General features: G+C 43.1%; 60 protein-coding genes, 1 rRNA gene and 1 pseudogene (1 of these 62 only partly in view). 39 read left to right on the forward strand and 23 right to left on the reverse strand.

Features of this window, described 5'->3' with window-relative positions:
* The 8 genes from AC0C66_RS08245 to dnaA all read right to left on the reverse strand — a co-directional run.
* Positions 1-126, reverse strand: a 16S ribosomal RNA gene (locus AC0C66_RS08245); the annotation flags it as partial.
* A gap of 345 nt (positions 127-471) precedes the next feature.
* Positions 472-2,937 carry a DNA topoisomerase (ATP-hydrolyzing) subunit A gene (gene gyrA, locus AC0C66_RS08250; protein WP_072183314.1) on the reverse strand — a complete coding sequence of 822 codons (2,466 nt, stop codon included), beginning with the start codon at positions 2,935-2,937 and terminating at the stop codon, positions 472-474.
* Positions 2,938-3,147: 210 nt separating this feature from the next.
* Entirely contained in the window at positions 3,148-5,064 is a 1,917-nt protein-coding gene (gyrB, locus tag AC0C66_RS08255; RefSeq protein ID WP_014112269.1) for a DNA topoisomerase (ATP-hydrolyzing) subunit B, read from the reverse strand.
* 54 nt (positions 5,065-5,118) lie between these two features.
* On the reverse strand, positions 5,119-5,364 hold the full coding sequence (remB, locus tag AC0C66_RS08260) for an extracellular matrix regulator RemB (protein WP_003219266.1): 246 nt from the start codon (positions 5,362-5,364) through the stop codon (positions 5,119-5,121).
* Positions 5,365-5,381: 17 nt separating this feature from the next.
* Entirely contained in the window at positions 5,382-6,494 is a 1,113-nt protein-coding gene (gene recF, locus AC0C66_RS08265) for a DNA replication/repair protein RecF (protein WP_014112268.1), read from the reverse strand.
* A 15-nt stretch (positions 6,495-6,509) separates the two neighbouring features.
* Positions 6,510-6,725 (reverse strand): ribosome maturation protein RlbA, encoded by a 216-nt coding sequence (gene rlbA, locus AC0C66_RS08270; RefSeq protein ID WP_003219264.1) that lies wholly within the window; start codon positions 6,723-6,725, stop codon positions 6,510-6,512.
* Positions 6,726-6,856: 131 nt separating this feature from the next.
* Positions 6,857-7,993: a DNA polymerase III subunit beta gene (gene dnaN / locus AC0C66_RS08275; protein ID WP_088680205.1), complete on the reverse strand. Its 1,137-nt coding sequence runs from the start codon at positions 7,991-7,993 to the stop codon at positions 6,857-6,859.
* A gap of 188 nt (positions 7,994-8,181) precedes the next feature.
* Complete coding sequence (gene dnaA, locus AC0C66_RS08280; RefSeq protein WP_003242674.1) at positions 8,182-9,522, reverse strand: chromosomal replication initiator protein DnaA; 1,341 nt, start codon at positions 9,520-9,522, stop codon at positions 8,182-8,184.
* A gap of 619 nt (positions 9,523-10,141) precedes the next feature.
* Between dnaA and rpmH the strand changes: the two genes are divergently transcribed.
* From rpmH to noc, 8 genes are all read left to right on the forward strand, one after another.
* Positions 10,142-10,276, forward strand: coding sequence for a 50S ribosomal protein L34 (rpmH, locus tag AC0C66_RS08285; protein ID WP_003178075.1), 135 nt, complete (start codon positions 10,142-10,144; stop codon positions 10,274-10,276).
* 151 nt (positions 10,277-10,427) lie between these two features.
* On the forward strand, positions 10,428-10,778 hold the full coding sequence (gene rnpA, locus AC0C66_RS08290; RefSeq protein WP_041521115.1) for a ribonuclease P protein component: 351 nt from the start codon (positions 10,428-10,430) through the stop codon (positions 10,776-10,778).
* Positions 10,779-10,922: 144 nt separating this feature from the next.
* Positions 10,923-11,708 (forward strand): YidC family membrane integrase SpoIIIJ, encoded by a 786-nt coding sequence (gene spoIIIJ / locus AC0C66_RS08295; protein ID WP_044059167.1) that lies wholly within the window; start codon positions 10,923-10,925, stop codon positions 11,706-11,708.
* A complete protein-coding gene (jag, locus tag AC0C66_RS08300) occupies positions 11,705-12,331 on the forward strand; it encodes an RNA-binding cell elongation regulator Jag/EloR (RefSeq protein WP_061187098.1) in 627 nt (208 codons plus the stop codon). Before spoIIIJ ends, jag begins: the two co-directional genes overlap by 4 nt.
* 311 nt (positions 12,332-12,642) lie before the next feature.
* Positions 12,643-14,022, forward strand: coding sequence for a tRNA uridine-5-carboxymethylaminomethyl(34) synthesis GTPase MnmE (gene mnmE, locus AC0C66_RS08305; RefSeq protein ID WP_472973527.1), 1,380 nt, complete (start codon positions 12,643-12,645; stop codon positions 14,020-14,022).
* A gap of 20 nt (positions 14,023-14,042) precedes the next feature.
* Positions 14,043-15,929, forward strand: coding sequence for a tRNA uridine-5-carboxymethylaminomethyl(34) synthesis enzyme MnmG (gene mnmG, locus AC0C66_RS08310; protein WP_014115896.1), 1,887 nt, complete (start codon positions 14,043-14,045; stop codon positions 15,927-15,929).
* Between the two features lie 13 nt (positions 15,930-15,942).
* Positions 15,943-16,662, forward strand: coding sequence for a 16S rRNA (guanine(527)-N(7))-methyltransferase RsmG (gene rsmG, locus AC0C66_RS08315; RefSeq protein ID WP_061187099.1), 720 nt, complete (start codon positions 15,943-15,945; stop codon positions 16,660-16,662).
* Between the two features lie 121 nt (positions 16,663-16,783).
* Positions 16,784-17,635 (forward strand): nucleoid occlusion protein, encoded by an 852-nt coding sequence (gene noc / locus AC0C66_RS08320; RefSeq protein WP_472973528.1) that lies wholly within the window; start codon positions 16,784-16,786, stop codon positions 17,633-17,635.
* 49 nt (positions 17,636-17,684) lie between these two features.
* Here noc and AC0C66_RS08325 read toward each other — a convergent pair whose 3' ends face one another.
* Complete coding sequence (locus AC0C66_RS08325) at positions 17,685-18,125, reverse strand: PH domain-containing protein (RefSeq protein ID WP_041521218.1); 441 nt, start codon at positions 18,123-18,125, stop codon at positions 17,685-17,687.
* A 243-nt stretch (positions 18,126-18,368) separates the two neighbouring features.
* On the opposite strand from AC0C66_RS08325, the gene soj reads away from it, so the two are divergent.
* Together soj and spo0J are read left to right on the forward strand one after the other, a co-directional pair.
* A complete protein-coding gene (gene soj, locus AC0C66_RS08330) occupies positions 18,369-19,130 on the forward strand; it encodes a sporulation initiation inhibitor protein Soj (protein WP_003219244.1) in 762 nt (253 codons plus the stop codon).
* Positions 19,123-19,971, forward strand: a complete 849-nt coding sequence (spo0J, locus tag AC0C66_RS08335; protein ID WP_014115894.1) for a stage 0 sporulation protein Spo0J — start codon at positions 19,123-19,125, stop codon at positions 19,969-19,971. Before soj ends, spo0J begins: the two co-directional genes overlap by 8 nt.
* Before the next feature lie 38 nt (positions 19,972-20,009).
* Here the strand turns inward: spo0J and yyaC are convergent, their stop codons facing one another.
* Positions 20,010-20,627 carry a spore protease YyaC gene (yyaC, locus tag AC0C66_RS08340; protein WP_014115893.1) on the reverse strand — a complete coding sequence of 206 codons (618 nt, stop codon included), beginning with the start codon at positions 20,625-20,627 and terminating at the stop codon, positions 20,010-20,012.
* A gap of 569 nt (positions 20,628-21,196) precedes the next feature.
* Here yyaC and AC0C66_RS08345 point away from each other — a divergent pair.
* The 11 genes from AC0C66_RS08345 (at position 21,197) to AC0C66_RS08395 (ending at position 29,858) form a co-directional block, all read left to right on the forward strand.
* A complete protein-coding gene (locus AC0C66_RS08345; protein ID WP_072183172.1) occupies positions 21,197-22,213 on the forward strand; it encodes a YkvI family membrane protein in 1,017 nt (338 codons plus the stop codon).
* A gap of 93 nt (positions 22,214-22,306) precedes the next feature.
* Positions 22,307-22,513: a DUF951 domain-containing protein gene (locus AC0C66_RS08350; protein ID WP_003219236.1), complete on the forward strand. Its 207-nt coding sequence runs from the start codon at positions 22,307-22,309 to the stop codon at positions 22,511-22,513.
* 50 nt (positions 22,514-22,563) lie between these two features.
* A complete protein-coding gene (locus AC0C66_RS08355) occupies positions 22,564-24,567 on the forward strand; it encodes a molybdopterin-dependent oxidoreductase (RefSeq protein WP_472973529.1) in 2,004 nt (667 codons plus the stop codon).
* Positions 24,568-24,693: 126 nt separating this feature from the next.
* Positions 24,694-25,794: a redox-regulated ATPase YchF gene (gene ychF, locus AC0C66_RS08360; protein WP_472973530.1), complete on the forward strand. Its 1,101-nt coding sequence runs from the start codon at positions 24,694-24,696 to the stop codon at positions 25,792-25,794.
* A 110-nt stretch (positions 25,795-25,904) separates the two neighbouring features.
* Positions 25,905-26,192 (forward strand): 30S ribosomal protein S6, encoded by a 288-nt coding sequence (rpsF, locus tag AC0C66_RS08365; RefSeq protein WP_014115888.1) that lies wholly within the window; start codon positions 25,905-25,907, stop codon positions 26,190-26,192.
* A gap of 40 nt (positions 26,193-26,232) precedes the next feature.
* Positions 26,233-26,751, forward strand: coding sequence for a single-stranded DNA-binding protein SsbA (gene ssbA / locus AC0C66_RS08370; RefSeq protein ID WP_014115887.1), 519 nt, complete (start codon positions 26,233-26,235; stop codon positions 26,749-26,751).
* A 43-nt stretch (positions 26,752-26,794) separates the two neighbouring features.
* A complete protein-coding gene (rpsR, locus tag AC0C66_RS08375; RefSeq protein WP_003219224.1) occupies positions 26,795-27,034 on the forward strand; it encodes a 30S ribosomal protein S18 in 240 nt (79 codons plus the stop codon).
* A 60-nt stretch (positions 27,035-27,094) separates the two neighbouring features.
* Complete coding sequence (xth, locus tag AC0C66_RS08380) at positions 27,095-27,853, forward strand: exodeoxyribonuclease III (RefSeq protein WP_472973531.1); 759 nt, start codon at positions 27,095-27,097, stop codon at positions 27,851-27,853.
* A 58-nt stretch (positions 27,854-27,911) separates the two neighbouring features.
* Entirely contained in the window at positions 27,912-28,847 is a 936-nt protein-coding gene (locus AC0C66_RS08385) for a LacI family DNA-binding transcriptional regulator (RefSeq protein WP_472973532.1), read from the forward strand.
* A gap of 55 nt (positions 28,848-28,902) precedes the next feature.
* Complete coding sequence (locus tag AC0C66_RS08390) at positions 28,903-29,283, forward strand: VOC family protein (RefSeq protein WP_014115884.1); 381 nt, start codon at positions 28,903-28,905, stop codon at positions 29,281-29,283.
* 17 nt (positions 29,284-29,300) lie between these two features.
* Complete coding sequence (locus tag AC0C66_RS08395) at positions 29,301-29,858, forward strand: sugar O-acetyltransferase (protein WP_072183175.1); 558 nt, start codon at positions 29,301-29,303, stop codon at positions 29,856-29,858.
* 30 nt (positions 29,859-29,888) lie between these two features.
* On the opposite strand, the gene AC0C66_RS08400 is transcribed toward AC0C66_RS08395, so the two are convergent.
* Positions 29,889-31,244 (reverse strand): MFS transporter, encoded by a 1,356-nt coding sequence (locus tag AC0C66_RS08400; RefSeq protein ID WP_472973533.1) that lies wholly within the window; start codon positions 31,242-31,244, stop codon positions 29,889-29,891.
* 226 nt (positions 31,245-31,470) lie between these two features.
* On the opposite strand from AC0C66_RS08400, the gene AC0C66_RS08405 reads away from it, so the two are divergent.
* The gene (locus AC0C66_RS08405; RefSeq protein WP_072183177.1) at positions 31,471-32,370 is read left to right on the forward strand and encodes a CPBP family intramembrane glutamic endopeptidase; all 900 of its coding nucleotides are present in this window, start codon (positions 31,471-31,473) and stop codon (positions 32,368-32,370) included.
* Here the strand turns inward: AC0C66_RS08405 and AC0C66_RS08410 are convergent.
* Entirely contained in the window at positions 32,367-34,436 is a 2,070-nt protein-coding gene (locus AC0C66_RS08410; protein WP_472973534.1) for a thioredoxin domain-containing protein, read from the reverse strand. The two genes, AC0C66_RS08405 and AC0C66_RS08410, sit on opposite strands and share 4 nt — an antisense overlap.
* Positions 34,437-34,712: 276 nt before the next feature.
* Here AC0C66_RS08410 and AC0C66_RS08415 point away from each other — a divergent pair, with 276 nt between their 5' ends.
* The 3 genes from AC0C66_RS08415 (at position 34,713) to AC0C66_RS08425 (ending at position 36,024) form a co-directional block, all read left to right on the forward strand.
* The gene (locus AC0C66_RS08415) at positions 34,713-35,027 is read left to right on the forward strand and encodes an ArsR/SmtB family transcription factor (RefSeq protein ID WP_014115879.1); all 315 of its coding nucleotides are present in this window, start codon (positions 34,713-34,715) and stop codon (positions 35,025-35,027) included.
* 81 nt (positions 35,028-35,108) lie between these two features.
* Positions 35,109-35,537, forward strand: a complete 429-nt coding sequence (locus AC0C66_RS08420) for a DMT family transporter (RefSeq protein WP_087987431.1) — start codon at positions 35,109-35,111, stop codon at positions 35,535-35,537.
* Between the two features lie 13 nt (positions 35,538-35,550).
* Positions 35,551-36,024, forward strand: coding sequence for a DMT family transporter (locus tag AC0C66_RS08425; protein ID WP_014115877.1), 474 nt, complete (start codon positions 35,551-35,553; stop codon positions 36,022-36,024).
* Between the two features lie 165 nt (positions 36,025-36,189).
* Here the strand turns inward: AC0C66_RS08425 and AC0C66_RS08430 are convergent, their stop codons facing one another.
* Together AC0C66_RS08430 and AC0C66_RS08435 are read right to left on the reverse strand one after the other, a co-directional pair.
* Complete coding sequence (locus AC0C66_RS08430; protein WP_041521217.1) at positions 36,190-36,786, reverse strand: YczE/YyaS/YitT family protein; 597 nt, start codon at positions 36,784-36,786, stop codon at positions 36,190-36,192.
* Positions 36,787-36,797: 11 nt separating this feature from the next.
* Positions 36,798-37,226, reverse strand: coding sequence for a GNAT family N-acetyltransferase (locus AC0C66_RS08435; protein WP_472973535.1), 429 nt, complete (start codon positions 37,224-37,226; stop codon positions 36,798-36,800).
* A 119-nt stretch (positions 37,227-37,345) separates the two neighbouring features.
* Here AC0C66_RS08435 and AC0C66_RS08440 point away from each other — a divergent pair, with 119 nt between their 5' ends.
* Positions 37,346-37,798 carry a MarR family transcriptional regulator gene (locus AC0C66_RS08440; RefSeq protein WP_003236585.1) on the forward strand — a complete coding sequence of 151 codons (453 nt, stop codon included), beginning with the start codon at positions 37,346-37,348 and terminating at the stop codon, positions 37,796-37,798.
* 162 nt (positions 37,799-37,960) lie between these two features.
* On the opposite strand, the gene AC0C66_RS08445 is transcribed toward AC0C66_RS08440, so the two are convergent.
* Complete coding sequence (locus tag AC0C66_RS08445; RefSeq protein ID WP_409509364.1) at positions 37,961-38,314, reverse strand: winged helix-turn-helix transcriptional regulator; 354 nt, start codon at positions 38,312-38,314, stop codon at positions 37,961-37,963.
* Between the two features lie 104 nt (positions 38,315-38,418).
* On the opposite strand from AC0C66_RS08445, the gene AC0C66_RS08450 reads away from it, so the two are divergent.
* The 3 genes and pseudogenes from AC0C66_RS08450 (at position 38,419) to AC0C66_RS08460 (ending at position 40,304) form a co-directional block, all read left to right on the forward strand.
* The gene (locus tag AC0C66_RS08450; protein ID WP_472973536.1) at positions 38,419-39,081 is read left to right on the forward strand and encodes an MBL fold metallo-hydrolase; all 663 of its coding nucleotides are present in this window, start codon (positions 38,419-38,421) and stop codon (positions 39,079-39,081) included.
* Positions 39,082-39,157: 76 nt separating this feature from the next.
* A pseudogene (locus AC0C66_RS08455) lies at positions 39,158-39,430 on the forward strand (YybH family protein); the annotation flags it as partial.
* A gap of 64 nt (positions 39,431-39,494) precedes the next feature.
* Positions 39,495-40,304, forward strand: a complete 810-nt coding sequence (locus AC0C66_RS08460; protein WP_472973537.1) for a hypothetical protein — start codon at positions 39,495-39,497, stop codon at positions 40,302-40,304.
* 21 nt (positions 40,305-40,325) lie between these two features.
* Here the strand turns inward: AC0C66_RS08460 and AC0C66_RS08465 are convergent, their stop codons facing one another.
* Both AC0C66_RS08465 and AC0C66_RS08470 read right to left on the reverse strand, forming a co-directional pair.
* Positions 40,326-41,063 (reverse strand): MerR family transcriptional regulator, encoded by a 738-nt coding sequence (locus AC0C66_RS08465; protein WP_472973596.1) that lies wholly within the window; start codon positions 41,061-41,063, stop codon positions 40,326-40,328.
* Positions 41,064-41,291: 228 nt separating this feature from the next.
* A complete protein-coding gene (locus AC0C66_RS08470; RefSeq protein ID WP_079287678.1) occupies positions 41,292-42,602 on the reverse strand; it encodes an MFS transporter in 1,311 nt (436 codons plus the stop codon).
* 435 nt (positions 42,603-43,037) lie between these two features.
* Between AC0C66_RS08470 and AC0C66_RS08475 the strand changes: the two genes are divergently transcribed.
* Positions 43,038-43,484 (forward strand): DUF6376 family protein, encoded by a 447-nt coding sequence (locus tag AC0C66_RS08475; protein ID WP_072565587.1) that lies wholly within the window; start codon positions 43,038-43,040, stop codon positions 43,482-43,484.
* Positions 43,485-43,718: 234 nt separating this feature from the next.
* Here AC0C66_RS08475 and AC0C66_RS08480 read toward each other — a convergent pair whose 3' ends face one another.
* Complete coding sequence (locus AC0C66_RS08480) at positions 43,719-44,648, reverse strand: manganese-dependent inorganic pyrophosphatase (RefSeq protein WP_472973538.1); 930 nt, start codon at positions 44,646-44,648, stop codon at positions 43,719-43,721.
* A 206-nt stretch (positions 44,649-44,854) separates the two neighbouring features.
* Here AC0C66_RS08480 and hypR point away from each other — a divergent pair, with 206 nt between their 5' ends.
* Entirely contained in the window at positions 44,855-45,232 is a 378-nt protein-coding gene (hypR, locus tag AC0C66_RS08485) for a transcriptional regulator HypR (RefSeq protein ID WP_014115858.1), read from the forward strand.
* A 29-nt stretch (positions 45,233-45,261) separates the two neighbouring features.
* On the opposite strand, the gene cotF is transcribed toward hypR, so the two are convergent.
* On the reverse strand, positions 45,262-45,744 hold the full coding sequence (gene cotF, locus AC0C66_RS08490) for a spore coat protein CotF (RefSeq protein WP_014115857.1): 483 nt from the start codon (positions 45,742-45,744) through the stop codon (positions 45,262-45,264).
* 145 nt (positions 45,745-45,889) lie between these two features.
* Here cotF and AC0C66_RS08495 point away from each other — a divergent pair, with 145 nt between their 5' ends.
* From AC0C66_RS08495 to rplI, 4 genes are all read left to right on the forward strand, one after another.
* Complete coding sequence (locus AC0C66_RS08495) at positions 45,890-46,039, forward strand: hypothetical protein (RefSeq protein ID WP_014115856.1); 150 nt, start codon at positions 45,890-45,892, stop codon at positions 46,037-46,039.
* A 227-nt stretch (positions 46,040-46,266) separates the two neighbouring features.
* Positions 46,267-47,196: a YybS family protein gene (locus AC0C66_RS08500; protein WP_072182074.1), complete on the forward strand. Its 930-nt coding sequence runs from the start codon at positions 46,267-46,269 to the stop codon at positions 47,194-47,196.
* A 37-nt stretch (positions 47,197-47,233) separates the two neighbouring features.
* Positions 47,234-49,213 carry a cyclic-di-AMP phosphodiesterase GdpP gene (gene gdpP, locus AC0C66_RS08505; protein ID WP_072182073.1) on the forward strand — a complete coding sequence of 660 codons (1,980 nt, stop codon included), beginning with the start codon at positions 47,234-47,236 and terminating at the stop codon, positions 49,211-49,213.
* Positions 49,210-49,659 carry a 50S ribosomal protein L9 gene (gene rplI, locus AC0C66_RS08510; protein ID WP_003219165.1) on the forward strand — a complete coding sequence of 150 codons (450 nt, stop codon included), beginning with the start codon at positions 49,210-49,212 and terminating at the stop codon, positions 49,657-49,659. Before gdpP ends, rplI begins: the two co-directional genes overlap by 4 nt.
* 36 nt (positions 49,660-49,695) lie before the next feature.
* On the opposite strand, the gene AC0C66_RS08515 is transcribed toward rplI, so the two are convergent.
* The 3 genes from AC0C66_RS08515 to AC0C66_RS08525 all read right to left on the reverse strand — a co-directional run bounded on the left by AC0C66_RS08515 (position 49,696) and on the right by AC0C66_RS08525 (position 53,351).
* Positions 49,696-51,813, reverse strand: a complete 2,118-nt coding sequence (locus AC0C66_RS08515; RefSeq protein WP_472973539.1) for an ArnT family glycosyltransferase — start codon at positions 51,811-51,813, stop codon at positions 49,696-49,698.
* A 116-nt stretch (positions 51,814-51,929) separates the two neighbouring features.
* Complete coding sequence (locus tag AC0C66_RS08520) at positions 51,930-53,138, reverse strand: CynX/NimT family MFS transporter (protein ID WP_072182071.1); 1,209 nt, start codon at positions 53,136-53,138, stop codon at positions 51,930-51,932.
* A 72-nt stretch (positions 53,139-53,210) separates the two neighbouring features.
* The gene (locus AC0C66_RS08525; RefSeq protein ID WP_003242786.1) at positions 53,211-53,351 is read right to left on the reverse strand and encodes a YycC family protein; all 141 of its coding nucleotides are present in this window, start codon (positions 53,349-53,351) and stop codon (positions 53,211-53,213) included.
* A gap of 120 nt (positions 53,352-53,471) precedes the next feature.
* Here AC0C66_RS08525 and AC0C66_RS08530 point away from each other — a divergent pair, with 120 nt between their 5' ends.
* Positions 53,472-53,675, forward strand: coding sequence for a hypothetical protein (locus AC0C66_RS08530; protein WP_014115851.1), 204 nt, complete (start codon positions 53,472-53,474; stop codon positions 53,673-53,675).
* A 45-nt stretch (positions 53,676-53,720) separates the two neighbouring features.
* Here the strand turns inward: AC0C66_RS08530 and AC0C66_RS08535 are convergent, their stop codons facing one another.
* Entirely contained in the window at positions 53,721-53,921 is a 201-nt protein-coding gene (locus AC0C66_RS08535; RefSeq protein WP_041521111.1) for a DUF2188 domain-containing protein, read from the reverse strand.
* Between the two features lie 169 nt (positions 53,922-54,090).
* On the opposite strand from AC0C66_RS08535, the gene dnaB reads away from it, so the two are divergent.
* The 3 genes from dnaB to purA form a co-directional block, all read left to right on the forward strand.
* Positions 54,091-55,455 carry a replicative DNA helicase gene (gene dnaB / locus AC0C66_RS08540; protein ID WP_014115849.1) on the forward strand — a complete coding sequence of 455 codons (1,365 nt, stop codon included), beginning with the start codon at positions 54,091-54,093 and terminating at the stop codon, positions 55,453-55,455.
* Between the two features lie 116 nt (positions 55,456-55,571).
* The gene (locus tag AC0C66_RS08545; protein WP_072182070.1) at positions 55,572-55,988 is read left to right on the forward strand and encodes a VOC family protein; all 417 of its coding nucleotides are present in this window, start codon (positions 55,572-55,574) and stop codon (positions 55,986-55,988) included.
* A gap of 208 nt (positions 55,989-56,196) precedes the next feature.
* On the forward strand, positions 56,197-57,300 hold the 5' portion of the coding sequence (purA, locus tag AC0C66_RS08550) for an adenylosuccinate synthase (protein WP_024713335.1). It continues 189 nt past the right edge of the window; the window shows 1,104 of its 1,293 coding nt (coding positions 1-1,104); it begins with the start codon at positions 56,197-56,199; the stop codon falls past the right edge of the window.

Below are 57,300 nucleotides of genomic sequence, written 5' to 3' on the forward strand. Positions count from 1 at the left end.
TACCCACGTGTTACTCACCCGTCCGCCGCTAACATCAGGGAGCAAGCTCCCATCTGTCCGCTCGACTTGCATGTATTAGGCACGCCGCCAGCGTTCGTCCTGAGCCAGGATCAAACTCTCCGATAAATGGATCACAGGTTAAGTCCACCGCATCCTGCGGCGACACCTGTGTGACCTGCATCGTGCAGGCCCTAGTTTGACTGACTACGCACATCGCTGTGCGATTTTATAAAACATGAATTAACAGGTACGTTTTGTCTTGTTTAGTTTTCAAAGAACTTTATGCGCTTCTCTCGAAGCGACTACTTAATAGTAACATTTTTAGTTAACTAGGTCAACACTTTTTTAAAAAAGTTTTTGCTAGTCATGTTTGTGTCTTTTAAAAGACAACAGAAATGATTATACCATAATTCTTATGACTGTAAAGGGTTGTGGCACAAAAAAAGCGCAGCTATTTCAGCTGCGCTTTTCTCACACTTCTTCTTGTGTTTCTTCATTCTCATCTTCTTCGTCTTTCTCTACTAATGCTACTGTCGCAACATGCTCTTCTTCCGCCATTCTGATGAGGCGTACACCTTGAGTGACACGTCCGGTGATTGAGATGTCATTGATGTCCATTCTAATGAGTACGCCGCTGGCCGTAATAATCATTAGATCCTCTTCACCTTTAGTAGCTTTTACTGTTACTAATTGGCCGTTGTTCTCGGTGATTTTCGCTGTTTTGAGTCCTTTTCCGCCCCGGCTTTGGGTTCTGTACTCTTCAGCCGGAGTTCGTTTTCCGTAACCTTTTTCAGTTACGATAAGGACATGTGATTCTTCCTCTAATATCTCCATGCCGACAACAACGTCGTCATCGGTCAGGTTGATGCCTTTTACGCCTGCCGCAGTTCTTCCCATTTCCCGGACATCTGTTTCAGGGAAACGGATCAGCAATCCATTTTTCGTTCCGATGATCATTTGTTTTGTACCGTCAGTCAGACGTACACCCATCAATTCATCATCCTCACGAAGACTAAGAGCGATTAGGCCATTGTTGCGGATATTAGCAAACTGAGACAGTGAAGTTCGTTTTGAAACCCCGTGCTTTGTTGTGAAGAAAAGGTAAAGCTCCGCATTGAATTCAGTGACTGGAATAATTGCGTTAATCCATTCACCCTTTTCTACCTCCAGCAGGTTAATAATCGGGATTCCTTTTGCTGTTCTGCCGTATTCAGGGATTTCATACCCTTTTGCACGATACACTTTCCCTTTGTTCGAGAAGAAGAGAATCGTGTCATGAGTTGACGTAGATATTAAATGCTCAACGAAATCATCTTCGTTTGTTCCCATTCCCTGTACACCTTTTCCGCCTCGTTTTTGACTGCGGTAAGTTGATGCAGGAAGACGTTTGATGTACCCGTTGTGTGTCAGAGTGACGACGATATTTTCTCTCTCAATAAGATCTTCATCTTCAATTGTTTCTAGTCCAGAAGTGACGATCTCCGTGCGTCTTTCATCGTTGAAACGCTCTTTGATTTCAGTGAGTTCTTCACGGATGATCTCAAGCACTTTATATTCATTTGCCAAAATGTCTTTTAGCTCTGCAATTAATTTAACAAGAGATTGGTATTCTTCTTCGATCTTTTCACGTTCTAGTCCTGTTAAACGCTGCAGCCTCATATCGAGAATCGCTTGTGCTTGCTTCTCTGTCAGTGAGAATTGTTCAATTAGACCTGTTCTCGCTATTTCAGCCGTTTGAGAATTACGGATAAGAGAAATAACTGCATCGAGATGATCGAGAGCAATTCTCAAACCTTCCAAGATATGAGCTCTCGCTTCCGCTTTACGCAATTCATATGCCGTACGGCGTCTGATGACGACTTTTTGATGGTCAAGGTAATGCTCTAGGCATTGCTTTAGATTTAAAACTTTCGGCTGACCGTCAACAAGCGCAAGCAGGTTGATACCAAAAGATGTTTGTAGCGCAGTTTGTTTGTATAGGTTGTTTAGAATAACATTTGCATTGGCATCGCGTCTAATTTCAATGACAATTCTCATACCTGTACGATCTGACTCATCACGCAGATCTGTGATGCCCTCTATCTTTTTGTCCCTAACGAGATCAGCAATTTTCTCGATTAATTTCGCCTTATTTACTTGGTAAGGTAACTCTGTAACGATAATTCTTTCTTTACCTGAAGATGTTTGTTCGATCTCAGCTTTTGCCCGAATCGTAATAGAGCCTCGGCCAGATTCGTATGCTTTCCGGATACCGCTGCGTCCCAAGATTTGACCCGCAGTCGGGAAATCAGGCCCTGGAATGACTTCCATCAGCTCAGGGATTGTAATGTCCGGGTTCTCACTGACAGCAAGTACACCGTCAATGATTTCCCCAAGCTGGTGCGGAGGGATGTTTGTTGCCATACCTACCGCAATACCGGCAGCACCGTTCACGAGCAGATTCGGGAACCTTGAAGGCATAACGACGGGTTCTCTTTCTGACCCATCATAGTTGTCCTGATAATCGATTGTGTCTTTTGTGATATCTCGAAGAATTTCCATCGAGATCTTAGACATTCTTGCTTCTGTATAACGCATGGCAGCCGCTGAGTCTCCGTCAACAGAACCGAAGTTCCCGTGACCGTCAACGAGCATGTAACGGTAGTTAAAATCCTGCGCCATTCTGACCATGGATTCATATACCGCTGAATCACCGTGCGGGTGGTATTTCCCGATAACTTCTCCGACGATACGCGCGGATTTTTTATATGGCTTGTCACTCGTCATGCCCAAATCATTCATTGCATATAAAATCCGTCTGTGAACCGGTTTTAAACCGTCACGTACATCTGGAAGAGCACGGGACACAATAACGCTCATTGCATAATCCAAGAAGGACGTACGCATTTCCTGACTGATATTTATTTCACGAACTTGTGGTGTGTTTTGTTCACTCATTAAAAAACCTCCCTGAAGTATCACATGAAATATGTGGGAGTAGATTGTCCATTATGACCTTCAATACGATTTCACTATTCTCCATTATATCAATAAACTTATGATTATACACATTAAATTGCTAGAATATATAGGTATTGCAAGCATTACTGCAGCTGATCTTGTTCAGAAAAAAGCCTTATTTCTAATTGGAAATAAGGCTTTTTATGATTAGATGTCAAGATTTTTAACGTATCTCGCATTCGCTTCTATGAAGTTTCGGCGCGGTTCTACTTTGTCGCCCATCAGCATTTCAAATGTCTCATCCGCATCCATAGCATCTTCAAGAGTTACCTGAAGAAGTGTTCTAGAGCTAGGGTCCATGGTTGTTTCCCATAGCTGGGTGGCATTCATTTCACCAAGACCTTTATAACGCTGCAATCCCGGCTTAGGCGTTTGAGGCAGCGTTTTTAACAGATCTTCAAGCTCCTTGTCATTGTAAGCATATTCAACACGTTTCCCCTGTTGAACCTTATAGAGCGGCGGTTGCGCAATGTACACGTAGCCATTTTCGATAATTTGGCGCATATATCTGTAAAAGAACGTTAACAACAGTGTTCTGATATGCGCGCCGTCAACGTCGGCATCTGTCATAATGACAACTTTGTGGTAACGGGCTTTCTCCAGGTTGAAATCTTCCCCGATACCTGTGCCGAGCGCCGTAATCATAGAGCGAACTTCGTTGTTAGAAAGGATTTTATCCAGTCTGGCTTTTTCAACGTTCAGGATTTTACCTCTAAGCGGCAAAATGGCTTGGAAATGTCTGTCGCGGCCCTGTTTAGCAGATCCTCCGGCAGAGTCACCCTCTACGATATACAACTCGGAGATGCTCGGGTCTTTTGAAGAGCAGTCCGCTAACTTACCGGGAAGGTTTGAAATTTCCAAAGCACTCTTGCGGCGTGTTAATTCACGGGCTTTTTTCGCAGCCATTCTTGCTCTTGCCGCCATTAAACCTTTATCGACAATTTTTTTGGCCGCGTCTGGATTTTCCAGCATAAATGTTTCCATTGCCGTAGAAAATAACGTATCGGTGATCGTCCGCGCTTCTGAGTTGCCTAGCTTTGTTTTCGTTTGGCCCTCAAACTGCGGATCAGGGTGTTTGATTGAAATAATCGCGGTCAGCCCTTCTCTTACGTCATCTCCGCTTAGGTTTGGATCATTTTCTTTAATAAGCCCTTTTTTTCTGGCGTAATCGTTGATAACACGAGTCAGACCCGTTTTAAAGCCCGCTTCGTGGGTACCGCCTTCATACGTGTTAATGTTATTTGTAAATGAGTAAATGTTACTTGTGTAGCTGTCATTGTATTGTAAAGCCACTTCAACCGTAATGCCGTCCTTTTCGCCTTCAATGTAAATCGGCTCTTCATGGACAACTTCTTTAGATCGGTTTAAATACTCTACATAACTTTTAATTCCACCTTCGTAATGGTACTCATTTTTGCGCTCTTGTCCTTCACGTTTATCTTCAATCGTGATGTTTACGCCTTTTGTCAAAAAGGCTAATTCGCGCACGCGGTTCGCAAGCAGATCATAATCATACTCAGTTGTTTCTGTGAAAATCTCAGGATCAGGGACAAAATGTGTCGTCGTTCCTGTATGATCTGTTTCGCCAATGATTTCAAGGTCTGAAACCGGAACTCCGCGTTTATAGGTTTGACGGTGGATTTTACCGTCACGGTGTACCGTCACCACAAGCTCGGTTGAAAGCGCGTTTACGACTGACGCACCTACACCGTGCAATCCTCCAGACACTTTATAACCGCTTCCGTCAAATTTCCCTCCAGCATGAAGCACCGTCATAATGACTTCTACCGCAGGACGGCCCATTTTTTCATGAATACCGACTGGAATACCGCGGCCATTATCTATCACCGTGATGCTGTTGTCTTTCTCGATTTGGATATTGATATCCGTACAATAACCGGCGAGGGCTTCGTCAATACTATTGTCGACAATTTCCCATACCAGGTGGTGAAGGCCTTTGCTGTTTGTTGAACCGATATACATCCCTGGTCTTTTACGAACAGCTTCCAATCCCTCTAGTACCTGTATCTGATTTTCATCATAACTGTTTTGCTGCTGTTCCATAGCCACGTCATTCACCTACACTTTTCTAAACGATATATTCGTGATAAAAAATTTCTAAGAATCTATTTCAAACATAAATTGCGCACGTTTTTTTAATGTGCTGGAAGATAAGGGAGAGTAATATATATTCTGAACCGTGACTACGATAGATTTGGGCGTGCCGTTTACGGAAGGCACCACCTTGTGTTTCTGTTTTTTCAGAAATTCTTCAACAATAGGCGACATGTTGGCTTTAAAGTCAAAAATGCCGACAATATCTCGTGTTGAAACCACAAAGTCATCACCTAAATGAATATACAATTGCCCACCTCATTTCTTCACTTCACTAACGCACCATTTTGCACACGGAACATTCCTGCTTGACGTAAGGTTTCGTGATCAATGCCATCAACGCTTGTCGTTGTGACAAACGTTTGTACACGGCCTTGGATCGTATGAAGCAAGTGTGACTGGCGATAATCGTCCAGTTCACTCAGTACATCATCCAATAGTAAAATGGGGTATTCTCCGATTTCTTCATGGATCAGGTCAATCTCCGCCAGCTTAAGAGACAATGCCGTCGTTCGCTGCTGTCCTTGAGAACCATACGTCTGCACATCGCGTCCGTTCACATAGAAAAGAACATCGTCACGATGAGGCCCTGACAGCGTAACACCGCGCTCAATTTCTTTTTCTCTTAATTTAGAAAACGCTTCTTGATAGCTATCTCCTATTTTCGACAAGTCTTTAGGATCTGATACCTCAAGAGCCGTATGGTACTTCAGGGTCAGCTCTTCAAGCCCTCTTGAGATGCCCGCATGGATAGGCTGAGCCCATTTTTCGAGCTGCGCTGTAAATTGCAGGCGTTTTACGACGACTTTTGCTGCAACTTCTACAAGCTGATCGGTCAAAACATCGAGCATCGTTCTGTCAGTTTGTTTTCTTGTTTGCAGCTGCTTCAAAAAATGATTTCGCTGCGAGAGGATTTTCTGGTAAAGAGAAAGGTCATGCAGGTAAACAGGAGAAACCTGTCCGATTTCCATGTCAAGAAACCGCCTTCTCACTTGAGGGCTTCCCTTTACAAGATTTAAATCTTCCGGCGCGAACATAATGGTGTTGAGGGCCCCGACATACTGGCTGAGCTTTTGCTGTTCGATATGATTGACCTTGCCCTTTTTACCCTTTTTGGAGATGACGAGCTGCATCGGGATCGCCCCGTTTTGCTTCATCACTCTTCCCTCTATTTTAGCATAGTCTTTGTCCCACCGTATAAGTTCTTTGTCATTTGACGTCCTGTGCGATTTCGCCATGGACAAGACATAGATCGCCTCCATGAGATTTGTTTTCCCCTGGGCGTTTTCTCCGATGATCACATTTACTTTATTTTCAAATTGAAGTTCAGCATGGTCGTAGTTGCGGTAAGATGTCAGTTCTAAGTTCTGGATATACAATCAGTGTCACCCGCTTTAATTGACGACTTGAAATGAACCAAATCCTTCAATCTCTACCACATCTCCAACATACAGCTTTCTGCCGCGGCGGTTGTCCGGCTCGTTATTCACAAGCACTTCATGCTCGCTTAAAAACCACTTCGCCATACCGCCTGACTGAATGACATCGGCTAATTTCAAGAATTGTCCGAGTGTAATCATCTCTGTATCAATTGAAATCGGATTTGCCATTATATCGACCTCTTTCAAATATCACTAATATCTAATTGTACTAAAAAAAAACGAATTAGGGAAAGGGAAAACTTGTCGGAGCAGATACCGAATAGAAAAGCTGCCGAAAGGGTCGGCAGCAGTGTATCGGATTAATAGGTTCTGACAGGAAGGATAAGCTGTACAATCGTTTCATCATTCGGTGTGCGAATTAAGAAAGGTCTCATTGCGCCTGTAAAGCTTACCCGTATTTCTGCTCCTTCAAGCACCTTTAGTGCATCCAGCATATATTTTGGACTAAATGAGATATTTAATTCCTCACCTTCGATCTGATCAGCAAGAATCGCTTCAACAACTTTTCCAATTTCAGGTGAGTTGGAAGAAATCTCAATCGATTCAGCCGGTTTTGCAGACAGCTTCACCACGTTGTTGCGTCCCTCTCTGGCTAAAAGAGATGCACGATCAATTGCCTGAAGGAATTCTTTTGTGTTCACAATGATTTCTGTTTTGCTTTCTTGCGGAATCAGGCTGGTTGTATCCGGATAATTTCCGTCCAGAAGCCGCGAGAAGAATAAAACATTTTTCGCTTTAAACAGAACTTGGGTTTCTGTGATTACGATATCTACAAGTTCCTGATTGTCATCCAAAATCTTGCTGAGTTCAGTTAAGCTTTTTCCCGGAATCACGACGTTATAAGATCTGTCTTCTGGAATATCAAGTTTCGCTTTTCTTAAAGCAAGACGGTGGCTATCCGTCGCAGTGCATAATAATTCACTTCGCTCCACTTTCCAGTTTACACCTGTCAAGATAGGGCGTGTTTCTGAGGTGGACACCGCGAATACTGTTTGTCTGATTAGATTTTTTAACAAGTCAGTTGGAATTTGAATCGCGTGATGCTCTTCGATCTGCGGCAAGTGCGGGTACTCATCAGCATCCAGACCGTTTAGATTAAATTCAGCTTTGCCAGAACGGATAATCGTCAAATACTGGTTTTGCACTTCGATTTCTACAGTTGCCATCGGCAGTTTTTTTACAATCTCACTAAAGAAGCGGGCTTGTAAAACGATGCTTCCAGGCTGTTCTATTGTGACGATCTCCTTATCTCCTTCTTCTTTTGGAATGAAGGATTCAATTGAAATATCTGAATCGCTTCCTGTAAAGGATACGCCATCATCTGATGCAACGATTTTAATACCAGTCAGAATGGGAATCGTAGTTCTGGATGAAACTGCTTTTAATACATCTTGGACACTTTCAACAAGACGATCTTTTTGAATCGTGAATTTCATTTTTATCCTCCTAACGGATAATGTATTAATATATATATTTTTAAAAAATAGTAGAAGTAATAGTAGGGCTTGTGGATTTGTGGATAAGTTGTGAAAAAGACAGGAAACACAGCCTATCCACATGTGGACAGACTGTGTATGACTTCTGAAAAGTTATTCACACTTTCCTCGATTAATCCCCGGTCCTGCTATTTAAGCTGTTCTTTAATTTCTTTTACATGCTGCTGAAGCTGTTCATCGTCTGCCAGCAGTTTTGAAATTTTTTCATGCGCATGAATAACGGTCGTATGGTCACGGCCTCCAAACTCTTCACCGATTTTAGGAAGAGAGGAATCAGTCATTTCCCTTGATAAGTACATGGCGATTTGTCGCGGGAAAGCTACTGATTTTGTCCGTTTTTTTGCTTTAAAATCCTCGAGTTTAATATTAAATTGCTGACCTACTACCCTCTGAATTTCTTTTATCGTAATGACTTTCGGTTTTGAAGAAGGAATAATATCTTTCAACGCCTCAGCGGCCAGATCAGCATTAATATCTTTATTAATTAAAGATGAGTAAGCAACAACTCTGATTAATGCTCCTTCAAGTTCCCGAATATTGCTGTCAATTTGATTTGCGATATAAAGCATAACCTCGTTCGGAATATCGAGGCCCTCCGCTTTGGCTTTTTTTCGTAAAATCGCAATTCTCGTTTCCAAATCTGGCGGCGTGATATCCGTAATCAGGCCCCATTCAAAACGTGAACGCAATCTGTCTTCAAGTGTCGGAATTTCTTTTGGAGGTCTGTCACTTGAAATGACGATTTGTTTGCTTTCTTCGTGCAATGTGTTAAATGTATGGAAAAATTCTTCCTGGGTTTGTTCTTTCCCCGCTAAAAATTGAATATCATCTATCAAAAGCACATCAACATTTCGATAGCGATTGCGGAAGTCGACGGCTTTATTATCTCGGATAGAGTTGATGAATTCGTTTGTAAATTTCTCAGAAGACAGATAAACCACTTTGGCAGAAGGATTATGATCTATTACATAATGGCCGATCGCATGCATTAAGTGTGTTTTCCCTAAGCCGACGCCCCCATAGATAAATAAAGGGTTGTAAGCTTTCGCGGGTGCTTCCGCTACTGCGAGGGAAGCAGCGTGTGCAAATCGGTTTCCAGATCCGATGACAAAAGTATCGAAAGTATATTTTGGATTGAGCATATTTTGAGGAAAATCAGATGTATCTTCTTTGACCGCTTTTTTGACTTGCGGCTTCGGCATAAAGTCCTCAACATCTTGATTTTGAGGAATGACAAACTTAATGCTCAATTCTTCCCCGGTTAATTCATATATAGTATCTGCAATCAGATGCAAGTATCTGGACTCCAGCCAGTCTCTGGCAAATTCATTGGGAGCCGTGATCGTTAATGTATCTCCTTGCAGTGAGTGGGCTTTGGTTGACTTCATCCAAGTCTCAAAACTCGGTTTGCTCAACTTTTTTTCGATTTGAGCAAGGGCTTGGTTCCACAGGTCTAATATATTTTCCATCTTCCGGCACGTCCCTCCTTTTCATAGAAAATGGCGTCTTTCTCTGTTATAGAACACAAAAAAAGAGCAAATGGCGCTTACCATTCGTACACATTAAATGTTGAAAACATATAATATAGTAGATAAATAGCTTTTCGACAAATTTCACAACTTGTGGACAACCTTCTACACAAGCTGTGTGAAATCAATCCACAACTTATCCACACTTTGTGGATAAAGAGTAAAGGTAAGATTAGTAATCAAGAGTTAAAACACAAATATAATACCAAATTAAACGAGAGCTTGCAATGGTTGTCACAATCTTATCCACAAAGCGGACAACCTGTTGAAAAAATCTTGTCCACAGGGGTTGGTAATGTGAAAATGTTGTCGATAACCACTGTGGATATTAAAAAAGAGCTAAAAAGATATCCACATTCGTATTTTTAGAGCAGTTTTTCTGACTTTTTTTCGTTAAATTAAGGAATCTAAAAAATAAGGTTTCGAAAGTCGGAAAGGTGTGGTATCCTATTATGGTTGCAAGAAATAAAAGCACTAGTGAAGTTGACAATGAATAGGTAACACAAATATAATAAGTAAGACTGTCTTTAACAGCTATTCCTCGAGGGAGGTGTCATAAATGAAAAGAACATTCCAACCGAATAACCGTAAACGCAGTAAAGTTCATGGCTTCAGAAGCCGTATGAGTTCAAAAAACGGTCGTCTAGTTTTAGCACGCCGTCGCCGTAAAGGCAGAAAAGTATTATCAGCTTAGGCCACTGAATAATGTCAGTGGTCTTTTTTCACTTTATGGGAAAAGATAGATGTGATGCATGATGAACCGGGGTATGCTCCCTGGTTCTAGTGCATCTCATTTTCATAATAAATTTCAAAAGTTTCTGCCAGCCAGTATCGGAGTGAGTCATTTGAAGAAGCGAAATCGTTTAAAGAAAAATGAAGATTTTCAAAAAGTGTTTAAGCATGGGACATCAATAGCGAACCGCCAGTTTGTCTTATATACGCTTGATCAGCCTGAAAACGATGAGCTGCGCGTCGGGCTTTCCGTCAGCAAAAAAATTGGCAACGCTGTGATGCGAAATCGGATCAAACGTTTGATTCGGCAGGCTTTTCTTGAAGAGAAAGAGAGACTGAAGGAAAAGGATTACATCATTATTGCCAGAAAACCGGCGAGCCAGCTGACATATGAGGAAACGAAAAAAAGTCTGCAGCATCTATTCAGGAAGTCTTCTTTATATAAGAAATCTTCGTCAAAGTAGGCATTGTCACTGCTTTCTTACAACTTTTAAAAGCGCTTCCTTTCTGGTTGATCAGAAAAAGACACCATTTAAAACTGAAAGATGCTAAAATACATACAAGTATGCTTTGCAATAAAAGAGTGTAAAGATTAATTATAGGAGGAAATGTTGTTGAAAAGGAGAATAGGGTTGCTATTAAGTATGGTTGGCGTATTCATGCTTTTGGCTGGGTGCTCGAGTGTGAAGGAGCCAATCACTGCAGATAGTCCGCATTTTTGGGACAAGTACGTAGTATATCCATTGTCTGAGCTCATTACGTATGTAGCGAAATTGACGGGAGATAACTATGGACTATCAATTATTCTTGTTACCATTTTAATTCGTTTATTAATTTTACCGCTGATGATTAAGCAGCTGAGAAGTTCGAAAGCGATGCAGGCTTTACAGCCGGAAATGCAAAAGCTTAAAGAAAAATACAGCTCAAAGGATCAAAAAACACAGCAAAAGCTTCAGCAGGAAACAATGGCTTTATTCCAAAAGCATGGTGTCAATCCGTTGGCGGGATGTTTCCCGATTTTAATCCAGATGCCGATTTTAATTGGATTCTATCATGCGATCATGAGAACACAGGCGATTTCAGAGCATAGTTTCTTATGGTTTGACTTAGGAGAAAAAGATCCTTTCTATATTCTTCCTATCGTTGCCGGTGTTGCTACATTTGTTCAGCAAAAACTGATGATGGCGGGAAATGCGCAGCAAAATCCGCAAATGGCGATGATGCTTTGGATTATGCCGATTATGATTATCGTATTTGCGATCAACTTCCCGGCGGCTCTTTCTCTTTATTGGGTAGTCGGTAACTTATTTATGATTGCACAAACTTTCCTCATTAAAGGACCAGATATTAAAAAAAATCCTGAGCCGGAAAAAGCCGGAGGAAAGAAAAAGTGAGGAATGTGACTGCTGCAGGGCGAAATGTCGATGAAGCAGTACAGTCTGGATTGCAAGAGCTGGAATTAACGAAGGATAAGGTAGAAATTACCGTTATTGAAGAGGGAAACAAAGGGTTTCTCGGTATTTTCGGTAAAAAGCCGGCGGTCGTAAAGCTGGTTGAAAAGATTGATCCGATTCAGCAAGCGAAGTCTTATCTTCAAACAATTGCTGAGGCTATTGCCGGGAAGTCTGATGTGACTGTTCAAGAAAGCAAAAAGACAGTGAGTTTCCATATAACAGGTGAAAAAGCGGCCTTGTTGATTGGGAAAAGAGGACAAACCTTAAATGCCCTTGAAACTTTGACACAGCTTGTCCTTAATCGTTATCCAGGCCAATATAAAAATGTGACGGTGGATGCAGAAAACTATCGTTTGAAAAGAAAAGATACACTGAGTCAGCTGGCCATCAGGCTTGCAGACCAGGTCCTGAAAACGAAAAAAGCAGTTCATCTTGAACCTATGCCGTCCAGTGAAAGAAAAATCATTCATGATACTCTTTCTGGATATGCAAATCACCAGATCAAAACATATTCAATGGGTGAAGGCGAAAATCGCCATCTCGTTATTTCCCATAAAAGATAGCATAAAACCGAAGTCCGATAAAAAGTGGATTTCGGTTTTTTTGTATGAGAAAAATCTATTTTTCCTAGTCATATCAAGCTTTTGCCGTTTAAGTTTTTTCTTTTTAGGTGTATCCTGTTGATAAAAAGGAAGTTCAGGAAATAAAATTAATTGTTATTCACATGTGGATAAGTTAAAGTAATAGGAGGCGAATTCCTAATTCTGTGGATAACACATCTTCCACTTCGAACCAAACTATGTTATCTTTTAGTTTTGGCATAATAAAAATTTTTTTATATAGATGAAAGTATAAGTAAAGAGAGGTGAACAGCATGGATACAATTGCAGCAATTTCCACTCCGATGGGAGAAGGCGCGATTGCGATTGTACGGTTGAGCGGACCAGAAGCAATTCAAATCGCAGATAAAATTTATAAAGGGCCGAAGGGAAAAACACTCAGCTCGGTCGAATCACATACGATTCATTATGGTCATATCGTAGACAGACCTTCGGATCGTGTCGTAGAGGAAGTAATGGTATCAGTGTTAAAGGCACCGAGAACTTTTACACGTGAAGATGTCATCGAAATTAACTGTCACGGGGGAATTGTGACTGTGAACCAAGTGCTTCAGCTCGCATTGAGAGAGGGAGCGAGACTGGCAGAGCCTGGTGAATTTACGAAACGCGCGTTTTTAAACGGCCGAATTGATCTTTCACAGGCGGAAGCGGTTATGGACTTAATCAGAGCGAAAACGGACCGGGCAATGAACGTCGCCATGAATCAAATGGGAGGGCGTCTTTCTGCTTTGGTGCGCCGTTTACGCAGTGAGATTTTAGAAACGCTGGCTCACGTTGAGGTAAATATAGATTATCCGGAGTACGATGATGTAGAGGAAATGACGCATCAGCTTTTGGTTGAAAAGGCAACCGCCGTGAAAAAAGAAATTGAGGCGCTGCTGAGGACTTCTGAGCAAGGAAAAATCTTGCGGGAAGGTCTTTCTACTGTCATTATCGGCCGGCCGAATGTAGGAAAATCATCTCTTCTGAACAGCCTCGTTCATGAGGCAAAAGCCATTGTAACCGATATTCCCGGAACGACTCGGGATGTAATTGAGGAATACGTTAATGTAAGGGGCGTTCCACTTCGTCTGGTTGATACAGCAGGTATTCGTGAAACAGAGGATATTGTTGAACGAATCGGTGTTGAACGTTCTCGCCAGGTTCTAAAGGAAGCGGACCTGATTTTACTCGTGCTTAATTATAGTGAAGAGCTTTCTGAAGAAGACGTGAAGCTTTTTGAAGCCGTTGAGGGCATGGACGTTATCGTGATTATGAATAAGACTGACCTTGAGGCGAAGATTGACAGTGAGCGTGTCCGTGAGCTTGCCAATGGACGTCCTGTTGTCACGACATCTCTATTAAAAGAGGAAGGCGTCAATGATCTGGAAGAAGCGATTCAATCGCTGTTCTACACGGGTGCCATTGAAAGCGGAGATCTGACTTATGTCAGCAACACACGTCATATCTCTATTTTACAGCAAGCAAAACGTGCTATTGAAGATGCGCTTAGCGGCATCGAACAGGATGTCCCGATCGACATGGTGCAAATCGACCTTACAAGATGCTGGGAGCTTTTGGGTGAAATCATCGGAGATTCTGTCCACGAAAGCTTAATTGATCAGCTCTTTTCTCAATTCTGTTTAGGAAAATAATAAAAGGAGGAACTAGAATCATGGGGTATGAAGCAGGCCAATACGATGTGATTGTGATTGGCGCCGGGCATGCCGGTGTTGAGGCTGCCCTCGCATCAGCACGCCAAGGCGCCAAAACGCTTGTCTTGACCATCAACTTAGATATGGTTGCATTTATGCCATGTAATCCGTCTGTCGGCGGTCCCGCAAAAGGGATTGTCGTCCGCGAAATTGACGCGCTCGGCGGAGAAATGGGCAGAAACATCGATAAAACGCATATTCAAATGAGAATGCTGAATACTGGAAAAGGTCCTGCGGTCCGTGCATTGCGTGCGCAAGCAGACAAATTCCAATATCAGCACGAAATGAAAAATACGCTTGAAAAAGAACCAAACTTAACATTGCTGCAAGGAATTGTGGAACGGCTGATTGTTGAAGACGGCGAATGCCGCGGTGTTATTACACAAACCGGCGCACATTATCGTGCGAAAGCAGTTGTCATGACGACAGGGACATATTTAAGAGGACGAATCATTCTTGGTGATCTGTCTTACTCAAGCGGTCCGAATAACCAGCAGCCTTCTATTAAGCTTTCTGAGCATTTGGAGGAACTGGGCTTTGACCTCGTTCGTTTTAAAACAGGTACTCCGCCTCGCGTCAAAAGCGACACGATTGATTACAGCAAAACGGAAATTCAGCCTGGTGACGATGTGCCTCGCGCTTTCTCATATGAAACAGTGGAATATATTACAGATCAGCTCCCTTGCTGGCTGACATATACAAGCCCTGAGACACATGAGATTATTGACAGCAACCTGCACCGTTCACCGATGTATTCCGGTATGATCAAAGGTACGGGCCCAAGATATTGCCCGTCCATTGAAGATAAAGTTGTCCGATTTAATGATAAACCGCGTCACCAGATCTTCCTTGAGCCAGAAGGCAGAAATACGCAGGAAGTCTATGTCCAAGGGTTATCTACAAGTCTCCCAGAAGATGTACAGCAAAGAATGCTTGCAACGATTCCTGGTCTTGAAAACGTGCAAATGATGAGAGCCGGCTATGCGATCGAGTACGATGCGATCGTACCAACACAGCTATGGCCGACACTTGAAACGAAAAAAATCGCAAACCTGTACACTGCAGGCCAAATTAACGGAACATCAGGCTATGAAGAAGCTGCGGGACAAGGGATTATGGCGGGAATCAATGCAGGGCGAAAAGCGCTTGGAAAAGAAGAAGTGATTCTAAGCCGTTCTGACGCCTACATTGGTGTTCTGATTGATGACCTTGTAACAAAAGGAACCAATGAACCATACCGTCTTTTGACATCACGTGCTGAATACAGATTGCTTCTTCGCCATGACAATGCTGATTTGCGTCTGACAGAAATCGGACACCGCATTGGATTGATTTCTGATGAGAGATATGCAGCTTTTGAGAAGAAAAAAGCTGCAATTGAAGCGGAGAAAAAACGTCTGCACTCTGTGATTATCAAGCCGTCACCGGAAAATCAAGAATATATCCGTTCTCTTGGCGGAAGCGAATTGAAAGATGGAGTTCGCGGCACAGACTTGATGAAACGTCCTGAAATGAACTATGAAACAGTCACAAAACTGGCGCCGCCAGAAGTGCCGGTTCCGCAAGACGTGGCAGAACAAGTAGAAATCCAAGTGAAATATGAAGGATATATTGAAAAATCCCTTCAACAAGTGGAAAAACTGAAGAAGATGGAAAACAAAAAAATTCCGGATCGAATTGATTATGACGCAATCAAAGGGATCGCGACTGAGGCGCGACAAAAGCTGAAAAATGTGCGTCCTTTGTCTGTTGCCCAAGCTTCCCGTATTTCCGGTGTAAACCCGGCGGACATTTCAATTCTATTGGTGTATTTAGAGCAGGGACGCATTGCGAAGATAGCCGAGTAGAAAGGATGACGGCATGAATATTGAAGAATTCACTTCTAGTTTGGCGGAAAAAGGGATCTCCCTTTCTCCCCGTCAGCTGGAGCAATTTGAGCTGTATTACGACATGCTGGTTGAATGGAACGAAAAAATCAATCTGACTTCAATTACAGAGAAAAAAGAAGTGTATCTTAAGCATTTTTATGATTCCATTACAGCTGCTTTTTATGTCGACTTCAATCAAGTGAACACGATTTGTGATGTCGGAGCGGGAGCGGGTTTTCCTAGTCTTCCGATTAAAATATGCTTTCCGCACCTCCATGTCACAATCGTGGATTCACTAAACAAACGGATTACGTTTTTAGAAAAGTTGTCTGAAGCTTTGCAATTGGAGAATACGAACTTCTGCCATGACCGAGCTGAAACATTCGGACAGCGGAAAGACGTACGGGAAAGCTATGATATTGTGACGGCGCGAGCAGTTGCAAGACTATCTGTTTTGAGCGAACTTTGTCTGCCTCTGGTGAAGAAAAACGGTTTATTTGTTGCTTTAAAAGCTGCATCAGCTGAAGAAGAACTGAATGCCGGCAAAAAAGCAATCACGACGCTTGGAGGAGAACTTGAGAATATCCATTCCTTTAAGCTGCCTATTGAAGAAAGCGATCGTAATATTATGGTGATACGCAAGACTAAAAATACACCTAAGAAGTATCCAAGAAAACCGGGAACTCCTAATAAATCGCCAATTGAAGGGTAATTTAGACAGCCTGATATGACAATACCATCATATTTTCATCAAAATTGATGGATGTACAGCAGGAAAAACCATGAGAAAATAGAATTATAAAAATGGCAGTTTTTAAAGGTGGTGTAGGTACATGAAGCATTCATTCTCTCGTTTCTTCGGGCTTGGTGAGAAGGAACAGGAACCGGAGATTGCTGAACATGAGACAAACAAAGAAGAGATTCTGGAAATACCGGTAAATGCTATCGTTCCCAACCGTTTTCAGCCACGCACCATTTTCTCAGATGAAAAAATCAAAGAGTTAGCAATGACCATTCATACACACGGCATTATTCAGCCGATTGTTGTCAGGCATACAGAAGAAGAGGGCCAATACGAACTCATTGCAGGTGAAAGACGCTGGAGAGCGGTACAATCGCTCGAGTGGGAAAAGATTCCGGCTATTATTAAGGATTTTTCCGACACGGAAACCGCTTCTGTGGCGTTAATTGAAAACTTGCAGCGGGAAGAACTGTCTTCTATTGAGGAAGCGCATGCCTATGCTCGGCTTCTTGAGCTGCATGACTTAACACAGGAAGCACTCGCACAGCGTTTAGGAAAAGGGCAATCCACAATTGCGAATAAGCTGCGGTTATTAAAGCTGCCTCAGCCGGTCCAAGACGCGATTATGGAGAAGAAAATCACTGAGCGTCATGCCAGAGCGCTGATTCCGCTGAAGCAGCCTGAGCTCCAAGTCACACTGCTCACAGAGATTATTGAGAAAAGTTTAAATGTAAAGCAGACGGAAGACCGCGTGGTGAAAATGCTGGAGCAAGGCCAGAGAAAACTAAAGCCGAGACGCAAAGCGTTCAGCAGAGATACAAGAATTGCAATGAACACGATTCGCCAGTCACTATCAATGGTTGAAGACAGCGGTGTAAAATTGAATACGGAAGAAGAAGAATTTGAAGAATATATTCAATTAACGATTCGCATACCAAAATAAAAGCTCTCCTGAAAAGCAGGAGAGCTTTTATTCTTATTGTAAAAGGATATTAATTACTTTTAGTCGATAATGTTATATTAGAATTCTTTTCTTCGAGCTTGTGGATAAATTCTTCAGTATTTTGCGGAGAAATCACTGCATGTCCCCAGCCTCTCTGATAATATATCGTGATGGCATGACGAGAGCCGATCAGACGAAAACCTGACCACAGCTTCTTTTTTTGAACCACTTTGTCGATTTTTTCGTAAGGAATTTGATGTTTGATCAGTCCGGCTTTAATGATCAGATGATGTTCCCTTAATACATATTTCAGATCAATAAAGCTCCAAATGATGAGCACATTTAAAAGAGTCAGCAGAGTAAAAATGATCCAGCCTGAAACCCTCACATTTCCCATCACAAAAGGAACGATGGCATCTGCTTGTATCAGTAATATAAGGAACACAATCATCAGCGTAACGGGTATATCTCTCTTTGTTTTATAAACCATATTCTCACCGTCCTGTACGTTCTGCACTGTAACTTCTTCTTTTTTTCTTTAAGAAATTCCTTTTTTAAGTCAAAAAAACATAGAAATTGCAGAATTTATAAGAGAAAGCATATGACAAGCTTGAATTTTCAATTATTTCCCTTCTGAATCGGAACAAAATGATGAAAAAAATGAAACGCTTTAATCTTTTTTTGATAGAATAGAAGCAAGATAGTACATGTTCATGTGAAAGTAGGTGACATCGTGGGAAAAATCATAGCAATTACGAACCAAAAAGGCGGAGTGGGCAAAACAACGACGTCTGTCAACCTTGGGGCATGCTTAGCTTACATAGGGAAAAGGGTTCTGCTGGTAGATATTGATCCGCAGGGGAATGCGACAAGCGGATTAGGGATTGAAAAAGCCGATGTAGAGCAGTGTGTGTACGATATTTTAGTAGATGATGCAGATGTAATAGATATTATTAAAGCAACGACAGTAGAGAACTTGGACGTGATTCCTGCGACCATTCAGCTTGCCGGAGCTGAAATCGAGTTGGTTCCGACGATTTCAAGAGAAGTGAGACTGAAGAGGGCGCTTGAAGCAGTAAAGCAGAATTATGATTATATTATCATTGATTGTCCGCCGTCATTGGGGTTGCTGACGATTAACGCGCTTACTGCCTCAGATTCCGTTGTGATTCCTGTACAGTGCGAATATTACGCCCTGGAGGGGCTCAGCCAGTTATTAAATACAGTACGTCTTGTGCAAAAGCATTTGAATACTGATTTAATGATTGAAGGTGTATTGCTGACAATGCTTGATGCCCGGACGAATCTCGGTATTCAAGTCATTGAAGAGGTTAAAAAATATTTTAGAGATAAAGTATATAAGACGGTTATTCCGCGTAATGTCCGTCTGAGCGAGGCACCGAGTCACGGAAAACCCATCATTTTATACGATCCGCGGTCAAGAGGTGCGGAAGTATATTTAGATTTAGCAAAGGAAGTGGCTGCGAATGGCTAAAGGCCTTGGAAAAGGGATTAATGCGTTGTTTAATCAGGTCGATTTGTCTGAAGAGACAGTTGAAGAAATTAAAGTTGCCGATTTACGCCCTAATCCTTATCAGCCAAGAAAACACTTTGACGACGAGGCATTAGCTGAACTAAAAGAATCTGTGCTGCAGCATGGCATTCTTCAGCCTCTTATCGTCAGAAAATCTTTAAAAGGCTATGATATTGTTGCGGGGGAACGGCGTTTTCGAGCGGCAAAGCTGGCGGGTTTAGACACAGTTCCGGCGATTGTCCGTGAATTATCAGAGGCTTTAATGAGAGAAATTGCTTTATTGGAAAACCTTCAGCGTGAAGATTTATCGCCGCTTGAAGAGGCTCAGGCCTATGACTCCTTGCTGAAACACTTAGATCTCACGCAAGAACAGCTTGCCAAACGTCTTGGGAAAAGCAGACCGCATATTGCGAATCATTTAAGATTGCTGACATTGCCAGAAAACATTCAGCAGCTTATTGCCGATGGTACGCTTTCCATGGGGCATGGACGCACGCTTCTTGGCCTGAAAAACAAAAATAAGCTTGAACCGCTTGTACAAAAAGTGATTGCGGAGCAGCTCAATGTTCGCCAGCTTGAGCAGCTGATTCAGCAGTTAAATGAGAATGTTTCACGTGAAACAAAGAAAAAAGAACCTGTGAAAGACGCGGTTCTAAAAGAACGGGAATCTTATCTCCAAAATTATTTTGGAACAACGGTTAATATTAAAAGACAAAAGAAAAAAGGTAAAATCGAAATCGAATTTTTCTCTAATGAAGATCTTGACCGGATTTTAGAACTTTTGTCTGAACGAGAATCATAAATAAAGAAACCATCTTTCAAGCGAAGATGGTTTTTGTTTTATATTCGTCCAGTGAGCCTTTGCAGCGGGTTAAGGCGTTCCTGCCTCCACTCTGTTCGATCTGTTAAACTCAATCCTTCTGCAAGAACATTTGCCATATTCATGACTAAGTGTAGCCTTGTATTTTGCAATACAAAGTATTCCATAAAACCACTCACATTCACAATTCCGTTAATATGAAGATCTCCCACTTCAGGAAGGTCTTTTTGCACACCAGCCCCAGGCTTTAATGGCCCTTCTCCGATTTGAAACGATCCTACACTTTTAACGCGTCCTAAGCATGCATCGACCGCTATAATAAATGGGTTTTTATGTAATTTTTGAATGTCATTGATTTTATCCTTCATGTTCACAGCATGGACGGGATCAGATAGGGTTCCATAGACATGGAATCTGGTGAGTGGCATTTGTTTGAGTTTCATTCCTACGAGCGGGCCTAATGAATCACCGGTTGAACGGTCTGTTCCGATACAAACCACGACAATTGGTTTGCCGGCAGCTTTACGTAAGGATGAAGAAAGGATGGTTTGGATTTGTTTTGCTGCTGCTGCATCTGTATGTGAAACATATTGCTTTACTCGTTCCTGAGAGGAAAAAAGCCCGCCTTTTCGATTCATAGGTTTCACTTCCTTGTTATAGTAGGTAACAGAATTGCTATGGTGTGTGCCTAGTTATGTAAGGTTGTTTACAGTATATCCAGCAGTATGATTTTTTATGCTTTGTGTAGACACCGGATATTTTCAAAAATAGAGGATTGATATGAGTGCTTAGAGGGGTTGGTTATAAGTATTGTGCTCCAATGCCTCTATTATGATCAAGCTGTGGTCTGCTTACAAAACAGTTGAAAATGCATAGATGTCTACATTGGAAGGGCAATACCGACAAAGTTTAGGATTCTGGGATCAGAAGTGATTTCAATCCGTCTGTTTCTTGTCATACAATACATTATCTATTTCGGCAGCATAGGATATCGGGGTGAAGATGCATACAGAGGTTCTTACCTTATTTCCACTGACAAATTAATATCCCGTTTTAGACTGCCTTCATTGGCAGTCTTTTTTATGTGTATTTTGTATGATAATTTCACCTTGTGGTCAATGTCTATGAAAATATGGCATGTTTGCTTTCAGTTATTTATATAGTAACAATAACGGGAAAAAGCTGAACTCTGTGCTATGAGGTGATGATGTTGTGGAGAGCCGGAATGAAGTGGATGCTGCTCATATTAGGGAGCCTGATCGGGGCCGGATATGCGAGCGGTCAGGAGATATGGCAGTTTTTTGGGGCGGAAAGCGGACTTGCTATTGTGCTGTTTACAATCATGTTCATTTTCTCGTCTTATATTGTGATGAAAATCAGTTTTAAGGTTCAATCCACTCATTTTCTGCCGGTTCTGGAGCATTTGATGGGACCATGGCTGGCGAAAATTTATGATGTCCTCATCGTTTTTTATTTGTTTTCGACGACTATGGTGATGATTGCCGGAGGCGGTGTGACCCTGCAAATGTACAAGCTTCCTTTCTGGTGGGGAATCGCGCTGATTTGTATCGTGACCGTGTGTTTGTTTTTCTGGGATGTGAAAGGAATATTATCAGTAAATGGTTTTTTAATACCGGTTTTAGTAGCAGGGCTGCTGTATGCGCTGATCTCCTTTCAGAGCACCCATCATCATACGTGGACGATTGATTTGACTCGGCAGTATAACTGGCCTGCGAGCATTACGTTTGCCTCTTTAAATATTCTTTCAGTTGTCGCGATTTTATCCTCCGTTGGGAAAGAAATGAAAGGACTCGGAGAAGCGAAAATCGCCAGTGTGGCAAGCGGACTTATTTTTGGCGTGATCTCTTTTGTTTATAATGAAACGTTAGTGGAGTTGGCGGGCTCCCTTTCCCAGTTTGAAATACCGTTGTTTGCCGTTTTGGAGGGGGCGCCTTATCTCCTTTTTTTATGTATGACGGCGGTGCTTTGTCTGGCGATTTACACGACGACGGTAGCTGGTTTGCTGGGGCTGTCCAGCCGGCTGATGGCGTTTGTTCATATGCCAAGATGGATGATTGTGTTGATTCTGTTAGTGTTAATGGTGCCATTTACCTCTTTCGGGTTTTCTGATTTGATCGCGTTCTTGTATCCGATATACGGAATGCTGAATTTATATTTGTTAGTTTGTCTTCTGTTATATCCTATTTTGAGTAAATGGAAATAAGAGGATACCTTTCTTTTCGGATATCTTGATTGCTCTTATGATCAGTTTTTTTGTACAATAGATACAGCAGTTTATGAAAAGAGGTGAAGGGTCTTGGCGGATAAAGACTTTGGCCTGAATGATATCGTAGAAATGAAAAAACCGCATCCATGCGGAGCGAACAGCTGGAAAATTATACGCATGGGAATGGATATTCGAATTAAGTGTGAGGGATGTTCTCACAGTGTAATGATTCCGAGAAAAGAATTTGAAAGAAAACTAAAAAAAGTACTTGTCAAGCATGAGGAGCCTACTTCGTAAAAAGGCCGGCACTCATGCTTTTTCATATAGAAGGTAAGGAGAAGACGGCGATGAGCAAAGTGCATCAGTCAGCATGTCCGCTGAATTGCTGGGACAGCTGCGGCTTTTTGGTGACTGTTGAAGACGGAAAGGTAACAAAGGTGGACGGAGATCCGAACCATCCGATTACGGAAGGCAAAATCTGCGGCCGCGGCAGAATGCTTGAGACAAAAACAAATTCGCCTCAGCGGCTCCGCTATCCGATGAAAAAACAAAATGGCGAGTTTGTGCGAATTTCCTGGAATCAGGCACTTGATGAAATTGCCGGCAAACTTCGGGAGATCAAGGAAAAATCGGAGACAACTGCTGTTTTGCACAGCCACGATTATGCGAATAACGGTTTGTTAAAAGCGCTAGACCAGCGTTTTTTTAATGGGTATGGCGGCGTGACTGAAATCGTCGGAAGCATATGCTGGGGCTCCGGTATCGAGGCGCAAAGCTGGGATTTCGGCCGTTCGTATGGGCACGGCCCGCTTGATATTTACAACAGCAAACATGTTGTTGTGTGGGGAAGAAATGTATCCAGAACGAATATGCACTTATACCATCACTTGCAGCAGGTGAAGAAAAAGGGCGCCACAATTACTGTGATTGACCCGATCTTCAATCCGACTGCCAAGCTTGCAGACTGCTATATCTCTGTAAAGCCGGGAATGGATGGCTGGCTTGCGGCAGCTGTTTTGAAGGTTCTGATTGAGACAGGGAGAACGGATGAGACATTTATTTCTGAGCACTCTGTCGGTTTTGATGATGTAAAAGAGCTTTTGAACACCGTTTCTCTAGAAGAGTTTATTGTAAAAACAGAAACTTCTATGGAGGAGCTGGAGTATCTGGCCGGTTTGTATGCCGATGGCCCGGTGTCTACTTTTATGGGGCTTGGTATGCAGCGCTATAAAAACGGGGGCGGAACGATTCGCTGGATTGATGCACTCGTTGCGGCAAGCGGAAATGTCGGAATTAAAGGCGGCGGCGCGAATTTCGGGAATGTCCAAATTGGTGAGAGGTTTGCGAAAACGAAGCTGACGCTCCCGGAGTTAAAAACAACATCACGTTCGTTTTCAATGATGACGCAGGCTGAAGAGGTAATGACGGCTGCTGATCCAGCGATCGAGATGATTATCGTGACGTGCGGAAACCCGTTGACCCAGGTGCCAAACACACATAAAGTGAGACAAGCGTTTGAAAAGGTTCCGATGACGGTAGCGATTGATTCTATCATGACGGATACGGCAAAGCTATGTGACTATGTTTTGCCGACAGCCACTGTTTTTGAAGAAGAGGATATCTACTATTCCAGCATGTATCACCATTACGTTCAATACGGGAAAAAGCTTGTGGAGCCGCAGGGTGAAGCGAAGTCGGACAGCTGGATCTGGTCAGAGCTTGCAAAACGCCTTGGATTTGGCGAGTTGTTTGAACACAGCACTGAAGAATTTTTGGAAATGGGGCTTTCTTCATTGGAGGCAGAGGATGTGACGCTAGAGCGACTGAAAGAAAAAGGCCATCTCCCTCTTCCAGTCAAGCAAGTGCCGTGGGATGACTATCAGTTTTTGACGCCGAGCGGAAAATTTGAATTTACTTCGTCGCTAGCTGAGGAAAAAGGGTTTAGCGGCTTGCTTCAATTAAATGTGCCCGAAGAATCTGCTTTCCATAATGAGGATTTAGCTGGAAAGTATCCTTACACGCTGTTGTCCATTCATCCGCAGCGTTCTAATCATTCTCAGCATGTGCCGTATATTGAAAAGCTTCAGCATATTCAAGTCGATATTTCTCCAGACATAGCGGTGGAGCAGAACCTTCAGGACGGAGACGAGGTTGCCATCTTTAATGACCGCGGGCGCTTGACGGGCAAGGTGAAAGTGATGAAGCAGGCTCACCCGAAGACGATTAATATAGATGAAGGCATGTGGGCGGCTTTTGGAGGTTCAGTCAATGCACTGACAAATGATACAAATTCTGATAATGGAATGGGAAGCACGCTTTTTGACTGTTTAGTAGGCTTGAAAAAAGCGTAACCAAAGGGATTGGCAGGCTGAAAATGCTTTTTTGTCAGCTTGTCTTTTCCAGTGAACCTCCTTATAATTGCTCTAGGTTCAAAATACGTTTATACAATGACGGTTTTATATAGAGGAGATGAAAGAATGGCTTTAACAGCTGGAATTGTTGGTTTGCCAAACGTCGGGAAATCAACGCTATTTAACGCAATTACACAGGCCGGTGCCGAATCAGCCAACTACCCGTTCTGTACAATTGATCCGAACGTGGGAATTGTAGAAGTACCTGATGATCGTCTGCAAAAGCTGACTGAGCTGGTCAAACCGAAGAAGACTGTGCCGACTGCTTTTGAATTCACTGATATTGCAGGGATCGTAAAAGGTGCGTCTAAAGGAGAAGGACTCGGTAACAAATTCCTTTCTCACATTCGCCAGGTTGATGCAATTTGCCACGTTGTCCGTGCTTTTTCTGATGACAACATTACACACGTTTCTGGAAAAGTTGATCCGATTGATGACATTGAAACGATCAACCTTGAGCTGATCCTCGCTGATATGGAAACAGTTGAAAAGCGGATTACACGCGTCAGCAAACTTGCGAAGCAAAAAGATAAAGAAGCTGTATTTGAGTTTGAGATTCTGTCTAAACTGAAAGAAGCGTTTGAGAGTGAAAAGCCTGCTCGTTCTGTTGAGTTCATTGAAGAGCAGCAAAAGCTTGTGAAGCAGCTTCATTTACTGACTTCGAAGCCTATTTTGTACGTTGCAAACGTAAGTGAAGATGAAGTAGCTGATCCGTCTGGCAATGAAAATGTAGCGAAGATTCGCGAGTACGCTGCCGGCGAAAATGCAGAAGTTATCGTTGTTTGTGCGAAAATCGAATCCGAAATCGCCGAGCTTGAAGGCGATGAAAAGCAAATGTTCCTTGAAGAGCTTGGCATTGAAGAATCAGGGCTTGATCAGTTGATCAAAGCATCATACTCCCTTCTTGGCCTTGCAACATATTTCACAGCCGGAGAACAGGAAGTCAGAGCTTGGACATTCAAAAAAGGCATGAAAGCCCCTGAGTGTGCAGGAATTATTCATAGTGACTTTGAGCGCGGCTTCATTCGTGCTGAAACTGTTGCTTATGAGGATCTTCTTGCGGGTGGCGGTATGACAGGAGCGAAAGAAGCAGGAAAAGTCCGTCTCGAAGGAAAAGAGTACGTTGTTCAAGACGGAGACGTTATTCATTTCCGATTTAATGTATAGGATGCAGTTGTAAAGGGACAAGAGCTTTGGTATAATATAAAATTGTGAGTAATAGAATTATTGCTCCTTGCCCATTATGGGCCGCTTAGTCCAAAAGGAGGTGCAAACAGATGAGAAAGTACGAAGTTATGTACATTATCCGCCCAAACATTGACGATGAGTCTAAAAAAGCAGTTATCGAGCGTTTCAACAACGTTCTGACTTCTAACGGTGCGGAGATCACTGGAACAAAGGATTGGGGTAAACGTCGTCTTGCTTACGAAATCAACGATTTCCGCGACGGTTTCTACCAAATCTTAAACGTTCAAGCTGACGCTGCGGCAGTTCAAGAATTTGACCGTCTAGCTAAGATCAGTGACGATATCATTCGCCACATTGTTGTTAAAGAAGAAGAATAAGCAATTTTGAAATATATAATGGTAAAAGGTGGTCTTTCTTATGCTTAACCGAGTTGTATTAGTCGGAAGACTGACAAAAGACCCAGAGCTTCGTTATACGCCAAACGGTGCGGCTGTTGCTACGTTTACTCTTGCTGTGAATCGTACATTTACGAACCAGTCCGGAGAACGTGAGGCCGATTTCATTAATTGTGTCACTTGGAGAAGACAAGCCGAAAACGTTGCAAATTTCCTGAAAAAAGGAAGCCTTGCAGGCGTAGATGGCCGTTTACAAACAAGAAACTATGAAAACCAGCAAGGACAGCGTGTCTTCGTGACTGAGGTCCAAGCTGAAAGTGTTCAATTTCTTGAGCCGAAAAACGGCGGCGGTTCTGGTTCAGGTGGATACAACGAAGGAAATAGCGGCGGAGGCCAGTACTTTGGTGGAGGCCAAAATGATAATCCATTCGGGGGAAATCAAAACAACCAGAAACGCAATCAGGGGAACAGCTTTAATGATGACCCATTTGCCAACGACGGCAAACCGATTGACATCTCGGATGACGATCTTCCATTCTAATGAGATTATCACCTAAATTGAAAAAGAAAGGAGGGAAATGACAATGGCAGGAGGACGCAGAGGCGGTCGTGCGAAACGCCGTAAGGTGTGTTATTTCACTTCTAACGGTATCACGCACATCGACTACAAAGATGTAGATCTTCTTAAAAAGTTTGTTTCTGAGCGCGGTAAAATTTTACCACGTCGTGTAACTGGAACAAACGCTAAATACCAACGTAAATTGACTGCAGCGATCAAACGCGCTCGTCAAATGGCTTTACTTCCGTACGTAAGCGGTGAGTAAGCTGATACGTAAAGAGCAAGGACCTTCGGGTTCTTGCTCTTTTTTATAGGGGGATGAAACATGAAGCTGATTTCTTGGAATGTAAACGGCCTGCGGGCTGTCATGAGAAAGATGGATTTCCTCTCTTATCTGAAAGAAGAGGATGCAGATATTATATGTCTTCAGGAAACAAAGATACAGGACGGCCAGGTTGATCTCCAGCCTGAAGGCTATCATGTGTATTGGAATTATGCAGTGAAAAAAGGATATTCCGGCACAGCTGTTTTTTCAAAACAAAAGCCGCTGCATGTCATGTACGGAATCGGAATAGAAGAGCATGACCAAGAAGGCAGAGTGATTACGCTGGAATTTGAAAATTTGTTTGTGATGACCGTTTACACGCCCAATTCCAAAAGAGGATTGGAGCGAATCGATTATCGGATGCAATGGGAAGAGGCTTTATTATCTTATATTCTTGAATTGGATAAGAAAAAGCCGGTCATTTTATGCGGCGATTTGAATGTAGCCCATCAGGAGATCGATTTGAAAAATCCAAAGGCGAACCGAAATAACGCCGGATTTTCTGATCAAGAAAGAGGAGCATTCACTCGTTTCTTAGAAGCAGGCTTTGTTGACTCATTCCGCCACGTCTATCCTGATCTTGAAGGCGCTTATTCCTGGTGGTCGTATCGTGCCGGGGCCCGGGACAGAAATATCGGATGGCGTCTCGATTATTTTGTTGTGTCCGAAAGGCTTAAGGAACAGATTGAGGATGCCAGCATATCAGCGGACGTCATGGGTTCCGACCATTGTCCTGTTGAACTTATGATCAATATATGATGAGATAGCAGTAAGGAATTTACACTTACTGCTTTTTTATATGAAAAAGGAGAAAGAGATGGCAAACATAAAAGAGATTGCAAGACTGGCCAATGTATCTGTTTCGACTGTTTCGCGTGTGTTGAATCATCATCCATATGTGTCTGAAGAAAAGAGAAAGCTTGTTCATCAAGTCATGAAGGAATTAGATTACACACCAAATCGAACCGCAATCGATCTCATTCGCGGGAAAACCCATACGGTCGGTGTGATCCTGCCTTATAGCGATCATCCCTGCTTTGATAAAATCGTAAACGGAATCACTAAGGCGGCGTTTCAGCAAGAGTATGCAACGACCCTCCTCCCCACCAATTATAACCCCGCTATTGAAATCAAATATCTAGAGCTGTTAAGAACGAAGAAAATAGACGGTCTCATCATTACATCCCGCGCCAATGACTGGAACAGCATTATCGCTTATCAGGAGTATGGGCCGATCATCGCTTGTGAGGATACCGGAGACATTGATGTCCCATGTGCGTACAATGACAGAAAAGCTGCTTATACAGAAAGCTTTCGCTATCTAAAGAGTCATAGGCATGAAAATATTGCTTTTACGTGCGTCAGAGAAGCCGACAGGAGTCCGAGTACGTCTGATAAAGCTGCGGCCTATAAAGCCGTTTACGGGAGGCTGGAAGACCGTCATATGCTGTCTGGTTGCAATGGGATGAATGACGGTGCGCGGGCAGCTGAACATTATTATACGAGCGAGCGGGTTCCGACTGCTATTTATGCAAATAGTGATGAAGTGGCAGCTGGAATTCATGTATTTGCCCAAAAGAATAAATGGGATGTTGAAATCATTGGCGAGGGGAATTCTTCTATCAGCCGTGTACTTGGTTTTCCGTCGCTTGATTTGAATCTTGAGCAGCTCGGCATCGCAGCATTCTCTCTATTTATGCAGGATGAACCCATTGATATCAAAATTCAGCATCAATTCGAGAAAAAAGCTTGAACTGAAATGCATTTCATACTTTATAACTTCATTGAAGGTGAAGGAGGAGGAAGAAATGCGGATTGAACATACAGCGATCTGGGTCAACGATTTAGAGCGAATGAAGGCTTTTTATGAAACGTATTTTAACGGCAAAGCGAATGATCTATACCATAATGAGAAAAAAGATTTTAAGTCTTATTTTATTACGTTTGATTCCGGAGCAAGGCTGGAAATTATGAAAAAAGGAAATGTGACTGATCCGCCTTCACAAACGATGACAGGCTGGGCCCATATTGCCTTTTCCGTTGGAAGCCGGGAGAAGGTTGATGAACTGACTGATCAATTGAAGAAGGATGGTTTCGCAGTAGTAAACGGCCCGCGGACAACAGGAGACGGCTACTATGAAAGTGTGATTGAAGATGATGAAGGAAATTTGATCGAGATTACAATCTGACATCTGGAGTGACTTGAATGCTGAGGACAGAAAAAGAAAAAATGGCAGCCGGAGAATTATACAATCCGGAAGATCAACAACTGCTACTAGAACGCAAACATGCGAGACAGCTGACTAGACAATATAACGAAACACCAGAAGATGATACAGTGCGGACGGAGTTTTTGAAGGAGCTGCTCGGTTCGATTGGTGATCAAGTCACGATTTTGCCGACATTTCGCTGTGATTATGGCTATCACATTCATATTGGAGACCATACATTTGTTAATTTTGACTGTGTCATTTTAGATGTGTGTGAAGTGCGTATCGGACGTCATTGTTTGATTGCGCCAGGTGTACATATCTACACGGCCGGTCATCCTCTTGATCCGATTGAAAGGAAGTCCGGGCAGGAGTTCGGTAAGCCTGTGACAATTGGAGATCATGTTTGGATCGGAGGCCGGGCAGTGATTAACCCGGGAGTGACGATCGGCGATAACGTGGTGATCGCATCAGGGTCTGTTGTGACTAAGGATGTACCTGCTAATACGGTTGTAGGCGGAAACCCTGCGAGGATGTTGAAGGAATTGAAATGAAATCAGTGCGGCAGATCCGCACTGACTTTTTTAAATCTGTTTCGCATTCGTTTTAGGGCCGAAGCATATTAACAGCACGGAGCATGCGAGCCAGCAGCCGCCGATAAATAAGAAGACGCTGACATAGCCGAGCTGAACGGCGATAAATCCGACGAGCAATGAGCCAAAAATGTTTGAAAAGCGGCCGAGGCCATAGGCTAAACCACTGCCAGACGAACGGTATTCAGTCGGATAAGGTTCAGACGTATAGGCGTATAAGTTCGAGGTGAAAACCCTTTCCGTAATATTTACGATGAAACCAAACACAATGATCATGATCGGAATAAAAGTCATGCCATATAAGAGACCGGCGATGGCTGTCAAAAATGCACTGGCGGCTAAAATCCACTTTCTCTGAAATCTTTCAGAAATCATGGAACCGAGCAATGCGCCAAGCGGAGCGCCGACGGAGTGCAATACGTTATACCACAATGTATTTTCCATGGAGACTCCATTGCTTTTTAACAGGCTGGGAACCCATGAGGCAAATCCGTAAAATCCAAACGTTTCAAAAATCCATACAGCAGATAACACAATGGTGATTTTAAGGTTTCTTCCTTTCAATAACCCTGCATAACCGGCATGCTTCTGAACGATACTGTTTGCTTTAGGCTGAGCTGGTGCCGGAAGCGGGCCTTTCTCTTGTTCAACCTGCGCCTCAATTCTGTTGAGGATCGCATCAGCTTTCGCATATTCACCGCGATTTTCGTGCCAGCGAGGTGACTCTTCGAGACGGCGGATAAAGAAAAAATAAATAAGGCCGACGGCACCCCATACAAATACAAGCCTCCATCCCCATGAACCGAGCGGAATGACAAAGGCAGACACAATATTGGTGATCGGAACGCCGATCAATCCAATCATGGCACAGAAAGAAATATATTTCCCGCGGACACTGGAAGGAAAAAATTCTGCCAGATAGCTATTGGTAATAACCATGGCCGCTGCGACACCAAATCCGGTAAGAAAACGGAATGTCGTTAAAGACGGGATGTCCCATGCCGTGGCATTGCATAGCGATGCGATTGAGAAAACAAACACAAATAGATTTAAGGCTCTTTTGCGGCCAATTCGATCGGACAGCCTTCCACCCAGTGATGCGCCTAAAAACATGCCTAAAAACGAAGCCGCCGTTACATTGGCAATGGTTGAAAGCGGGATGCCCCAATGCTCGATCAGTGCCGGCGCTACATTGCTGAGGGTAAATAAATCTGCAAGATCAAAGAAATAAACAATGCCGAGAGCGGTTAATACTTGGAAGTGAACGCGAGAAATCGGAAGGCGGTCTAAACGATTCGCTGCGTTTGAGAAAGGATGTGTGTTCTTCTGTTTGAAGATCGTATTCATAAAAAACCCCCTTTTGAGTAGTAAGAAAAGACTGAAAACTCCCCTCTTGGGAATATTATAAGTATCTTGATTCATTGGCGACAGAGTTCAAATCACTAGATAGAAGAACTAAATTCACACTTTATATTTTAATTTTGCATAAAAGATTTCCAAAACAGTAGATTCATAGACCAATTTATGCAAATATATAGTAATATTCTCATTGAAAGGAAGAGACATAGAAGGAATGAATCCATTTATCCGTCCTATAGAAGGAAACAATACGTTGTGGAGATACTTTTTCGCCTTTTTGGTGATGGTAGGTTTATATGTATTCGGGAATATTGCTTACCTTTTCGCTATACTGTTTACGGTTATTGTGAATCCCGATATCACGTTTGATTTGGATGAAGCTGTGCTGAGTGATCCTCTGGTAGATCTTTATTTGTCTCATGTCATTTATTTATTTGCGATTCCAGGAGTATGGCTGGCTGTGCGCTTTATTCTAAAGCGGCCTTTTCGAACGGTCATTACGCCGAATGCAAAGATCAATTGGCGGAGAATTTTCTTTGGCTTTATTGCTTATTTCCTGCTGATGATCGCCGTACAATTGATTGATTTTGCGATCCATCCTGACAGCTATTCAATGCAAGATGTTGATGCTTCACGGTTTATATGGCTGCTAGTGGCGGCCCTCATTTTGGTTCCGTTTCAAACATCAGCGGAAGAATTGTTTTTTAGAGGATTTTTGCTTCAAGCTTTCGGGAGATTAACGAAAAATCCACTTATCTTGACATTGATTGTCGGGGGCTTGTTTGGCGTATTGCATTTTGCTAATCCAGAAATGAACAATGGCGCTGTCTGGGCAGGAATTGAGTACTTAACATTTGGTTTTGTGTGGACCTATTACACGATTAAAACTGGCAGTATTGAAATATCACTTGGCGCCCATGCCGCAAATAATATGTTTTTGTGTATGTTTATCACAGAAAAAAACAGTGTGTATGGAGGAATTCCTTCTTTATTTACGGTTACGCGGGGGAACCCGATGTGGGAGGCTTTATTTACGATAGCGGTCAATCTTGTTTTTGCGGGCATCGCTTTATGGTACCATAAGAAATCACAAAGTAAGCAGCAGGGGTCTTAATCCCTGCTGCTTATTAACGTTTGGAGGGCTTCTTCGATATTTGTTGTCGGCTGCTGGCAGGCGAAGTTTTCACAAATATACACAGTTGTTTTGCCGTCTATGATGCGGTAGTCTGCTGCAAATGGTGCTATGTCTTTGCATTGATCAGGATGCTCTGCCACCAAAATGGAGTCGTTCGGCTTAAAGGCTTTTTGAAGTGCAGTGATGATTTGTTTTCTGGCTGGATCGTCTGCGCTGCCAAAAATAACGATTTCCTTTTTAGGCATCACGTGTTTTAACACGCTTTGCATAAAGAAAGCATGGCCGCTCGGATACGCATCGATATCCGGCTTAAACACAGAAAACATCGTTTCTGCTTTTTCAATGAGCGATAAGTCGCCTGTGACCTGTCCGAGACGCAAGAGCTGAACGGCTGCCACACTGTTTCCGGAAGGCACGGCGCCGTCGTACACTTCTTTTTCCCGGACGATTAAGGCTTCAGCATCGTGTCCGGTGAAATAGAATCCGCCATGCTCCTCATCCCAAAATAAGCCGATCATATCGTCCGTCAGTTTCTTCGCTTTTTGTAAATAAGAAAGATCAAACGAAGCTTCATAGAGATCCAGATAAGCCCATAGGAGAAAAGCATAATCATCGATGAAGCCTTTGTTTTTCACTTCGCCGTCCCGATACCGAACCATCACACGGCCGTCGATGATTAAATGGTTTTCAATAAATGTGATGGCGTCTTTCGCTAAGCTGAGATATTTCGGTTCCTGATATACCTTTGCCGCTTTGGCGAGACCTGCGATCATCAGCGCGTTCCATGAGGTCAGCACTTTATCATCGACATGCGGATAGGTTCTTTCTTCGCGAGTCTTCAAGAGCAGTTGTCTTGCGCCCTCAAGCTTGAGGCTGAGCTCTTCCTCGGTTAACCCGGCATCAGCTTTAATCTGTTTCCGCTTTGTGTGAATGAGGTTAGGAATATTTTTGCCTTCAAAGTTTCCTTCTTCAGTGATGTCATACACTTGGCAATACAGCGTTCCGAGATCGTCTCCGAGCGTTCTCAGAATCTCTTCCTTTGACCACACGTAGTACTTTCCTTCTTCTCCTTCTGTGTCCGCGTCTAAAGCGGAGAAAAAGCTTCCGTCTTCATGGGTCATTTCCCGCTGAATGAACGTGATGATCTGCTCGCAAATCTCTTTATACCGGCTGTTTTGCGTAACCTGATAGGCTTCTGTATAAGCAGTGAGCAGCAGCGCATTGTCGTACAGCATTTTTTCAAAGTGAGGAACGAGCCACTCGTCATCGGTCGAGTAGCGGGCGAATCCATAGCCGATATGATCATAAATGCCGCCATTTGCCATGCTGTCCAGCGTTTTCGTCACGTTGTATAAAGCATTTTCCTGCTCCGTATTGTGATGATAACGAAGCAAATACATCAGCATATGGGGCATCGGAAATTTCGGCGCCTGCCCGAAACCGCCGTAGATCGTATCAAACCCATTGGCAAGCTGCTGGAATGTCCGGTGAATCGCTGACTCGCTAAGGCCTTCGCCTGATTTTGCGGCTGTTTTGGTCTGCAAATGATTAGCGGCGTTCTCTGCAATATCTTCGACATGCTCGCGATCGTTCGCAAACGTCTCAGACAGATGCTCAAGGACATCAACGAAACCGGGACGATTGAATTTACTCGTCTTTGGAAAATATGTACCCGCATAAAACGGCTTCTGATCAGGCGTGATAAACACATTCAGCGGCCAGCCGCCCTGCCCGGTCATCAGCTGGCAGATTCTCATATAAACAGAATCTACATCCGGCCGCTCTTCCCGGTCGACTTTAATCGCCACAAACCGTTCATTGAGAAGACGCGCGATTTCTTCATCTTCAAAGCTTTCGTGGGCCATGACGTGGCACCAATGGCATGTGGAATAGCCGATGCTGACAAGAACCGGCTTGTTTTCGCGTTTTGCTTTTTCGAAGGCTTCTTCTCCCCAAGGGAACCAGTCTACGGGGTTGTGGGCGTGTTGGAGTAAGTAAGGAGACTTCTCATTGATTAATCTATTGGGTTTATTGTTATTTGGCATGGGATCACCTTCTTTCGTGTTTTTCTTTTATAAACTTGATAACATATTTAACCTTACCACAGATAATAAAAAAAATACCTTAGTCTATAGTCTATAGGGTTAACTAAAGTATTTGGAATAGATAGTATATAGTACATCTTTTATTTTTATCTAAAGTATTCCGACGAGCCATCGATTTCAAGTCAGAATCTCATTGTCTTTGTTAATGACTTATACATATATCGTATTTTGTATCCAACTTGACATATCGGTATATCTAGATATACAATTGCAGCCATGGAACCTATTAACGTATTCAAAGCTTTATCCAATGAAACAAGACTTAATATCCTAGAGTGGCTGAAGGAACCCGAGAAACATTTCCCGAAACAAGGCGCTCACCTGCCAAAGGAGGTAAGTTACAAAGGCGGAGTATGTGTTGGGGATATTCAAGAAAAAGCCAAAGTTTCTCAATCAACAATTTCTAGCTACTTAAGCATGATGCAAAAAGCTGGTCTGCTAGAATCAATCCGTCATGGCCAATGGACTTACTACAGGCGTAACGAAGAATTTATTCAACAGTTAGCTAAATATTTTAAAACAGAGATCTAATGTTATGTTGGTTTCTGTTTTTTTACCAGCAAATATCTAATTTTCTAGATATTTAATTATTCGAAAAAGGAGATATTATATATGCGCTTTATATCTTATTTACTTGCTCTATTTGCTGGAGCAGCACTTAGCTTTGAAGGGGCTATTTATGCTGAACTGGGAAAAACAATTGGACAAATAGAAACAAGTTTTTATAACTTCTTTATGGGCTCAATTATTTTGGGGCTATTGTGGCTCTTTTTTGGAAAAGGAGAGATTTCCTATACATTGAAAGCACCTAAATGGTCATTACTTGGTGGTGTCATGGGTGTTGTTTATCTAACCTCTATTGTTGTAAGTGTTCCATTCGTTGGTGTTGGTATCACCATGGTTGCTGTCATTATCGGGCAATTGGTAATGAGTATGGTTATTGAACATTTTGGATGGCTTGGAAGTAAGAAAACGAGGGTTAATAAAGAAAAGATTTTTGCCGTAATTTCAATGATTATTGCACTTATATTAATAAACTAGGAGGTCTTTAATAATGGGGCTATTTATGATTTTATTCACATTGATTGGCGGTGTCACATTAAGCGCACAATCATCTATTAATGGTACATTTAGTAGGAAAGCTGGAACAATTGAAACAACATTTTTAACCTTTCTCACTGGAACAATGTTTCTTACTATTTTCATTTTATTTTTTGGCAGTGGAAATGTGCTTGGGCTTCTAGAAGCGCCTAAATGGCAATTAAGTGCAGCATTTTTGGGTACGGCATATTTGCTGCTAACTGTCATAGCCGTTCCAAGAATAGGGGTTATTGCAACTAATATTGCTGGTATAGCTGGCCAACTTGTAATTGGGGTAATGATTGATCATTTTGGATGGTTTAATAGTTTAGTCATAGAACTAGATATTAAACGTGTCTTCGCATTGCTATTTATGATTATTTCCCTTTATTTTATCTATAAGGGGAATAAGCGTTCAAGCAAGGAAGCACAAACACAGAAAGCTTAAAAAACAAGATGGCTTCCTCTTGATTGGGGATCTAATAGACGGAGGTAGAGGTTCAACTCCCATCTCCTCAGCAGCATTAATGATAGCAAGGTTTTTGAAGACGAAGAGGTTTTTTTAACCTCTTCTTTTCTTTTTTTTATAAGAAACTGGTATTCAACCATCAATTTACATTTTTGAGGATAAGAAGCGTCTTTCAACAAAAGGCATAAAAAAGTGAAGGATTATTCCTCCTAAACAAACAGTTAAAAGCGTTCCGATGCCGATAGGGCCTTTACATATAATAGCTAATACGAAGAAAAGAGCATATACCAATGTTCTTGAAAATAAGATCGTTCTTTTGGAGATATCTCGGATGATGAGTGTTAAATGATCGATAGGAGTTGATGCAAATTTTGTCTGAAGATAGATGGCTGTTCCAAGACCGATGAACACCAAACCAATTCCGAAACAAATCAGTTTGCTTAACAACGCGTTTAGATAAATGGTATTTTTTACAACAAACAACCATAGGTCAATGCCTATCCCAGTAATGAATGCTGTAACCAACCCCAGCAACATAGGCTTTTTTCTCGTTAATATAGAGTTACAGATTAAGAGGATCACAGAAATAAGGACCTCCCAGCTTCCCACGGTAAGACCGACTTCTTTTGAAAGGCCAACCAAAAGGGCATCGAAGGGCGATGTGCCTAATCCTGATTGTATCGTTAAAGAAATGCCTAAACTTAATATGAGGATACCTAACACGTAATAAACATATTTCATTTTATTCGTGATCATTCTTTTGTCATCAAGACGTGCGGGATGCCGTCTTCCATAAATTCCTGTGAGGCAATCTGATAGCCCAGTTTTTTATAAAAGCCTGCTGCTTGTGTTTGCCCATGCAGCTTAAATGCAGTCATTCCTTTTTCTTTCATGATTTCTTCTAATCCTCTTATGATGACTTTCCCCAATCCGTACTTACGGTAAGGTTTTAGAATGCAGATTCTTTCCAGCTTTGCTGTATGGTCAACGATGCGCACACGACCTGTGCCAACGGGCTGATTTTCATGATATACCAAAATATGCTGGCATTGTTCTTGGAGCGTATCAAATTCATCGAACTCATCCGATTCAGATACATGCTGCTCCCCAATGAATACCATTCTTCTAATATCTAGAGCAACATGTAAATCAGTTTCTGTTGTTATTCTTTTTATATTCATAATTGATCAATCCTTTTCTGATATTAGTCTGGACTGTACAGCATGCATGTGGTCTTATAATAGTAAGGTTAAAACAATTTTGTTGTAATTGCAACAAAAATACGTGAGGGGTTTTAGGAATGAATGACATTTTGCGTGAGATCGGCATGATAGCAAGAGCGTTGGATTCCATAAGCAATATTGAATTTAAAGATTTGGACTTAACAAGAGGGCAGTATCTCTATCTCGTACGTATATACGAAAATCCGGGAATTATTCAAGAAAAATTGGCGGAAATGATAAAAGTGGACCGAACAACGGCTGCGCGGGCCATTAAGAAATTAGAAATGCAGGGATTTATTCAAAAACAGCCGGATGAGCAAAATAAAAAAATAAAAAAACTGTTCCCGACTGAGAAAGGAAAAAAGGTGTATCCATTGTTAAGAAGAGAAGGAGAACATTCCATGGAAGTGGCCTTATCTGGTTTTACGCCTGAGGAAAAGGAAACCATTTTTAAACTCGTTCACAGAGTCAGGAAAAATATAGAACGTGATTGGGAATATGTGAAGAAGGGGAACAAAAGGGATTATTAATGGACAACAAGTCGAGCCAAGCTGGCGAGAACCCTGCTTCTGATTCTCAAGAATACCAGTCTGCTGAATTGTGGGAACATTTTCAAGATAATCTGCCTTGAAAATGTTCCGTTCACTTAAAAGGAAACCCTTCTGTTTTCTGTAAGATCTTTAAAGTCATTTTCACTCATTTTTACTCATATACTCATTCCCCCACAGCCTCATGGATGCAATAATAGGAGAAAGCTTTTCACCTAGTTCTGTCAAAGAATACTCCACCTTCTTGGGGACAGTGTTCTCTATATTTCTCTTCACAACACCATCTGCTTCCAGTTCTCTCAGCTGCAGTGTCAGCATTCTTTGTGTAATGCCTGGTATGGTCCGTTTCAGCTCATTAAACCGGGCTGATTTGTGAGACAGGATATCGATGATGATTCCTTTCCATTTCCCGCCGATAATATGCAGCGTCATTTCCACGGGACAAGCCTTTTCTACTTCTGCACTGCAAGCGCCAAATCCATTTAACCGGTTTCCCATCTTTGTCACCTCACAATGTAAGTTACAAAAATGTGCGCCATTACATATCTAACTCAGATGTATTACAGTAATGATATCAAAAATTTCCAAAGGGAGTGGTTTGCATGAACTTGAGACAACTATCAGAACATGTCTTTCAATGTGAATTTGAGCTTGATGTGCCTCTTCGTATTCCGGTTCATATTTGGTTTATCAAAGATGGTGATGATGTTTATATCATTGATACGGGAATAGAACGTTTTGCTGATGCTCAAATTAGGGCAGCGTTAGCGATCGGCAATCCAAAAGCCATCTTGCTTACCCATGGCCACAGTGATCATATCGGAGGTGCATCAAAATGTTTAGAGAGATTTGATATTCCGATTTATGCCCATGAAAAAGAGCTAGTGTATATCAATGGGGAAGCGCCTTATCCGAACAAAGATGAAGTGGAGAACACAGGGGTGGCTCATATTGTCCAGCCGCTGACGGCGCAAACGCTGGCTCACTTGCCTTTGCAATACTATTTAACACCCGGACATTCCCCGGGGCATGTCGTGTATCATCATGAAATCGATCGTACCCTATTAACAGGAGACCTTTTTATCACAAGCAAAGAGGATTTAAATCCCCCTATCAGAAAATTCAGCATTAATATGAATGAGAACATCGATAGCGGTGCAATCATAAATCAAATCAAACCAGCGCTCATTTGCTCTTCACATGGCGAAGAAATTCTTTATAACAAAGAATTGTATAAAAACTATGTGTTAAGGTATAGGGATTAATTGAAGTAAGAAAAAACATACCAAACAAATATTGATATGTTTTGAGAGAAATTTAAAGATACTCAGATATCTCAGCATGATCGCGCGAGGCAAAGAAGAAATCAAGAAAGCATTTATCAAGATCGCGAACTATTTCAATCATCATATTGTCCCGACACAAGGGGAAATGATCATGTTGGAAGCAGGTGACACTGTACTCGTCCTTTCTCAGACACTGCTTGATTCGGATAAAAAGAATTCCGAGTATGCGATGGAAAGAAGAGCGACCTATGTATTTAAGAAGAATGCGCAAGGCGAGTGGCTTTGTGCAATCGATAATTCATATGGTACGGATTTAATTGGTGTTTAGCGTCCTTCGATGTGCCATTCCTGCATATAATAATTCATTCAGCTGAATAGGGAAGGTGACGCCAATGAATCTGTATGACATCAGAATGGCTCCTTATTGGTTTTATGAAGGCAGAGGACTTGTTCCACATCCATACGTTTTTCGGCAGCCTGTCTCCTCTCGTGCAATCATTGCATCAGCCCGCGGGGATGTAACGGGAGACGGCGTAATTGACGAAGTCTTTCTCACTGGCAGCCAAATGACTGGCAGCCCTTTATGGAGAAATATCACATTGGTAATCCGTGACGGCAGAACCCATCAGGAACAGCGAATCCAGCTCCAAAACAATCTGGGATACAATCCGTCACTTTTTCTGGGGGATATGACAGGCGACAAGATTGATGATGTGGCAGTGGTAATAGACACTGGGGGAAGCGGCGGCACTATATATGCGTATATTTTTGCCTATCTAAATCGGCAGTTCCGACAGATTTTTAACTCGGATGTGTTTAATGATGAATTTAAGTACAGTGTGAGCTATCAAAATCAATATAAAGCAAGTGTCATCAGTCATCATCAGAATGAAACGTATATCCTCGATCTTACTTACAAGGGCAGGGAATATTTGGATGAGATTTATACCCAGCAGGGGGTATTGAAAATGCCGATAGAAGGCTGGGTCAATCCTTTGTCTGGCCTGTATCCGGTTGATTTTGACAGAGACGGCGTATATGAACTGCTGGCGTATCAGCGGATCGCCGGGAGGTATAACGCTGACTCGCTGGGATATTTTCAAACCGTATTGAAATGGAACGGGCGGAATTTTGCCGTTGACCGGCAGAATGTATCAATTGTTGGCGGTGCTGTCTCGTCATCACGAAGGCTGTCTCCCTAGATAGAGTGACAAAGACTCACGTTACAGGTGTTCTGTAACGACGGTCAAATAATAAGATAAACCTGTTTGCTGCTCCTCTAGCATTCCTCTATGGAAATCATCTTGCATAAAAAATCGCGTTTGTTTTACGTAATCTTCTTTACTTGTCGGATGCCCGTTCTGATTTAGGAACTTAAGATGATTTATGACATGCTCTTGCACGCCAGGGTCATGATACGTCACGCCGCTCCTTAAAAAATCAGCCATTCCATCAAGAAAATGTTTTGCTTCTATCGCCATTTTGTTCATTTCATCTACATTGATCACATGAGTATCTAAATCAAAATTGTAATGATCTTTTAAATAGCCATTTTGTTCTGCTAAAGATTGTTTCCACTCTTCCGCGCTTTCAAATCCTTTAAACATGACCTTATGATCCATATTCTCACCTTTTCTCGTGTATTCTAAAGACGTGTTGGCTGTTTGAATGAGGCGCTGATACTTTTCAATTTTCTTTTCAAACAGCTTTTTTTGTTTTTCTAATGTACTAGTTCTTTCAGCATCCTTATCTAATAATGTTTTTATATCTGATAAAGGAATATCTAATTCTTTGTAAAAAAGGATTTCCTGCAGTCTTTTTAGTTCGTCAGCACCATAGTACCGATATCCGGCTTCACTTATTTCTTTTGGAGCCAGCAGGCCGATTTTGTGGTAATGATAAAGCGTTTTGATTGTCACGTTCGCAATGTGGGATAGTTCTTTTACTGTTAATTTCACAATCCAATTCCTCCTTTCTTCTTTCACTATAAGGCCTTACCTTTGGTTGGAGTCAAGGATAAAATGGTGGTATTGACGTCCGGAGAGAATAGAATATCGGTGAATATGAGAGATGTTATTTGAGTCACTAAACAAGTGGCAGGCCCTAGATTGAAATAATCCTGAGAAGCCGTTCAAAAGCTGGCCGCTTCTTATTTAGGCTCAAAAAAGAGTGCTTTCAGCAAGCACTCTTTATTCCAGCTTAATTCGTTTTACATCCCCTAACACAAACACATAAAAAACCAATCCCAGCAACAGCACAAAACCAGCTACCAGAAAGCTGAGCGTAAAGGAGCCTGTCATATCAAACAAATACCCCGTCAGTGAAGCGGCAATAATGCCTCCGAACAGGTTGTTTGCCAGGTTCACCATGGAGCTTAGCATGGATACGGAACCGATCGGCGCCAGCTCTGCGGAGATGGACCAGCCGACTGGAGCGGTTGCAGAAATACCGGCAAGGCCGATTGAAATACAGATAATCGCGATGGTGATATTGTTCGTCAGAATGGAGCCTAAAAAGAAAAAGCCGAAGCTCATTCCCACAATGATTACGGTTCGGTATACCTTGGTGTTAGGATAACCTTTCTTAATAAAGTAATCGACGAGCCATCCCCCGACTACAATTCCGGAAATGGTTGAGATCAGCCATGGCACGGCTGTAAATAAACCGGACGACATGAGATCCATTCCGTATGTATGTTTAAAGAAAGTCGGAAGCCAGGTGAGCAGCAGGTTGAATGTATAGCCGTACCCTGTAAATCCGATCATTAAGCCCCATACTTTCCGGTTGGAGAAAAGCTTTTTTAAAAGCGGACCCGTTTTGTAAGGGATTTGCTCTGTTGTAATTGAATTGTGTCTTTGAATATAGTTTAGCTCACTTTTGGAAATGCGTTTGTGCCGTTCAGGCTGCTCATAATACTGCCAGAAAAAGATCGTAAACAGCACATTGATGCATCCAATCGTCAAAAAAGCGACACGCCAGTCAAAAGTTGTGACAAGAAAGGCGACCAATGGCGCGCCGATTACGTTTGAAAATTTGGCGGCCGAGTCGAACAGTGAGTTTGCCAATCCCCGCTCACTTGGAGGAAACCATAGTGCGGTTGCCTTGGAGGCGGCAGGGAACGCAGAGGCGCTCGTCAGCCCAATGAGAAACCGGAACAAATACAGCAGCAATTTTCCTTGCAAAAAAGCAAGAAGGATCGTTAATAAGCTCCATATCGTCATTCCAATCCTCGTGACCCACGCCACGCCAAACCGGTCCAGCAAACTTCCGACAGGCAGCTGCATCAGTGTATAGGAATAGGTGTAAATGGAAAACACGATGCCGAGTTCGGTTGCTGTAAGGTGAAACGAATCTTGTATCGCAGGGGCCGCTACAGAGATGGCCACTCGGTCAAAATAATTAAGAATAATAATGCCGCTGAGTAACGAAGATATGTACCATCTGGTATGTCCAGGCCGTTTCACGCGCTCTTGACTCATGATGAAAACCTCCTCTGTCATAGCATGATCTCCTGATGGAAATACCATTCAAATTTTAAATACCACAGTGGACTTTTGTGTAAACGGACAGCAGGAATTTGACTGGAAAAGCCCGGTGCTTTAGAATGAAAGTAATAAAAATGAACACTCCAAAGGGGAGTAGCTTTCACAGTAAAGTCGTCATTACGGGGCAAGATGCCCTCGGTTTTGCTGGCAATCTAATTGTTAGCGAGACCTTTGCCAAATCTGATTTGGTGAAGGTCTTTTTGTTTCGGAACTTCACCAAATCGGTGGAGTTTTTTCATTTTTATCAAAAAGGGAGAGGAGCGTCAGGATGTCTAAGCTGAAAAAGTGGCTGAAGCGAGAATTGGTGAGGAAAGGGCTGCCGTTAGCAAAAGAGAAATTGATCCCGATCTTACAAGAAAAAATGAAGAAGAAGCGATGAGGAGGCTGACGATGAAAATCATTTTGACTGTTCTTGGCGGAGTGGGGCTTTTGAGTGCAGGCGGATGCGGCATGCTTGATCAGGTGAATGACGGATTGAATTATACAAGTGAAGCCGCCGGCTATGTGGAGAAGGTGAAGACATTTGCAGAGGATGCGCCTGAATTGGCTGAGCAAGCTGTAAATGACACTGAGGCGAAAGAAAAACTTGAAGCACAGCTTGAGTCGATTCAGCAGGCTGCCGCTGATTTTAATGAATTAACACCGCCTGATGCTGCGGCGGAGATTCATCAAACCGTTCAGGAGCATAACGAAACCTTGCAGAAAAGTGCTGACGATGTGTTGAAACAAGTGGAAGAAGGCAAGGTATCGCTTGAAGAATGGGAGCAGTCAGACCTTGTCCAGAACGCAAAGCAAATTACTGACGTGATGGGCCAGATTGAAAAGCTGGGCGAATAAGAAAAAGCATCCCGATGACGGGATGCTTCAGCGTGTCGACAAACCCTCGCATTCGTTGTCAGGCCTGCGCTTCAGTGCTCACGAATTCCAACATTCGCTGTGCTCCGATGCTCGTCCTTCCTAGACTTCAAGGGTTTTCAATCACGCTGAAAAGATGACAACATCCTAAAACTATAAACCGTTTTAGGATGTTGTCAGTAATATGAAGCATCCCGGCGACGGGATGCTTTTTTATTATTCAGTCATTGCGTCAGTTAAGACAGGAACGACTTGTTTTTTACGGGAAACAACGCCTTTTAAGAGGGCCGTGTTGTTTTCTAATGTAACGTTGAACGCTTTTTCCACTTTCGCTGCTTCGTTACCGATCGCAAGGGCAAGTGAATCATTTTCTAAGATGTCTGTGATGACAAGAAGGAACAGGTCAAGGTTCTTCTCAGCTACAACGTTAGAAATCACAGCTTCTAATTCAGCTTGGCGTTTTTTCACATCTTCAATGTCTACTGTGTTCACTTGTGCGATTTCGACTTTTTTGCTGCCGAGTGTAAATTCTTTCGCATCAAGAGAAATCAGCTCTTCCACTGTTTTTTTGCTTAAGTCAGCGCCAGCTTTCAGCATGTTCAAGCCGTATTCTTCAGCATCTACGCCGGCGATTTCCGCAAGCTCTTTTGCTGCCGCTACGTCTTGGTCTGTGCAAGTTGGAGATTTGAATAACAGTGAGTCAGAAATGATCGCAGACAGCATCAGGCCGGCAATTTCTTTCTCGATTTTCACGTTATTTTCTTTGTACATTTTGTTTAAGATTGTAGCCGTACAGCCTACAGGCTCAGCACGATAGTAAAGCGGCTCAGCTGTTTCAAAGTTAGCGATGCGGTGGTGGTCGATCACTTCTAGAACCTGAACATCTTCAATGTCCTTGATGCTTTGCTGGCGTTCGTTATGGTCAACCAAGATAACGCCGTTTACTTCGTTTGCGGCTGTTTCAACAAGACGCGGGCTTTCTTGTTTGAAATAGTCAAGCGCGTATTGTGTTTCGCCGTTGACTTGTCCAAGACGGACTGGCTCAGCATTAAAGCCGAGTTTGTTTTTCAAATCAGCATAAGCAATCGCAGAACAAATCGTATCTGTGTCTGGGTTTTGGTGTCCGAAAATAAGTATTTTTTCCATGATAGCTCCTTATCTATTTTTTAAGTAGTGTAATCTTTATATAGTTTAACACGTCTTGCTGCAGGTGTAATCATACAAACCCGTAAAAATTGATGTGAATAAGAAGCATTTTCTTTGAGCTGAGAGGAAAAGGTGTGTAAAATACTGGGTAGCTTAGTTGCGAAATGTGATGTAGTATCAAAAAAGGTACTATTGGAGGGTCAAGAATGAGTGAAAAAAAGAATATATACCCGAACAAAGAAGGCTGTCCAGTTGAATTTACACTAGATGTGATTGGCGGAAAGTGGAAAGGAATTCTTCTTTATCACATGATAGATGGCAAGAAACGGTTTAATGAGTTTCGTCGAATTTGCCCGAGTATCACCCAAAGAATGCTCACCCTTCAGCTTCGGGAGCTGGAAGCGGACGGCATCGTGCATCGTGAGGTTTACCATCAGGTGCCGCCCAAGGTTGAATACTCTCTGACGGAATTTGGTCGAACGCTTGAACCGATTGTTTTGCAAATGAAAGAATGGGGAGAATCCAACAGAGATGTGCTGGAATCTTATCGGTCGAACGGCTTGCTGAAGGATCAGCAGAAATAGCAGCAAAGGGAACTCCTTTGCTGCTTGTTTTATTTCATTGAAAGGGCTCTGTTGGCGTTTCTGACGTCATTTTTCAACAGTTCAGAAAGGTTGTAAGACGGATAGTATCCATGCTGATACATGTATCGATAAACTTGTGCATGCAACTGGATGGCAGCATTCAGCTGTTTGACCAGTACATTTCTTAATTGAGGTGTTGCTGTTTCTGTAATCGCGATGGCATAGCTGCGGACAGACGTTTTGGCAAACCCGAGAAGATCACCGCTGTAAAATGGGTTATCCGCGCGTTCTTCTTCCTCATCCTCTCTGTGCGGCGCCTGCGGGAAGAATGGAAGAAGCTCTCTTAGATTTTGCTCAACAGCCTGAATGGACACACTATAAAGCTGTCTGAGCTGAGGGTCTTTTACTTCTCTTATCATTTTCTTCAGCCTAATGAGTCCATTTGATTGAAAAGCAACCAGCTCGTGCATTTCTAATGTTTCATGCCAAGCCAATGTTCTGCGTTCATCCATGTAACAATTCTCCTTTATCAATCAGATTCCATATCAGCATATGCCCAACGCTCAATGTTGTTCATGATGTTTTGAAGTTTTTAAAAAGGGAAATTCACCTTATATAGGATACGGGTTGAGAACATGCAAAAAGAGGTGAAACACGATGTGGGAGATGATAAAGAACTTTTTCTTGTTTAGCAGCGGCGTTCTGCAAGCAACAACCCTTTTACTGGTGATCTTAATTTTTATGTATGTCAGAAAAACGAAAAAGAAAAACAAGGAATCTTCTGGCTTTATGGATGATAAACATTAACCGTGATGGGCATTCTTTTCAAAGAATGTCTTTTCATTTGCAATGTTTCACATGAAACATTGGCGTCATTTTACTTGCGATTTGGACTTATGTTAAAATATAAAAGTAAAATTTAGAGATGATATAAAAAAACATTCGGTGCAAAGCATGTTGCAGCGATGAAAAAAGAGCAGTCGTTTATGCTGCTCTTTTCTATTCGTATGTTCAGGATGATACGAGGTGACTAAGTGAAACAAACGAGAGCATTAATGGAAGGTGCTATTTTAATCAGTCTGTTTGCGATCATCACGCTTTTGGTCGTTTATGTTCCTGTGATTGGAACAATTCTGTTATTTGCACTGCCGCTGCCCATGATCCTGTATACGATTAGACATGGATTGAAGTTAGGGATATGGATGGGCATTGTCAGTCTTCCGGTTGTTTTTATTGTTGGGTCCTTTACCGGGCTTATTGTAGCTTTTATGTCAGGTTGCGCCGGCATTGCCATGGGGCACTATTTCAAAAAGAAAGAACCCGGGCACGCCATTATTTCGGGCGCTCTTATTTATATGCTTTGTATTGTCTTCTATTTTGTGATAAGCATTCAGTTTTTGGGTATCAATATCATTGATGAAGCGATGACACAATACCGGCAATCTCTTGATATTGTAGAAACTGTAGTGAAGCAGTCGGGCAATGCTGAACAGCTTGAGAAGCAATTGAAACTGATGGAAGAACAATTGGGTATCGTTCAATATCTTTTTCCAACAGCTATTGTGATGGTAGGAGCTATTTTTTCTTTCCTCAGTTACCTTATCGCTAAGCCGCTCTTAAGGCGATTCTCCCCCGATATTCCTAATCTAAAGCCTTTTAGAGAGTTGAAGTTTCCGCAAAGTGTTGTAGTGCTGTATTTAATGATCGTCATACTTTCATTTTTGCCTTTAGAAAAAGGCCAAATGCTGTACTCTATCGCTTTAAATGGGGAGTTTATACTCGGGTTTCTGATTTTTATCCAAGGTTTATCATTTATCTTTTTCTATTGCCATAAGAAACAATATCCGAAGGCTGCGGCTGTAATTGCAGTGATTCTTGGGTTTATACATCCGATCTTTATGGCAGCCATTCGCATTTTAGGCGTTATAGATATGGGCTTTAATATAAGGAATAAGGTGAAGTGAACATGAAGTTTTACTCACATGGTGGGGAGTGATAGAAATGCCAAGCTTTTATGAAAAACCGCTGTTTCGGTATCCCATCTATGCATTGATTGCTCTGTCAATCATTACAATCCTCATCAGCTTTTATTTTAACTGGATATTAGGAACCGTCGAAGTACTGCTGCTCGCAGTTATTTTGTTTTTCATTAAACGTGCTGATTCTCTTATTCGAAAAGAGATTGATGCTTATATTTCTACGTTATCCTACAGGTTGAAAAAAGTCGGTGAAGAGGCATTGATGGAAATGCCGATCGGCATCATGCTTTTTAATGACCAATATTATATAGAATGGGCAAATCCGTTTCTTTCTTCTTGCTTTAATGAAAGCACATTAGTGGGGAGGTCCCTTTACGATACTTGTGAGTCGGTTGTGCCGCTCATCAAACAAGAGGTGGAATCGGAAACGGTTACATTGAATGACCGTAAGTTTAAGGTTGTCATCAAACGGGAAGAGCGCCTGCTGTATTTCTTTGATGTAACGGAACAAATCCAGATTGAAAAGCTATACGAAAACGAAAGAACCGTGCTGGCGTATATTTTCCTTGATAACTATGATGATGTGACCCAAGGATTGGATGACCAGACGAGAAGCACGATGAACAGCCAGGTAACATCTTTGCTGAACGCCTGGGCGCAGGAGTACGGGATCTTCCTGAAAAGGACGTCTTCAGAACGCTTTATTGCTGTACTTAATGAACACATCTTAACTGAACTCGAAAATTCGAAGTTTTCGATTCTAGATGAGGTGCGGGAAAAAACCTCATTTGACGGTGTAGCACTGACGTTAAGCGTTGGTGTCGGGGCTTCAGTCTCCTCGCTGAAAGAACTTGGCGATTTGGCGCAATCCAGCTTGGACTTAGCGTTGGGGCGCGGCGGAGACCAAGTAGCCATTAAGCTGCCGAACGGCAAGGTGAAGTTTTACGGAGGTAAAACAAACCCGATGGAGAAACGAACAAGGGTGCGGGCCCGCGTCATTTCTCATGCCTTAAAGGAAATCGTCTCTGAAAGCAGCAATGTGATTATCATGGGGCATAAATTCCCTGACATGGATTCTATCGGCGCAGCGATCGGGATTTTAAAGGTGGCTCAGGCAAATAACAAAGATGGTTTTATTGTCATTGATCCAAATCAAATCGGATCAAGTGTGCAGCGTTTGATTGAGGAAATCAAAAAATATGAAGAGCTGTGGTCAAGGTTTATTACGCCTGAAGAAGCGATGGAAATCTCCAATGATGACACGCTGCTTGTGATCGTTGATACACATAAACCGTCACTTGTTATGGAGGAACGGCTGGTCAATAAAATTGAACATATCGTGGTCATCGACCATCACCGCAGGGGTGAGGAGTTTATCAGAGACCCGCTGCTCGTTTATATGGAGCCGTACGCTTCTTCGACAGCGGAATTGGTGACAGAGCTGCTTGAATATCAGCCGAAGCGCTTAAAAATCAATATGATTGAAGCAACAGCCCTATTAGCTGGTATAATAGTGGATACAAAGAGCTTTTCTCTCCGCACGGGCTCGCGGACTTTTGATGCGGCTTCTTATTTAAGGGCAAAAGGCGCCGACACGGTGCTTGTGCAGAAGTTCCTGAAAGAAACCGTTGATTCCTATATTAAACGGGCGAAGCTGATCCAGCATACAGCCCTCTATAAAGAGAACATTGCGATTGCTTCTCTTCCTGAAAATGAGGAGGAATACTTCGATCAAGTGCTCATTGCGCAGGCGGCCGATTCGCTGCTTTCGATGAGTGAAGTTGAGGCTTCATTTGCGGTGGCGAGACGGGATGAACAAACCGTTTGTATCAGTGCGCGGTCACTTGGCGAGGTCAATGTTCAGATCATCATGGAGGCGCTGGAAGGCGGAGGGCATTTAACAAATGCGGCGACTCAGTTGTCCGGCATTTCAGTTTCTGAAGCGCTGGAACGGCTGAAGCACGCCATAGATGAGTATTTTGAGGGAGGCGTACAGAGATGAAGGTTATTTTCTTACAAGATGTAAAAGGAAAAGGAAAAAAAGGCGAAGTCAAAAACGTAGCAGACGGTTATGCGCATAACTTTCTAATTAAAAAAGGCCTCGCGGTTGAAGCGAACGCGTCAAACATCAGCGCGCTGAACGGACAAAAACAAAAAGAGAAAAAAGAAGCTATTGCCGAGCTTGAGCAAGCAAAGAGCTTAAAAGAAACATTAGAAAAACTGACAGTTGAGCTCAGCGCGAAATCAGGGGAAGGCGGCCGTTTATTTGGTTCTGTGACAAGCAAGCAAATTACTGAACAGCTCCAAAAAGACCATAAGATTAAAGTAGATAAGCGGAAGCTTGAACTGCCGGACGGCATTCGTGCATTAGGATATACAAACGTGCCTGTGAAGCTGCATCCTGAGGTGCAGGCTGTGTTAAAGGTACATGTGAAAGAAGAAGTTTAATAGAAAAGAGGCTTGGAGCAATCCAAGCCTCTTTTTTTATTCCACGAGATAAAGAGTTTGCTGGCTTTCTCCGCCAGGTCCTCCTCTCATGCTTTGCAGGCTGCTGTTTGTGCTGCTGGAAGAACTGCTATATTCGTCAGATGTTATTTCTTTTCCGTTTTTCTTAATCCAGGAAACAAGTTCGCTGTTGCCTGAGTTATTTCCTGACAGAAGGAAGTATTTTACTTTGCCTTCTTTGACCAGTTTTTTCAGTTCGGACACAGTCAGAATTGGATCTGTGCCGTTAAATCCGCCCATTGCCATAACAGATTCATTTTCATTAATGATGTATGGCGCAGCCGTTACGGTTGTCAAAGTAGCAAATAGATACTCTTCGCCGGTATTATGCTTTCTCAGATAGGACAGGAGTCCGGTGTCGACCTCTGAAGAGAACATGTTTCCGCCGTTTGCTGAGCTATTAAGCTGCGGGCCGGATTCAGGAAGGACGCTGTTGCCTCCGTATAGAAGCGGCGTTGCTGACCAGTAGACTGGTGTGAGCAGCAGAACACATAAGCTGATGATCGTCAGCTGCTTGCTGAATGGATGGCTGCGTTTAAGCATCAGAAGCGCAAGGGTGATGACGAATCCTAAGAGTCCCAGTACGTACAGCCATACACTGCCGATTTGGCTTGTATAAGCGCTCAGAATATAAACCTGGAACGCGGCTGTGATTAGAACGGCTGCCGGCAGAAGATAGCTGGCCCAGTCTTTATTGTTTTTGTATAAACGGTACATTGTGTACCATCCGATACCGGAAAGTGCGGCAATCGGAGGTGCCAGCATAATTAAATAATACTGGTGGAAGAATCCTGCAACGCTGAAGAAACCAGCCACAGGGACGAGCCATGCCGCCCAGAATAGCGTTTCTTTCATTTCATCAGCCTGACCGCGGCGATCACGGTACCAGCTGATGATTCCGCCCAGCAATCCGATCAATGCGAATGGAAGCATCCAGCTGATTTGGCCGGAAAGTGCCGATTGGAAGAGACGAAGCGGTCCTGCATCGCCGGTGCCGAACATATTCATATTCATGCTTTTTCCGCCGCTACCGCCAGGTCCTCCATTTCCGCCGCCAAGCCCGCCGTTTCCAGTTCCGTTGCCTGTTGGAGGTGTGCCTCCGCCTCCATTTAAAGCGCCGTTTTGTCCGCTAGGCGGCTGAGGCCCCTGTGAATTGTTACCGAATGATTGATTGCCGTTTTGATTGGCGGCACTTCCGTCAGACTTGCTGTTTCCGTCAGAAGATGATCCGTTGCTGTTTGGCGGTTGCATGGTGCTATGATTCTGCATGTTACGGCCGCTAGCGGCATTCATATCACTCCTTGCAAGGCCGGTGGTTTGTCCAAGCAGCCGCTCTGTGCCGTTGTAGCCGAAGGCCAGTTCTAACACTGAGTTGGTCTGGCTGCTTCCTACATAAGGCTGGCTGGAGGATGAGGTCGAATCCACCACAACCGCCCATGAGAGGGAAAGGCCTGTCAGTAGGACAAGAGACAGAATCAGAGACCCGATTTTTTTCTTCAGAGAAACCTGAGATGCAATCAGGTAGAATAACACAAATGCAGGCAATACCATAAACGCTTGCATCATCTTCATATTAAAGGCGAGTCCTATCAGGGCAAATGCCGTCAGGAGCCAAACCAGCTTGCCTTGTTTCACGGCCCGAAGCAGGCAAGCTGAACCGAGCAATAAGGTAAAGTCAAGCATGCTATCAATATTGTTTGTCCGGCTGACGGCTACTGCGATAGGCGTCAGTGTCATGACAAGTGCGGCAATGCGGGCCGCTCCAATTCCAAAAGTCGGTTTGATCATTCTGTAGAGAAGGAATACAGATCCAACTCCAGCGAGAGCCTGGGGAATGATTACACTCCATGTGTGAACGCCGAAAATCAGTGCGAAAATCGTTTGAACCCATAACACAACAGGCGGCTTATCTACTGTCACAAATCCAGAAGGGTCAAATGACGCATAAAAGAAATTGTGGAGGCTTTGCGTCATGCTTTTCACAGCCGCCAAATAGTATTGGTTCGCTGTGTCATCCTGCCAAATGTTATACGCATTCAGAAAAGCCGCTGTAAGCAAAATGAGAATAAGGACTACGTCGAATCGTTTGGTTTTCATCGTTTTTCACCTCTTTATGGTGTTTAATTGTAAAAAACAAATATGAAAAACTTATGAATAAACCATAAATATTCGAAGAATTTCAAAGAAAAAAGCGGAGATATCTTCCCCGCTTTTTATGCTGAGTTTCTTTGCTTCGCTGACTGAAGAATGTATCGATCTCGTCCGGCTCCCAGTCCGGCTGCTCCCATTACGATCAGGGCAGCAATAAGAAGCACAATCGGTGTTGTCCATGAATGTGTCTGGTCAAAGAGATAGCCGACAAAGATTGGACCGACGGCTGCAAGCAGATAGCCGAATGACTGAGACATGCCTGACAGCGCAGCGGCCTGCTGTGCATTTTCACTGCGGAGACCGATAAGAGTGAGTGCCAAACTAATGCTGGAGCCTTGTCCGATACCGATAATCACCATCCAGATGGCAAGCATTGTATGGCTGCCGCCCGCTAATAATCCGCATAGGCCGATCAGATAGACTGCGGCCAGCGCCGCAACGATAACGCGCTGCTGTTTCACACGGTCAGCTAAAACCGGTGTCAGAAAAGTGGAAGGCAGACTCGCAAATTGCATGAGTGACACCATCCATCCGGCTGTTGATGTATCAATCCCGTGTGAACGGAGAATTTCAGGAAACCAAGCGATGCTGCTGTAAAATAAAAATGATTGCAGTCCCATAAAGATGGTGACAAACCATGCCATTTTGGAAGCCCAAATGGAACTGTTTTGAAGCTTCACCGCCTTGTTTGCTGTATCCCGGTGGCGCAGCTGAGGTATCCAGATCAGCAATGCAAGTAACGCCAGCCCGCCCCATAAGAGAAAGGCTTGCTTCCAGCCGCCTCCCATTTGTGCCGCCAGGGGTACGCTGATCCCCGATGCCAAAGCAGCGAATATATTCATTGATGTCGTATACAGGCTGATCATGATTCCTGACTTTTCAGGGTATTTGTGTTTGATTAAGCTTGGCAATAGAACGTTTCCGATCGCAATTCCAACTCCGATGAGTGCCGTTCCGAAAAACAAAGCGGCAGTGTAGCCGGCAGAACGAATCAAAACGCCGATAAACAGTATCAGGAGACCAAGCCATAAGGTTCGCTCATTTCCGAGGCGCTGTCCGAGCTTAGGCGCAAGCGGAGAAAGAACTGCAAACGAAAGCAGCGGCAGTGCTGTCAAAAAACCGGCTGCCCCATTGGACATGTGCAGCTCTGCCCGGATAGAGCTGATGACCGGACCGACTGAAGTAATCGCGGGCCGTAAGTTAAACGCGATAAAGATAATGCCGGCGATCAGCCAAAACGATTGGATTTTTTTATTTTGTGGATGTGGCAAAGCAGTTACTCCTTTTTTCTAACATATACATCATATTATCCCGAAACAGGTAAGCAAGTATGTGAATGAAGGCTATGATTTGTCCTCTTTTTGCAATTCAGCCATTTTGGCAAGCAGAATATGCTGAGGCATATGCATGATCTGTTCAAGCGGCAGATTCAAGGACTCTGCAAGCTTTTGGGCAGTTTCAGCAGAAATTTGCAAAGGTCTCACAAAAGATCCCTCCTCTCTTCTGTCCATTGTACAAGAATCAGATGTGAAATGTAAGAAGATGTCACAAAGGAATGGAGCAATCCGTAAATGCCCGTTATAAAAGAGGAAAGGAGGGTTCTTATGCACGCACCGCTGTCATTATTAAAACAAATGCTGACTGAGCATCAGAAAGAAACTGAGAAAGCTGTCACCTTTGAGGAGTATATAGCTGTGAGGCTGAAACTTCAGGAGCTGATGGGGAAATTTGCTTCGTTCGAGGAGTGGGATCTGTATCAAAAAGCGGCGGATCTGATGATGCACACAAGCTTCCAATGGATGAAATAAGCCGATCCGCCAAAAACCCCCCGCTGCAGCGAAGGGTTTCATTCGTTAAAATGAGTATTCTTCTTCCACATTTTTAAACTGGTCATAAATCACAAGCTTTGCTGGACTGTTTTCTTCTGCCACCTGTTTGGCTTTTTCAATTGCGGCGTCTTTAGATGTATACAAAGCTGTCGGCGCCACATTCTCCACCTTAATAAACCAGCCGTCCGCATCAACATTAGGTGTAACTGCATATTTTTTCATCATCATTCATTCCTCCCTCAAGTTTTATTGCATTTTTCCCGCCTAGTTACTGTCCGAAACGATCCAATCGGCTAGCTGAAAAAAACAGGAAATAGACAATTTTTCTATTTTTTTTCTGCAGAAATGGTAGAATGGAGTTTGGAGATTTTTTAATGAGAGGACGGTGCTTAGCATGACAGACGTTCTGAATGATCGGCTTCCTCCGCAAAATATAGAAGCCGAACAAGCCGTGTTAGGCGCTATTTTTTTGCAGCCGTCTGCTTTAACACTGGCTTCAGAAGTATTGATTCCAGATGATTTCTATAGAATGTCCCACCAAAAAATCTATAATGCGATGCTAGTGCTCGGTGACCGAGGTGAACCGGTTGATCTAGTGACGGTAACGTCAGAGCTTGCGAATACAGACCTGCTGGAAGAAGTGGGTGGCATTTCGTATCTGACAGATATCGCAAACTCGGTGCCGACAGCGGCTAACATAGAATATTACGCGAAAATCGTAGAGGAAAAATCAATTCTTCGCCGATTAATCAGAACAGCGACAACCATCGCTCAAGACGGGTATACCCGTGAGGATGAGGTCGAGGATTTACTCAGTGAAGCTGAAAAAACGATTATGGAAGTGGCGCAGCGCAAAAACACGAGTGCCTTCCAAAATATTAAGGACGTCCTTGTCCAAACCTATGACAATATCGAACAGCTTCACAATCGAAAAGGCGATATTACGGGAATTCCGACAGGGTTTACAGAGCTTGATCGGATGACTGCCGGGTTCCAGCGCAACGACTTGATCATTGTGGCTGCCCGTCCGTCAGTGGGGAAAACGGCCTTTGCCCTGAATATCGCACAAAACGTGGCGACCAAGACCGACGAAAGCGTAGCGATTTTCAGTCTTGAGATGGGTGCAGAGCAGCTCGTTATGCGTATGCTCTGTGCCGAAGGAAACATCAATGCCCAAAATCTTCGTACCGGTAACCTGACGGAAGAGGATTGGGGCAAGCTGACGATGGCGATGGGAAGCCTGTCAAACAGCGGGATTTACATCGATGATACACCGGGTATCCGCGTGAGTGAAATCCGAGCCAAGTGCCGCCGCTTGAAGCAGGAAAGCGGTCTCGGCATGATTTTGATCGACTACCTGCAATTGATTCAGGGAAGCGGACGCTCAAAGGATAACCGTCAGCAGGAAGTATCAGAAATTTCCCGTGAACTGAAGGCGATCGCCAGGGAGCTGCAAGTCCCTGTTATCGCGCTTTCTCAGCTTTCCCGGGGTGTTGAGCAGCGTCAGGATAAGCGTCCGATGATGTCTGATATCCGGGAATCAGGAAGTATCGAGCAGGACGCGGATATTGTCGCGTTCCTGTATCGTGATGACTACTATGACAAAGAAACCGAGAATAAAAATATTATCGAAATCATTATTGCCAAACAGCGTAACGGCCCGGTAGGAACAGTGTCTCTTGCGTTCGTAAAAGAATACAATAAATTCGTCAACCTGGAACGGCGTTTTGATGACGCAGGTGTTCCGCCCGGCGCATAAACCCCAAGAGCTGATCTTGGGGTTTTTTCATTCGAAAGATGGAAAAAATACCGTTCGCTCGGCGGAAGTAAATTTGAAAGCGTTTTAATAAAATGGTGCAAAAAGGAGATGGTAACATGGGAAACCCTTTTTCATTATTTAACGCAGCGCAAATCCGGATTGCGCGGCCTACAGGCCAGCTCAATAAGATCATTCGTTTTTACGAAGAGGGACTGGGCTTGAAACGAATTGGAGAATTTTCGCAGCATAACGGGTATGACGGTGTCATGTTCGGTCTCCCTCATGCCGATTATCATTTGGAATTCACCCAGTATGAGGGGGAAAGTACTGCTCCCGTTCCCCATCCCGACAGTCTCCTCGTTTTTTATGTGCCGAATGCAGATGAACTGACAGCGATCACTTCAAAGCTAAAACGCATGGGCTATCAAGAGGTTGAATCTGAGAACCCGTACTGGAGCCATGGAGGCGTGACGATAGAGGATCCGGACGGCTGGCGAGTCGTTTTTATGAATACAAAAGGGATATCCGGCTAGCAACTCTTTTTCGTGCTAAAGGACAAAAGTTTCACAAGCTTTTTATAGCGAAGCGATGAGAAAACGCTTATAAAATGAATGGAAGCGAACGAATATAGATTTACATTAATTTAATGTTCGGATTTACAATTGACTTTCTGTTTCTTCACTGATAAACTTGATTTGTTTGAATAGAATCGTTTTGAAAGGTTAACGGAGGTGCACGGACATGTCTTCAGTAGTTGTAGTAGGTACGCAATGGGGCGATGAAGGAAAAGGTAAAATTACAGATTTCCTATCAGAAAATGCAGAAGTGATCGCCCGTTATCAAGGCGGAAATAACGCAGGGCATACAATCAAGTTTGACGGAGTCACATACAAGCTTCACTTGATCCCGTCTGGAATTTTCTATAAGGATAAAACGTGTGTGATCGGAAACGGAATGGTTGTAGATCCAAAAGCATTAGTCACAGAGCTTGCGTATCTTCATGAGCGCAACGTCAGTACAGACAACCTGAGAATCAGCAACAGAGCTCACGTCATTCTGCCGTATCATTTGAAATTGGATGAAGTGGAAGAAGAGCGAAAAGGGGCTAACAAGATCGGCACAACGAAAAAAGGAATCGGCCCTGCTTATATGGATAAAGCAGCCCGCATCGGAATTCGCATTGCGGATCTGTTAGACCGTGACGCGTTTGCAGAAAAGCTTGAGCGCAATCTTGAAGAAAAAAACCGTCTGCTTGAGAAAATGTACGAGACAGAAGGGTTTAAAATTGAGGATATCTTAGACGAATATTATGAGTACGGCCAGCAGATTAAAAAATATGTTTGCGATACATCTGTTGTCTTAAATGATGCTCTTGATGAAGGGCGCCGTGTATTGTTTGAAGGCGCGCAAGGGGTTATGCTTGATATCGATCAAGGAACATACCCGTTTGTTACATCATCTAACCCGGTTGCCGGCGGTGTCACGATCGGTTCCGGTGTCGGCCCGACCAAAATTCAGCACGTTGTCGGTGTATCAAAAGCATATACGACTCGTGTCGGCGACGGTCCTTTCCCGACTGAGCTGAAAGATGAAATCGGCGATCAAATCCGTGAAGTCGGCCGCGAGTATGGAACAACAACAGGCCGTCCGCGCCGTGTTGGCTGGTTTGACAGCGTTGTTGTCCGCCACGCCCGCCGTGTGAGCGGAATTACGGATCTTTCTCTGAACTCAATCGACGTTTTAACAGGAATTGAAACGCTGAAAATCTGTGTGGCGTACCGCTACAAAGGCGAGATCATTGAAGAATTCCCAGCAAGTCTTAAAGCACTTGCGGAATGTGAGCCG

This window comes from Bacillus sp. VA13 (assembly GCF_055710085.1).

Bases quoted from the DNA above. Each gene is read 5' to 3' on its own strand.
- gyrA (WP_072183314.1), bottom strand. From the start codon at position 2,937: ATGAGTGAACAAAACACACCACAAGTTCGTGAAATAAATATCAGTCAG.
- gyrB (WP_014112269.1), bottom strand. From the start codon at position 5,064: ATGGAACAGCAGCAAAACAGTTATGATGAAAATCAGATACAGGTACTA.
- rlbA (WP_003219264.1), bottom strand. From the start codon at position 6,725: ATGGCAAATCCGATTTCAATTGATACAGAGATGATTACACTCGGACAA.
- dnaN (WP_088680205.1), bottom strand. From the start codon at position 7,993: ATGAAATTCACGATTCAAAAAGATCGTCTTGTTGAAAGTGTCCAAGAT.
- dnaA (WP_003242674.1), bottom strand. From the start codon at position 9,522: ATGGAAAATATATTAGACCTGTGGAACCAAGCCCTTGCTCAAATCGAA.
- rpmH (WP_003178075.1), top strand. From the start codon at position 10,142: ATGAAAAGAACATTCCAACCGAATAACCGTAAACGCAGTAAAGTTCAT.
- spoIIIJ (WP_044059167.1), top strand. From the start codon at position 10,923: ATGTTGTTGAAAAGGAGAATAGGGTTGCTATTAAGTATGGTTGGCGTA.
- mnmE (WP_472973527.1), top strand. From the start codon at position 12,643: ATGGATACAATTGCAGCAATTTCCACTCCGATGGGAGAAGGCGCGATT.
- mnmG (WP_014115896.1), top strand. From the start codon at position 14,043: ATGGGGTATGAAGCAGGCCAATACGATGTGATTGTGATTGGCGCCGGG.
- rsmG (WP_061187099.1), top strand. From the start codon at position 15,943: ATGAATATTGAAGAATTCACTTCTAGTTTGGCGGAAAAAGGGATCTCC.
- noc (WP_472973528.1), top strand. From the start codon at position 16,784: ATGAAGCATTCATTCTCTCGTTTCTTCGGGCTTGGTGAGAAGGAACAG.
- AC0C66_RS08325 (WP_041521218.1), bottom strand. From the start codon at position 18,125: ATGGTTTATAAAACAAAGAGAGATATACCCGTTACGCTGATGATTGTG.
- spo0J (WP_014115894.1), top strand. From the start codon at position 19,123: ATGGCTAAAGGCCTTGGAAAAGGGATTAATGCGTTGTTTAATCAGGTC.
- yyaC (WP_014115893.1), bottom strand. From the start codon at position 20,627: ATGAATCGAAAAGGCGGGCTTTTTTCCTCTCAGGAACGAGTAAAGCAA.
- AC0C66_RS08345 (WP_072183172.1), top strand. From the start codon at position 21,197: ATGTTGTGGAGAGCCGGAATGAAGTGGATGCTGCTCATATTAGGGAGC.
- AC0C66_RS08355 (WP_472973529.1), top strand. From the start codon at position 22,564: ATGAGCAAAGTGCATCAGTCAGCATGTCCGCTGAATTGCTGGGACAGC.
- ychF (WP_472973530.1), top strand. From the start codon at position 24,694: ATGGCTTTAACAGCTGGAATTGTTGGTTTGCCAAACGTCGGGAAATCA.
- rpsF (WP_014115888.1), top strand. From the start codon at position 25,905: ATGAGAAAGTACGAAGTTATGTACATTATCCGCCCAAACATTGACGAT.
- ssbA (WP_014115887.1), top strand. From the start codon at position 26,233: ATGCTTAACCGAGTTGTATTAGTCGGAAGACTGACAAAAGACCCAGAG.
- rpsR (WP_003219224.1), top strand. From the start codon at position 26,795: ATGGCAGGAGGACGCAGAGGCGGTCGTGCGAAACGCCGTAAGGTGTGT.
- xth (WP_472973531.1), top strand. From the start codon at position 27,095: ATGAAGCTGATTTCTTGGAATGTAAACGGCCTGCGGGCTGTCATGAGA.
- AC0C66_RS08385 (WP_472973532.1), top strand. From the start codon at position 27,912: ATGGCAAACATAAAAGAGATTGCAAGACTGGCCAATGTATCTGTTTCG.
- AC0C66_RS08390 (WP_014115884.1), top strand. From the start codon at position 28,903: ATGCGGATTGAACATACAGCGATCTGGGTCAACGATTTAGAGCGAATG.
- AC0C66_RS08395 (WP_072183175.1), top strand. From the start codon at position 29,301: ATGCTGAGGACAGAAAAAGAAAAAATGGCAGCCGGAGAATTATACAAT.
- AC0C66_RS08400 (WP_472973533.1), bottom strand. From the start codon at position 31,244: ATGAATACGATCTTCAAACAGAAGAACACACATCCTTTCTCAAACGCA.
- AC0C66_RS08405 (WP_072183177.1), top strand. From the start codon at position 31,471: ATGAATCCATTTATCCGTCCTATAGAAGGAAACAATACGTTGTGGAGA.
- AC0C66_RS08410 (WP_472973534.1), bottom strand. From the start codon at position 34,436: ATGCCAAATAACAATAAACCCAATAGATTAATCAATGAGAAGTCTCCT.
- AC0C66_RS08415 (WP_014115879.1), top strand. From the start codon at position 34,713: ATGGAACCTATTAACGTATTCAAAGCTTTATCCAATGAAACAAGACTT.
- AC0C66_RS08420 (WP_087987431.1), top strand. From the start codon at position 35,109: ATGCGCTTTATATCTTATTTACTTGCTCTATTTGCTGGAGCAGCACTT.
- AC0C66_RS08425 (WP_014115877.1), top strand. From the start codon at position 35,551: ATGGGGCTATTTATGATTTTATTCACATTGATTGGCGGTGTCACATTA.
- AC0C66_RS08430 (WP_041521217.1), bottom strand. From the start codon at position 36,786: ATGAAATATGTTTATTACGTGTTAGGTATCCTCATATTAAGTTTAGGC.
- AC0C66_RS08435 (WP_472973535.1), bottom strand. From the start codon at position 37,226: ATGAATATAAAAAGAATAACAACAGAAACTGATTTACATGTTGCTCTA.
- AC0C66_RS08440 (WP_003236585.1), top strand. From the start codon at position 37,346: ATGAATGACATTTTGCGTGAGATCGGCATGATAGCAAGAGCGTTGGAT.
- AC0C66_RS08445 (WP_409509364.1), bottom strand. From the start codon at position 38,314: ATGGGAAACCGGTTAAATGGATTTGGCGCTTGCAGTGCAGAAGTAGAA.
- AC0C66_RS08450 (WP_472973536.1), top strand. From the start codon at position 38,419: ATGAACTTGAGACAACTATCAGAACATGTCTTTCAATGTGAATTTGAG.
- AC0C66_RS08460 (WP_472973537.1), top strand. From the start codon at position 39,495: ATGAATCTGTATGACATCAGAATGGCTCCTTATTGGTTTTATGAAGGC.
- AC0C66_RS08470 (WP_079287678.1), bottom strand. From the start codon at position 42,602: ATGACAGAGGAGGTTTTCATCATGAGTCAAGAGCGCGTGAAACGGCCT.
- AC0C66_RS08475 (WP_072565587.1), top strand. From the start codon at position 43,038: ATGAAAATCATTTTGACTGTTCTTGGCGGAGTGGGGCTTTTGAGTGCA.
- AC0C66_RS08480 (WP_472973538.1), bottom strand. From the start codon at position 44,648: ATGGAAAAAATACTTATTTTCGGACACCAAAACCCAGACACAGATACG.
- hypR (WP_014115858.1), top strand. From the start codon at position 44,855: ATGAGTGAAAAAAAGAATATATACCCGAACAAAGAAGGCTGTCCAGTT.
- cotF (WP_014115857.1), bottom strand. From the start codon at position 45,744: ATGGATGAACGCAGAACATTGGCTTGGCATGAAACATTAGAAATGCAC.
- AC0C66_RS08495 (WP_014115856.1), top strand. From the start codon at position 45,890: ATGTGGGAGATGATAAAGAACTTTTTCTTGTTTAGCAGCGGCGTTCTG.
- gdpP (WP_072182073.1), top strand. From the start codon at position 47,234: ATGCCAAGCTTTTATGAAAAACCGCTGTTTCGGTATCCCATCTATGCA.
- rplI (WP_003219165.1), top strand. From the start codon at position 49,210: ATGAAGGTTATTTTCTTACAAGATGTAAAAGGAAAAGGAAAAAAAGGC.
- AC0C66_RS08515 (WP_472973539.1), bottom strand. From the start codon at position 51,813: ATGAAAACCAAACGATTCGACGTAGTCCTTATTCTCATTTTGCTTACA.
- AC0C66_RS08530 (WP_014115851.1), top strand. From the start codon at position 53,472: ATGCACGCACCGCTGTCATTATTAAAACAAATGCTGACTGAGCATCAG.
- AC0C66_RS08535 (WP_041521111.1), bottom strand. From the start codon at position 53,921: ATGATGAAAAAATATGCAGTTACACCTAATGTTGATGCGGACGGCTGG.
- dnaB (WP_014115849.1), top strand. From the start codon at position 54,091: ATGACAGACGTTCTGAATGATCGGCTTCCTCCGCAAAATATAGAAGCC.
- AC0C66_RS08545 (WP_072182070.1), top strand. From the start codon at position 55,572: ATGGGAAACCCTTTTTCATTATTTAACGCAGCGCAAATCCGGATTGCG.